This is a genomic window from Pseudomonas sp. N-137, assembly GCF_034555295.1.
Taxonomy (GTDB): Bacteria; Pseudomonadota; Gammaproteobacteria; order Pseudomonadales; family Pseudomonadaceae; genus Aquipseudomonas; species Aquipseudomonas rhizophila.
In genome coordinates, this window is sequence record NZ_JAXUDQ010000031.1 from 1 (window position 1) to 57,248 (window position 57,248).

The window sequence follows — 57,248 nt, forward strand, 5'->3', positions numbered from 1 at the left end:
GGCCGGCGGGGTGCCGGTGGACGAGCCGTTGCTGTTGCGCGGGCCGTTCTGACGCCCCTGGGATTGGCCACGAGGAGCACCTGCGCCCGCCGCGCCCTGTGCCGGTGCGCCAGGACGACGTCCGCGACCCTGGGCGGGTTTCTGCTGCGGCACGTAATCGACGCGGTTGCCGAAGTTATCGATATCGTCGTCCAGGAACTCGTCCGGTGCGCGATCGGCAGCGGCACGTGGTGCCGGGCGCTGCTGTTCACGGGCCGGGGTACCTTCGCGAGGCTTGTGCTCGCGAGCCGGGCGTTCGCCGCGACTGGTGCTGGCCGATTTTTCCTTGCCCTTGTCCTTGCCTTTGTCTTTACGGCCGCCGCCACCACCGCCGCCGCCATTTGGACCGTCACCGCGAGGGCCACGGGCATTGCGTGGGTTGCGCACGTCCGGACGTTCACGCACTTCAGGCTTCTCGGCCTCGATGGTGCTGGCATCGAAGCCCATCAGGTCGCCATCGGCGATTTTCTGCTTGGTCATGCGCTCGATGCTTTTGAGCAGTTTCTCTTCGTCCGGCGCGACCAGCGAGATCGCTTCGCCCGAACGGCCGGCCCGGCCAGTACGACCGATACGGTGTACGTAGTCTTCATCGACGTTCGGCAACTCGAAGTTGACCACGTGGGGCAACTGGTCGATGTCCAGACCGCGAGCGGCGATGTCGGTGGCAACCAGAATGCGCACTTCGCCGGCCTTGAAGTCGGCCAAGGCCTTGGTGCGGGCGTTCTGGCTCTTGTTACCGTGGATCGCCACGGCCGGCAGGCCATGTTTGTCCAGGTACTCGGCCAGACGGTTGGCGCCGTGCTTGGTGCGGGTGAACACCAGGACCTGTTCCCAGGCGCCGGCGGTAATCAGGTGCGCCAACAGGGCACGCTTGTGGCTGGCCGCCAGGCGGAACACACGTTGTTCGATGCGCTCGACCGTGGTGTTTGGCGGTGTGACTTCAATGCGTTCCGGGTTGTGCAACAGCTTGCCGGCCAGGTCGGTGATGTCCTTGGAGAACGTCGCCGAGAACAGCAGGTTCTGACGCTTGGCGGGCAGGCGGGCCAGCACTTTCTTCACGTCATGGACAAAGCCCATGTCGAGCATGCGGTCGGCTTCGTCCAGCACGAGGATTTCCACGTGGGACAGATCGACGCTGCCCTGGCCGGCCAGGTCGAGCAAACGACCCGGACAGGCCACCAGCACGTCGACGCCACGGGCCATGGCCTGGACCTGAGGGTTCATGCCAACGCCGCCGAAAATGCAGGCACTGACGAATTTCAGGTCGCGAGCATAGATCTTGAAGCTCTCGTGTACCTGGGCCGCCAGTTCGCGGGTAGGGGTCAGGACCAGGACGCGCGGTTGGCGCGGGCCGTGACGCTGGGATTTGTCTGGGTGACCGTTGGGGAAAAGCCGCTCCAGGATAGGGAGGGCAAAACCACCGGTTTTACCAGTGCCTGTCTGCGCCGCGACCATCAGATCGCGACCTTGCAACACGGCGGGGATGGCCCGCTGTTGCACCGGGGTAGGCTGGGTGTAGCCGGCAGCCTCGATGGCGCGGACTAAAGCCTCGGAGAGACCGAGGGAAGCAAAGGACATGAGTAATCCTGTTTTAGTGAGGGCCTGGCCCAATGGGATAGTCTTGCCGGGCGCGAATGACGTTCAACAAAAAGACGTCATCCCGTCCGGTCCTGCCGAGTCTGGAAGGCAGGTCCGGACAGGGCTCGCGCGGGCTGGAAGCTGCGCTGTAGCGGTGTCGGGATGCCTTTTGCAAGACCGGGCGTCCGGGCGTGAGCCTGGCGGGAAGGCCGGAGTATAACAGAGCAAACGCCGTGCGCCGCTTTCCTGCTGCTCAACGGTTTATTTCAACGCTGCACCGGGCTGGACGGTTTGGTCCTGGCAGACGGAACGGCGCCATAGCGGGCGATCAGCTCGGCATAGGCCGGTTCGCGCTTGAAGCGCTTGAGCTCGGCGCTGAAGCGCTGCACCAGCAGATCCATCCCGGCGTTGCGCCGCACCGCCAGGTATTGGCTTTGACGGCTCACAACCACGGGGTTTTCGGTGATCTGGTCGCCCAGTTGCATTTGCTTGAGTACGTGCCGACCCACCCGGCGGTCGGTGATGAGCAGGTCAATCCGGCCCAGTTGCAACTTGCCAAAGTTGGCTTCATGGGTGGGTGCCGTCTCACGTTTGAACAGGGGCGATTCTCTGAAGGCCTGGCTGTACAGATAACCGGGCGAGGTGCCCACGGTCAGGCCGACCAAGTCATCGAGCGTGCGAAAGGGATGGGGGCGGGCGTTGGCGTAGAACATCACGAACTCCACGTCCGAGAGCGGTTCGCTGGGGTAAAGCAGCATGGCGTCGCGTTCGTTGCTGTGGAAAATGTCCAGCGCACCGTCCGCCAGGCCCTGCTCAAGCATCGCCAGGCAACGTTTCCACGGCAGCAGTTGCCATTGCACATCAATGCCCAGGCGCTTGAACACAATGGCGGTGGTTTCGTAGTCGAGTCCCAGGACCTGGCCGTTCTCTTCGTAGACATAAGGCGCCCAGGGTTCGGTGACAATGCGCAACTTCTCGGCCCGGGCATCCATGCTCAGGTACAGGAGGACAAAGGTGGTCAGTAACCGGGTGATGAAGGGCATGGCCTGAGGTTACGACGAGAGCTCATCAAATAGCTAGAGCCCTCTGGCCCGCGGTCTGGTCGTCTTTCGACATAGGACGAACGAAAAAGCCTTGGTTTTCGCCAAGGCTTTTATACACCGCCGAACTAAGTCATTAACGCGGCAGCTTGAGGTTATTCCATACCGCGAGGCTGGGCTCGGCCTGGTTCAGGGTATAGAAATGCAGCCCCGGTGCCCCGCCTTGTAACAAGCGTTCACACATTTGTGTGATGACTTGCTCTCCGAAGCTTTGGATGCTGGATGTGTCGTCGCCGTAGGCTTCCAGCTGCTTGCGGATCCAGCGTGGGATTTCTGCCCCGCAGGCGTCGGAAAAACGCGCGAGTTTGCTGTAGTTGGTGATTGGCATGATCCCCGGCACGACAGGAATGTCGACGCCCATCTTGCGTACGCGGTCGACAAAGTAGAAGTAGCTGTCAGCGTTGAAGAAGTACTGGGTGATCGCGCTGTTGGCGCCGGCGTTGGCCTTGCGTACGAAGTTGAGCAGGTCGTCTTCGAAGTTGCGTGCCTGGGGGTGCATCTCTGGGTAGGCCGCCACTTCGATATGGAAGTGCTCACCGGTTTCTTCACGAATGAATTCAACCAGGTCGTTGGCGTGGCGCAGTTCGCCGCTCGCCATGCCCATACCCGAGGGCAGGTCACCGCGCAGGGCCACGATACGGGTGATGCCGGCAGCCTTGTACTGGCTCAACAGGCTGCGCAGATCGGCTTTGCTGTCACCCACGCAGGACAGGTGCGGGGCGGCGGGGATTTTGACTTCACTTTCGAGCTGCAACACGGTGTTGATCGTGCGGTCACGGGTCGAACCGCCAGCGCCATAGGTGCAGGAGAAGAAGTCGGGGTTGTAGCTCGCCAACTGACGGGCAGTGGCGATCAGTTTTTCATGCCCAGCATCGGTCTTCGTCGGGAAGAACTCGAAGCTGTAGCGACGGTCTTGGGACATGGTCATATCCTTGGAAACTCGTAGGCCGGTGAGGCTTGCATATCCCTTGCGGGAGCGGACTCATGTGGGAGCGAGCCTGCTCGCGATTGGCATCACCTCGGTCTGACAGTCAGATCGAGGTGTCTGCATCGCGAGCAGGCTCGCTCCCACAGGTCCGCTCCACCAAGGAGGCAGCGCCGATCAGTACCGGTAGGCGTGGGGCTTGAACGGGCCTTCGACGGTCACGCCGATGTAGTCAGCCTGTTGCTTGGTCAGTTTGGTGACCACGCCGCCGAAACCGCGGACCATTTCCAGGGCCACTTCTTCGTCGAGTTTCTTGGGCAGCACTTCCACGGTCAGGCGCTCGGCTTTCTGGGCTGGCGACAGGTCGGCGTATTTCTGGCCGAACAGGAAAATCTGCGCCAGGACCTGGTTGGCAAACGAGCCGTCCATGATGCGGCTTGGGTGGCCGGTGGCGTTGCCCAGGTTCACCAGGCGGCCTTCGGCCAGCAGGATCAGGTAGTCATCGTTCTGTGGGTCGAAGCTGCCGGCGCCGGTGCGATGCACCTTGTGGACCTGTGGCTTCACTTCTTCCCACGCCCAGTTCTTGCGCATGAAAGCGGTGTCGATTTCATTGTCGAAGTGGCCGATGTTGCAGACCACGGCGCGCTTTTTCAGGGCCTTGAGCATGTTCGCGTCGCAGACATTGACGTTACCGGTGGTGGTCACGATCAAATCGATCTTGCCCAGCAGCGCTTTGTCGATGCTTGCTTCGGTGCCATCGTTGTTACCGTCGATGAACGGCGAAACCAGCTCGAAGCCGTCCATGCAGGCCTGCATGGCGCAGATCGGGTCAACTTCGGACACCTTGACGATCATGCCTTCCTGGCGCAGGGACTGAGCCGAGCCCTTGCCCACGTCACCGTAGCCGATCACCAGCGCCTGCTTGCCCGACAGCAGGTGGTCGGTACCGCGCTTGATGGCGTCGTTGAGGCTGTGACGGCAGCCGTACTTGTTGTCGTTCTTGCTCTTGGTCACCGAGTCGTTGACGTTGATGGCCGGGATTTTCAGTTCGCCCTTGGCCAGCATGTCCAGCAGGCGGTGTACGCCGGTGGTGGTCTCTTCGGTCACGCCGTGGACGTTGTCCAGTACGGCTGGGTATTTCTTGTGCAGCAGTTCGGTCAGGTCGCCGCCGTCGTCAAGAATCATGTTGGTGGCCCATGGCTGGCCATCCTTGAGGATGGTCTGCTCCAGGCACCATTCGTATTCCTCTTCGGTCTCGCCCTTCCAGGCAAATACCGGGATACCGGCAGCGGCAATGGCGGCAGCGGCCTGGTCCTGGGTCGAGAAGATGTTGCAGGACGACCAGCGCACTTCGGCACCCAGGGCAACCAGGGTTTCGATCAGCACGGCGGTCTGAATGGTCATGTGGATGCAGCCGAGGATCTTCGCGCCCTTGAGCGGTTGCTCGCCGGCGTATTTGCGACGCAGACCCATCAGGGCTGGCATTTCGGATTCGGCGATGATGATTTCGCGACGACCCCAGGCAGCCAGGGACATGTCAGCGACTTTGTAATCGGTAAAATCTGCAGGCGTGATAACAGCGCTCATGAAGAGCCTCCATTCGTAATGTATGCGAATGGGCGCCGTTGTGCGTTTAGTGTCCGTGCGGGGAGCCCCGTACAAACAACGCCCCATCCGAGCCTGACAGGTCGAACCTGCTGCAGCGCCCCTCGGACAGGTGGCGGGAACGGTCCAAAGCGAGGACCGAGGTAAAGCGGTGGCGATTATAACGGGCTAATCGGATCTTCCAAAGGGTTTCTGTCGGCAAATCAAAATTGCCGATGATCGTTATTGGGACCCCGACATAGAGCCACGCTGCCCGGTCTGCCATGATGCAGGCATCCATCGGCCAGACGCTCAGGAGTGAACATGAATTTCCACACCCGCAAGTGGGTCAAGCCCGAAGACCTCAACCCCAACGGCACGCTGTTTGGCGGCAGTCTGTTGCGCTGGATCGACGAGGAAGCGGCGATCTATGCCATTGTCCAGCTCGGCAACCAGCGTGTGGTTACCAAATACATCTCCGAAATCAACTTCGTCAGCGCTTCGCGCCAGGGCGACATCATCGAACTGGGCATCACCGCCACCGAATTCGGCCGCACCTCGATCACCCTGACCTGCGAAGTGCGCAACAAGATCACCCGTAAAAGCATCCTCACCGTGGAGAAGATGGTCTTCGTCAATCTTGGGGAAGATGGCCTGCCGGCGCCGCACGGCCGGACCGAGATCAAGTACGTCAAGGATCAGTTCCAGGACGATATTGCCAGTGCATGAGATCGGCGGCGTCGCCAATCGCGCGCAGGCTCGCTCTCACATGGACTTGCGGTCGGTCGCAGCATTGTTGTCTACCACCCATCCCTTGTGAGAGCGAGCCTGCTCGCGACGGCAGTGCTACAAGCGCCTGGATTTGACCCGCCACTGAACAGCTCCGAAGGCCGCGTGTCGTAGGTACATCACGCCACCGGTTCAGGAGCTCCATGGACACTCGTAAAGACGGCAAGACACCTGATCTTTCGGCACAGGAAAAGCACGAAGTCGACCGCAATCAGCCACCGCGGGCCGCAGTGCTGCATGAAATTATCCGGACCCAGGGCAATCAGGAACTGGAGCGCAGTGTCGCCGCGCTTTGGTGGTCGGCCCTGGCCGCCGGGTTGACCATGGGCCTGTCGCTGATGGCGATGGGGCTGCTCAATTCCCGCTTGCCCGAGGGTGAAGCCTTCAAGGTGATCGCCAGCTTCGGCTACTGCGCCGGTTTTCTCGCGGTGATTCTTGCCCGCCAGCAGCTATTCACCGAAAACACCTTGACCGCCGTGCTGCCCATCATGAGCAAACCCACCTTGGGCAACTTCGGCCGTCTGTTCCGCCTGTGGGGGGTGGTGTTGGTGGGGAACCTGTGCGGGACCTTGCTGGTGGCCTATGTGATGCTGCATCTGCCGATTTTCGACCGCCGCACCGATATGGCTTTTCTGGAGATCGGTCGCAAGGTCATGGAAAACGACACTGGCCAGATGTTCGCCAAGGGCATCATTTCAGGCTGGATGATCGCCACCATGGTCTGGATGATCCCGTCCATGGAGAGCGCCAAGATGTGGATCATCATCCTCATCACCTATCTGATGGCGCTTGGGGATTTCACCCACATTGTCGTCGGCTCGGCCGAAGTGTCCTATCTGGTGTTCGCCGGCCAGCTGTCGTGGGCGGACTTCTGGATGGTGTTCGCCGGGCCGACCCTGGCAGGGAATATCATTGGTGGCAGTTTCATCTTTGCGCTGCTGAGTCATGCCCAGGTGCGGAGCGAGACCGGCCAGCCTAGTCGACCACACCCACCAGGGCGTCCTGACGACGCTGACGGTAGATAAAATACAGTGCTGTCAACACGGTCAGCCCGCCCACCAGAGCGCCGGTCCATGGCAGGTCCGCCAGGTCGGCGCCGCTGGCCACCACCAGGCCGCCAATCCAGGCACCCGCCGCGTTGCCAAGGTTGAACGCGCTCTGGTTCAGGGTCGAGCCCAGGTTCGGCGCTTCTTGGGCCTGGTCGATGATCAGCAATTGCAGGATCGGACACAGTGCGAAGGCGAACACACCCCATAGGACCAGGGTAATAGCTGCAGGAACCACCGACCGGCTGGTCTGGCTGAACGCGGCCAGCACCAGCACCACCGCCAGGGCCATGGCTACCAGCGAAGGCAGCAGGCGCCGGTCCGCCAGCCGTCCGCCGAGGAAACTGCCCGCTGTCAGGCCGACACCGAACAGCAGCAGCATGAGCGTGATGCCGTGGGGGCTGACTCCCGTGATGTCCTGCAGGATCGGCGCGATGTAGGTGAACACGCTGAACAGGCTGGTGGAGGCCAGCACGCTCATGCCCAGGGCCAGCAGCACGTTGGCCTTGCCCAGCACTCTGAACTCGCTGGCCAGATTGGCCTTCTCCATGGGAATTTCCCGGGGCAGCCAGACCCATTGGGCAAGGGCGGCAATGATCCCGATGACCGATACCGCCCAGAAGGTCGAGCGCCAGCCGGCATATTGGCCCAACGCAGTGCCCAAGGGCACGCCCAGCACATTGGCCAGGGTCAGTCCTGTGAACATCATCGCAATGGCCTGGGCCCGTTTGTTCGGTGTCACCAGTCCGGCCGCGACCACCGAGCCGATCCCGAAGAATGCCCCGTGGCACAGTGCGGTGATGACCCGGGCGGCCATCAGCGTGGCGTAGTTCGGCGCCAGGGCGCAGAGCACGTTGCCGACGATGAACATCAGCGTCATGCCCAGCAGCGTTGCCTTGCGCGGCATGTTGGCGGTGCCGATGGCCAGGATCGGCGCGCCGAACACCACGCCCAGGGCGTACCCGGTAATCAGCAGCCCGGCCTGGGGAATGCTCACGGCCAGATCACGGGCGACATCGGGCAACAGCCCCATGATGACGAATTCGGTGGTGCCGATGCCAAAAGCGGAGACGGCCAAAGCAAGCAAGGCGAGTGGCATGCGCAAAGTCTCTGTCTGTAGTCTTGACGCTCTGATCAGGCATACGCATGCCGATGCGCCGGTTCGGATGAAACGGGGCAGCAGCAAAATTATTGGAATTGGTTTATGCGCAACTGAGTGCGGCGTGGTCGTTTGCAGTATAAACGGGCGCTGATGGATGGCGAATCAATTCTCTGGACGCAATAAGGAGCTTGCTGTGCTGGCAACGGCCTTGGTATTGGTCGCCGCGCTGTTGCATGCGGCATGGAATACGCTGATCAAGTTCAGTGGCGAGCGTTTGCTGGTGGTGGCGTGCATGGACAGCGTCGCGTTGCTGTTCGTGGTGCTGGTGCTGGGCTTCGTGGCGTTGCCACCGCTGGAGATCTGGCCGTGGATCCTGGCGTCGGCGGCATTCGAGCTGTTGTACCGCTATCTGTTGATCCAGGCGTATCGGGTGGGTGACCTGGGGCTGGTCTATCCGCTGATGCGTGGTCTGTCGCCATTGGTGGTGCTGGCTTTGACGTTGATCTTCGCCGGAGAAGTGCTGACAACCCATCAGATCATCGGCATCTTGCTGATCCCGTTCGGCATGCTGTGCCTGTTGTGGCAGGGCGGTGGTGGCGAACGGTTGCCCTGGTCGATGCTACCGGTGGTGGCGCTGATCGGCCTGTGCATCGGCTGCTACACCTTTATTGACGGCCATGCCCTGCGGCGCTGGCCCCGGCCACTGGATTACCTGGCCTGGGTCACGCTGCTCAGTGCCTGGCCCTTTCCGTTGCTGGCGCTGGTGCGCAAACGACCTGCGTTCATGCTGTTCTGGCGTGAACAGTGGCGGCTGGGGCTGGCGGTCGGGTTTTGCGTATTGTTGAGCTACGCTCTGGTGCTGTGGGCCATGCAACTGGGCTCGATTGCCGAAGCGGCTGCGCTGCGGGAGATCAGCGTGATCCTGGTGGTGTTGTTTGGCATGCGCTACCTGAAAGAACCTTTCGGCCGGCCGCGGCTCTTAGCCTGCGGGCTGGTGCTGATTGGCATGTTGGTGATGAAATTCTGACCAGTGCCTCGATTCTTGTTTTTCTATAACACTCAAAGAAGGAACTGCTTCATGACGGTTGCCCTGTGGTGCATTTTGATTGCCTTTCTCCTGCCTTACCTGTGCATTGCGATCGCCAAGGCCGGTGGAAAATACCGGTTGAGCGACAACCACGACCCTCGGGATTTTCTGGACTCGCTCGAAGGAGCCCCCCGGCGTGCATACGCCGCGCAACTGAACAGCTTTGAAATCGCCCCGTTTTTCGCCGCTGCCGTGATTGTCGCGCACCTGGCCGGCAATGCCGAGCTTGTGACCATCAACGTGCTGGCGGTGCTGTTTATCACCAGTCGTCTGCTGTACATCATCTGCTATCTGGCGGACTGGGCGATCTTGCGTTCGCTGGTGTGGTTCGTGGGGGTAGGGTTGGTGTTGAGTTTCTTCTTCGTTTCGGTCTGAGCCTGGCGGTTGAGTCCCGTTGTCTGTGCTGGCCCCATCGCGAGCAGGCTCGCTCCCACAGTTGATCTCCAGTGGACACATGTTTTGTGTACGACTAGATCCAATGTGGGAGCGAGCCTGCTCGCGATGGCGCCGGTACAGTCAGCCCATTTCTCAGGGATTGGCGGTGACCGTATTGGCAACCTGCGGCACCTGCGGCAATGCCATGCCCTTGGGCCACAGCATCCAGATCTGCCCCTGTTGTTTCATATCCCCGGCCAGGTTTCCCGCTGCTTCGCCGGTGCCCCAGAACAGATCCGCCCGTACTTCGCCGGCAATTGCGCCGCCGGTGTCCTGAGCCGCGACCGGGCGGTTCAATGCACTGCCGTCAGGGCGGGTGGTGGACAACCACAACAGGCTTCCCAGAGGAATCACCTTGCGATCCACCGCCACGCTGTAGCCGGCGGTCAGCGGCACATTCAGTGAGCCCCGCGGCCCTTCGTTGCTGTCGGGGTTGCGGTTGAAAAACACGTAGCTGGGGTTGCTGCCCAGTAATTCGGGAATCCGGTTCGGGTTGGCTTTTGCCCAGGCACTGATGGTGCCCATGGTCACCTCTTCTTTCTTCAGTTCGCCCTGTTCGACCAGCCAGCGCCCGATGGGCCGGTAGGGGTGGCCGTTCTGGTCGGCATAGCCGATGCGCAACTGGCGGCCGTCATCGAGTCGAATGCGGCCCGAGCCCTGGATTTGCAGGAATTGCAGGTTCATCGGGTCTGTCAGCCAGGCGATCACCGGAGCCTTCACCCCGTTGGTTTCGATGGTGGCCGCGTCGTCGTAGGGCTTGAGCACTCGGCCTTCGAGGCGACCGCGCAGGCGCTTGCCCTTGAGCTCGGGGTAAATACTGTCCAGCGACACGATGATCATGTCCTCCGGCACCCCGTACACCGGGATGTTGGCGCTGGCAGTCTGGGTGAGGCTGCCGGGGTAGACCGGTTCGTAATAACCGGTAATCAGACCGTTGGGGCTGTTGTCACCCGAGCGCAGGCCGTAGACATCCAGGTTCTGCTTCAGAAAGTTGCGCACATCTACAGCGGTCAGCGGCACATTGGCCGCCGCCGCGCAGGTGGCACCCCACACCGCGTCGGCCTTGAGCCGGTTGCAGGCGCTGCGCCAGGAGCCAAAGCCCGCCAGCAGGTCTTCGTCGGACACCGATGGCAAGGCTTCCCACGGTGCGCTGACATAAGTAGCGACGGCGTGAGTCTGGGGCTCTTCGGCTTTGTCGCCGCGATTGCAACCGGCCAACAGCGCGATAAGCGGTAGGGTCAGCGCCAGGCCTTTGTGCCAGGTCTTGAAACTGTGCATGAGATTTCCTTGCCGGTCGTACGGACGCTCCAGGCGTCCAGACAACCCGTATTGATAATAGGGCTATTGGTCTTTGCCGATGACCCGAGGATACTAACCGCCGTTTCCTGCTCCGAGGCCAAGATGTTTGTAAAACGATTTTCCATGGCCGTGCTGGCCTGCCTGATGTTGTCCGCCTGTGGCGGTGTCGATCCCAATTCCCCGCTGGGCCAACGCAAAGCGATCTTCAAGCAGATGCTCAAGACCAACGAAGAGCTCGGTGGCATGCTGCGCGGTCGCATCCCGTTCGACGGCCCGCGCTTTGCCGAGGGCGCGGTGCAACTTGATCAACTGTCCCGCGAGCCGTGGAAGCATTTCCCGCAAGTGCGTGAAGAAGACCACACCAGTGCCCGGGATGAGGTCTGGCAAAAACAGGCGCGTTTCCAGGAGCTGACCCGCAGCCTTGAAGCCGCCACCGGTGAGTTGGTAACCGCCAGCAAGGTCCAGCCGTACAGGGCCAGCAACCTGGGGCCTGCGGTGCAGAAAGTAGAGGACGCGTGCAGTGCCTGCCATAAAGAGTTTCGGGATTATTGAGTAGGGGCAGCTGCAAGTTTTTAGCTGCAAGCTGCAAGTGTGAAGCTTGGGGCTTGCAGCTTGAAACTTGAAACTTGCCGCTTATTTATCCAACTCATCCACCGCTTCCTGCAACTCTTTGCGCGAAGCCGCCAGCTTGTCCTTGCGTTTGTTGATCCGCTGCGCGTCGCCTTTTTTCATGGCTTTGTCCAGATCGGCCTGACGCTGGTTGACTTCGTGCTTGGCTTCAAGAACCTTGTTTTCACGTTCCTTGCGCAGGGACGCGTCGGTGCAATGGGTGGTGACCTGGCTTAATGCTGTTTCCAGGCCGGCTTGCTGGTCTTTGTTGTCGCGGGACTTGGCCAGCTCGATTTGATTGATGATGCCCTGGCGCTTGGCTGCGCAGCCGGTGAGCTCCGGTGTTTGCTCGGCTGCCATCAGGGGGGCGGCCATAGCGCTGCATAGTGTCAGCAGTGCGATAGGAGACAGGAAATTCATAGCAACTCCGTGAAAACTCGCGAACGGTTGGTATAGATGCGCTGTTGGAGCGCATGTTTACCCCTTGGGTTCAACTGTGGGACCTGGATTAAAAACCGTCGACCCCGGCACCCCTTAGTACTTCACTTAACGCCAGCACCTGTGGGTCGCGAAAAAAAGCCCTCAGTTGCGCGGCGCGTCCCGGGCCGATACCGGCTTCGGCTTGCCAATGTTCGATGTCGCGCTCGGCAAGCACCTGCCATGGCCCCTCCAGCCGGACCTCGCCAGCGGGTGGCAGGCCAAGAGCCTTGAGCCACTGCCCAAACGGCCGTTGACGGGCGCTGTGCAGGCTGTCGAGCAAGCGGGCGCTGCTGCGTTCGCCGAAGCCGGCAATGTTAGCAAGCTCGTCGGCATCGAGGCTCATCCAATCCAGCAAACCATTGAGTCGCCCGGCCGCCAGGAGTTTTTCCCAGGTGCCCGGGCCGACATGGGGCAGGGCTAACCCGTGCTTGCCGCTGAGCCAGCCCAGGCGCGCCAGGAACTGGCTTTCGCAGCCGGGTGTCGGCTGCCAGCAACTTAAAAAGTGATAATCGGCTGCTGCTGGGGCGTTCACGTCCTGGCGCTCGACACTACGCAACACGACGCTGTCCAGGCGTGGAATGGTCAGCCCGGCCAGGCTGATGGCGACCCGGTCGCCAGGACGAATGTCCATTTGCTCCCAGCGTTTGAGGGAGCTGACGCTCACGCGGCGGATTCGTCGGTCGTCGAGCATGACAGGTTCAAGTTCCAGCACGGGCGTGATGCGCCCAGTACGACCAATCTTGAAGCGCACGTGGCGCACCTCGGCCAGGGCCTGGGCATAGGGGTACTTCCAGGCCACGCTCCAGAACGGCGCCCGGGCTTGCCAGCGGTCGGCCGGTGGGCGGCGGCTTTGACGCAGGACGATGCCATCGCTGGCAAAGGGCAGTGGCGTGCGATACCAGTGGTTGCGCCAGTGCTCAACGTCGGCCAATGCCTGAACGGGCTGGCTGTAGCCGATGGTGTCGGCGAAGCCCAGCGCCTGCAGGGTCGCCTCCCGTTCGGGCAGCGTGGCCGGTCCGTCAGGCCAGTCCCAGACAAACAGGCCGATGTCCGCCCCTTCTTGCGCGGTCAAATTCGTGCGCGCCATCAGCCCCGCCACGGTCGCCCGGGCGTTGAGACTGCCGTTGCTGGCCTGGACATGGGCAATCAGCCGCCAGTACAGCTCACCCTGAACGACCAGGTCCAATGGCTGATTCAGCCGTTGCGGGATGGCGTTGATTTTGTGCGCAGCCCAGGTCCAGTCTTGCCCCTGGACACCATCACCGCGGCTGATCGCCTGATGCAGGCGCCCCCCGCGATAGATCAGAGTCACGGCCACGCCATCGACTTTCGGTTGGACCCAGAGGTCTTCTCGGCCTTGTAGCCACGCCTTGACCGCGGCGGCATCCTTGAGTTTGTCCAGGCCGGTGTGTGCAACCGGGTGTGGCACTTTCCCGCCCGCCGTACGCAGGGGGAAACTGGGTGTCACAAGGTCAAAGCAGTCGCGCCAATGGCCCAGCTGGATGCGGGATTGATCGTAGAGCTCATCGGCTACCAGTGATCGGCCGAGACGGTGATAGCTGTCATCCCACGAATCGATTCGCTGTTGCAGGGCGGTGATTTCCGCCTGGGCGCGTCCGAGGGGCCAGTCGGGACAAGACGCGGCGATGACAGGGGAGCAGATGAATATAAGACAGGCCAATAGGCGTGATAACGGCAGCATCGAAGCATCCTTGCTTGGTGGTGTGCTTGAAGGCTAGTCACTGTCACAGAAGGTGCGAGGCTGGGAGCGTTACCGGATTTTGCAGGGGGTGATAGCGAAGTCGTGGCGGTACAGTGCAGGGTGATTTGGTTGCGCAACTGTGCCTTGAACCCATCAGGGGCGAGTGCAGAATGGGGGCTCGATCTGCTCTGCCAGGCGTGCATCCTATGGACCTGACGACCCTCGCTGTTTTCATCCCGGCCTGCTTCGCGCTGAACATGGCGCCGGGGCCGAATAACCTGCTGTCCATCAGCAACGCCTCGCGTTATGGCTTCGTCCGGGCGTGCAGCGGTGGCATTGGCCGGTTGCTGGCGTTTGCGCTCATGATTGCCCTGGCAGCGGTGGGATTGACCGCTGTGCTGCATACCTCGGAACTGTTGTTCCTGGGGATCAAGTTCGTGGGTGCCGCTTATCTGTTCTACCTTGCCGTGCAATTGTGGCGGGCGCAGCCAGAAGCCGGAGCTGAAACGGCGGTCACTTCGATGAGCGTGACCCGCCTGGCACGCCAGGAGTTTCTGGTGGCGATCGGCAACCCGAAGGCGATCCTGTTGTTCACCGCCTTCCTGCCGCAGTTCGTCGACCGCGCCAGCACTGTCACCCAGCAGTTCGCCGTGCTGGGCGGCCTGTTCCTGGCGCTGGAGTGCATTGCCATCGGGTTGTATTGCTACATGGGGATTTATGCGCGGCGGCTGTTTGCCCGGCCGAGCGGCAAACGTCTGTTCAATCGCCTGTGTGCGGGGCTGCTGGCCAGTGCGGCTTCGTTCTTGCTGGTGGCGCGACGGTCCTGAAGTCGATGGCCCCTTGCTCCCACAGATAAGTGCCCAAGCGACAAATCCTTGCATGGCTTAACCCCCCCTGAATGGGTATGGGCCGGACATGAAAAAGCCCCTGACGACCCAGTCGCCAGGGGCTTTTCGTACCCGCAGTTTTTACAGGCCGGCAGCGGCGCGCAGGGCGTCGGCGCGGTCGGTTTTTTCCCAGGTGAAGGTGGTGAAGGTGTCGTCACCGACCGTCTTGGTTTGCGGCGTGCGGCCGAAGTGGCCGTAGGCGGCGGTGTCCTGGTACATCGGGTGCAGCAGGTCGAGCATGGTGGTGATGGCGTACGGACGCAGGTCGAACACTTCACGAACCAGCTTGATGATCTTGTCATCGCCGATCTTGCCGGTGCCGAAGGTGTTCAGCGAGATCGAGGTAGGCTGAGCAACGCCGATGGCATAGGAAACCTGGATCTCGCAGCGCTCGGCCAGGCCGGCGGCCACGATGTTCTTGGCCACATAACGACCGGCATAGGCTGCCGAACGGTCGACCTTCGATGGATCCTTGCCGGAGAACGCGCCACCGCCGTGACGGGCCATGCCGCCGTAGCTGTCGACGATGATCTTGCGGCCGGTCAGGCCACAGTCGCCTACCGGGCCACCGATGATGAACTGGCCGGTCGGGTTGATGTGGAACTGGGTGTCCTTGGACAGCAGCTCGGAAGGCAGTACGTGCTTGACGATCAGCTCCATCACGCCTTCACGCAGGTCTTTATAGGACACTTCGGGGTTGTGCTGGGTCGACAGTACGACGGCATCGATACCGACAACCTTGCCGCCTTCGTAACGGCAAGTCACCTGAGACTTGGCATCCGGGCGCAGCCAAGGCAGCAGGCCGGATTTACGGGCTTCAGCCTGGCGTTGAACCAACTGGTGCGAGAAGGTGATCGGTGCTGGCATCAGCACGTCGGTCTCGTTGCTGGCGTAGCCGAACATCAGGCCCTGGTCGCCGGCACCCTGGTCTTCAGGCTTGGCGCGGTCAACACCCTGGTTGATGTCGGGGGACTGCTTGCCGATGATGTTCATCACGCCGCAGGTCGCGCCATCGAAGCCGACGTCGGAGCTGTTGTAGCCAATGCCCAGGATGACGTCACGGACGATCTGTTCCAGGTCGACCCAGGCTGAAGTGGTGACTTCGCCAGCGATGATCGCCACGCCCGTTTTCACCAGAGTTTCGCACGCCACGCGGGCGAACTTGTCTTCAGCAATGATGGCGTCCAGCACCGCATCAGAAATCTGGTCGGCGATTTTGTCCGGATGCCCTTCAGACACGGACTCGGAGGTGAAAAGGGAGTATTCGCTCATCTCGATGTTTTCCTACAAGTTACCGATGGTGAGTGTCGCCAGCCGGTCGCTGAAAATGGCGGACCTGGATCTGGAAACCATTACGTAAGCCCACATAGAGGCTTTCCCCGGGCACGAGGCCCGCAGCGGTGGCCCAACGGGCCAGATCGTCCTGTTCAAACCCCAGCCAGAGATCACCGCAGGCCTCCTTGGCCCAACTCTGGTTGTGGCTGCATAACTCTGTCACTAACAGGCTACCGCCCGGTTGCAGCAAGTCGGCCATGTGCTTGAGCGCATCGGCCGGCGCGGCGAAATGGTGAAGCACCATGTTCAATACAACACAATCGGCCTGCAGGCTCACACCATTCAAGGCATCGGCCAGTTGCAGGCTGACATTAGCCAGTGTTTCACGTTCGCACACCTGGCGTGCCAGCTCGAGCATGGCCGGGCTGTTGTCCAGCGCCGTCACTTGGCTGAAACGCCGCGCCAGCTCCGGCAGAAACGCGCCGTCGCCAGGGCCGACTTCAATGGCCGTGGCGGTGGGCTCGAATCCCAGTTTGTCGAGCAGCGCCACGACGCTTTCACGGTATTGCGGCAACCCGGCAATCAGGTCCTGCTGGGCGCGAAACTTCTCGGCCACCCGGGCAAAAAAATCCTGGCTGGCAGCGGCTCGCTGCCCGTGTACCTGGGCGATGCGGGCCTGCACGTCTGCCGGCAGGTCCAGCTCATCCACCTCTTCGAGCAACGCGGCATGCAGCTTGCCGCCCAGCAGATCGGTATGGGGCAGGGCGCGGCGGTAAAAAATCGCATTGCCTTCACGACGGGTCGCCACCAGGTCGGCTTGGGCCAGGACCTTGAGGTGGTGGCTCATGCCGGATTGACCGATGCCGAAGATCTGCGCCAGTTCCAGCACGCCGAACGAATCGTTGGCCAAGGCGCGCAATACATTGAGCCGCAGCGGATCGCCGCCGGCCTTGCAAAGGGCCGCCAGCTCATCGCAATCGTCATGGCGAATGGAAGGCACGCGTAAATTCATAGGGCGGCAGTCTAGTGAGGGGTATGGATCACCGCAAGGTCAATATCAAAAAGTTTTGATATTGCTCGATAAATGGCACTTCCCAAGGCGTGCTTGACTCTACAAACCTTCAGCGGAAAGGTTTCACCTGGCGAATGCGACTTTATCCACCGGAAAAAAGCCTCTGGATGACTATCTGTCATTGCCCCGGGGCGGGTGGGTGAGGGAAAATGCTCGCCTTTTTTCAGTTTCACAATTCAAAACCCAGGAGATCAGCGATGCCCAGCCGTCGTGAGCGTGCCAATGCCATCCGTGCACTCAGCATGGATGCCGTGCAAAAAGCCAACAGCGGCCATCCCGGTGCCCCTATGGGTATGGCGGATATCGCCGAGGTGCTTTGGCGCGACTACCTCAAGCACAGCCCGAGCAACCCCTCGTTTGCCGACCGTGACCGCTTCGTGCTGTCCAACGGCCACGGCTCGATGTTGATCTATTCGTTGCTGCACCTGACCGGTTATGACCTGTCGATCGATGACCTGAAGAATTTCCGCCAGTTGCACAGCCGCACTCCGGGCCACCCGGAATATGGCTACACCCCAGGCGTGGAAACCACCACCGGTCCACTGGGCCAAGGCCTGGCCAACGCCGTGGGCTTTGCCCTGGCGGAAAAAGTCCTGGCGGCGCAGTTCAATCGCCCAGGCCATAACGTTGTCGATCACCACACCTACGTGTTTCTGGGTGATGGCTGCATGATGGAAGGCATTTCCCACGAAGTCGCCTCACTGGCCGGCACCTTGGGCCTGAACAAGCTGATCGCTTTCTACGATGACAACGGCATTTCCATCGACGGCGAAGTCGAAGGCTGGTTCACCGACGACACCCCCAAGCGTTTCGAAGCCTACAACTGGCTGGTCATCCGCAATGTCGACGGCCACGACCCGGAAGAAATCAAGACCGCCATCGAGACGGCGCGCAAGAGCGCCCAGCCGACCCTGATCTGCTGCAAGACCACCATTGGTTTCGGTTCGCCCAACAAACAAGGCAAGGAAGACTGCCACGGCGCGCCACTGGGTGCCGAGGAAATCGCCCTGACCCGCGCTGCGTTGAAGTGGGAACACGGTCCGTTCGAAATCCCGGCCGACATTTATGCCGAGTGGGACGCCAAGGAAAAAGGCCGTGCCGCCGAAGCCGAGTGGGACCAGCGCTTTGCCGCCTACTCCGCGCAATTCCCTGAGCTGGCCAATGAACTGGTGCGTCGCCTCAGCGGCGAGCTGCCTGCCGATTTCGCTGAAAAAGCCTCGGCTTACATCGCTGAAGTCGCCGCCAAAGGCGAAACCATTGCCAGCCGCAAGGCCAGCCAGAACACCCTCAACGCTTTTGGCCCGCTGCTGCCGGAGCTGCTCGGCGGTTCGGCCGACCTGGCCGGTTCCAACCTGACCTTGTGGAAGGGCTGCAAAGGCGTCAGCGCCGAAGATGCCAGCGGCAACTACATGTACTACGGTGTTCGTGAGTTCGGCATGAGCGCGGTCATGAACGGTGTGGCTCTGCACGGCGGCCTGGTGCCTTACGGCGCTACCTTCCTGATGTTCATGGAATACGCCCGCAACGCAGTGCGCATGTCGGCCCTGATGAAGAAGCGCGTGCTTTATGTGTTCACCCACGACTCCATCGGCCTGGGCGAAGACGGCCCGACTCACCAGCCGATCGAGCAACTGGCAAGCCTGCGCTGCACGCCGAACCTGGACACCTGGCGCCCATGTGACGCCGTGGAATCGGCAGTGGCCTGGAAATACGCCATCGAGCGTAACGACGGTCCATCGGCGCTGATCTTCTCCCGCCAGAACCTGCAGCACCAGAACCGCGATGCCGACCAGATCGGCGACATCACCCGCGGCGGCTACGTGCTCAAGGACTGCATTGGCGAGCCTGAACTGATCCTGATCGCCACCGGCTCCGAAGTCGGCCTGGCCGTCCAGGCCTACGACAAACTGACCGCGCAGGGTCGCAACGTACGTGTGGTGTCCATGCCGTGCACCAGCGTGTTCGATGCCCAGGACGCCGGCTATAAGCAAGCGGTATTGCCGTTGCAAGTCAGCGCCCGGATCGCCATCGAAGCCGCTCACGCCGATTATTGGTACAAGTACGTCGGCCTGGAAGGTCGCGTGATCGGCATGACCACCTACGGCGAATCGGCGCCCGCGCCGGCGTTGTTCGAGGAGTTCGGCTTTACCCTGGAAAACATTCTGGGTCAGGCTGAAGAGCTGTTGGAAGACTGATCCGAAGTCGCGTCGTCCGGGCTGACGCCATCGCGAGCAAGCTCGCTCCCACAAGGATCTCCACCGACCCTGTGGGAGCGAGCTTGCTCGCGATGGCGATGGCTCAGGCAACGCTGCCCTGATGGATTCACCCAAGTCAGAGAACCCCATGCCCCAACCGCGTCCCTACAAAGTTGCACTCAACGGCTACGGCCGGATTGGTCGTTGCGTCTTGCGTGCGTTGTTCGAGCGAGGGGCCAGGGCCGGGTTCGAGATTGTGGCGATCAACGATCTGGCCGACATGGCCAGCATCGAATACCTGACACGCTTTGACTCCACCCACGGCCGGTTTCCGGGCGAGGTGCGGGTCGAGGGCGATTGTCTGCACATTAATGGCGATTGCGTGAAAGTCCTGCGCAGTGCCACCCCCGAAGGTATCGATTGGGCATCCTTGGGTGTCGACCTGGTGCTTGAATGCTCCGGCGCCTACAACACCCGTGAAGATGGCCAGCGTTTCATCGCGGCCGGCGCGCCGCGGGTGTTGTTCTCCCAGCCGATGGCCAGCGAAGCGGATGTCGACGCGACCATTGTCTACGGCGTGAACCAGGACTGCCTGAGCGGCGACGAGCTGCTGGTATCCAACGCGTCCTGCACCACCAACTGCGGCGTGCCGCTATTGCGCCTGCTGGACCAGGCCATTGGCCTGGAATACGTGTCGATCACCACCATTCACTCGGCGATGAACGATCAACCTGTGATCGACGCCTATCACCATGAAGACTTGCGGCGGACCCGTTCGGCGTTCCAGTCGGTGATTCCGGTGTCCACTGGTCTGGCGCGCGGCATTGAACGGCTGCTGCCGGAACTTGCGGGGCGAATTCAGGCCAAAGCCGTGCGGGTGCCGACGGTCAACGTGTCCTGCCTCGACATTACGATGCAGACCGTGAGCGATACCGACGCCACCGAGGTCAACCGGATCTTGCGCGAAGCCGCCACCAGCGGTCCGCTCAAAGGCCTTCTGGCTTACACCGAGTTGCCCCATGCCAGCTGTGATTTTAACCATGACCCACATTCGGCCATCGTCGATGCCAGCCAGACCCGGGTTTCCGGGCCACGGCTTGTGAACATCCTGGCTTGGTTCGACAACGAATGGGGGTTTGCCAACCGAATGCTGGACGTTGCCGAGCATTACCTGCAAACCGCTTCTAAAAAACCTGCTCTCTAAACAGTTACCCAGGAATTGCGACCCATGACCGTGTTGAAGATGTCCGACCTCGATCTGCAAGGTAAGCGCGTACTGATCCGCGAAGACCTCAACGTCCCCGTCAAGGACGGTGTTGTCACCAGCGACGCGCGTATCCTGGCTTCGCTGCCGACCATCAAGCTGGCCCTGGAAAAAGGCGCGGCCGTGATGGTCTGCTCCCACCTGGGCCGTCCGACCGAAGGCGAGTTCTCGGCGGAAAACAGCCTCAAGCCGGTCGCCGATTACCTGAGCAAAGCCTTGGGCCGCGACGTACCGCTGGTGGCTGACTACCTGGGCGGTGTGGACGTGAAGGCCGGCGATGTCGTGCTGTTCGAAAACGTGCGCTTCAATAAAGGCGAGAAAAAGAACGCTGACGAACTGGCCAAGCAGTATGCAGCCCTGTGCGACGTGTTTGTGATGGACGCGTTCGGCACCGCCCACCGCGCCGAGGGTTCGACCCACGGCGTGGCGAAGTTCGCCAAAGTGGCCGCTGCTGGCCCGCTGCTGGCCGCCGAACTGGACGCACTGGGCAAAGCCCTGGGCTCCCCGGCCCAGCCGATGGCTGCCATTGTTGCCGGCTCCAAGGTCTCCACCAAGCTCGACGTGCTTAACAGCCTGAGCCAAGTGTGTAACCAGTTGATCGTCGGCGGCGGCATTGCCAACACCTTCCTTGCTGCGGCCGGTCACCCGGTCGGCAAATCCCTGTACGAGCCGGACCTGCTGGATACCGCCCGGGAAATCGCCGCCAAGGTCAGCGTGCCGTTGCCGGTGGACGTGGTGGTTGCCAAGGAGTTTGCCGAAGGCGCCACCGCCACCGTCAAGTTGATCGCTGAGGTGGCCGAAGACGACATGATTCTCGACATTGGCCCGCAAACCGCAGCCAATTTCGCCGAACTGTTGAAATCTTCCAAGACTATCCTGTGGAACGGTCCGGTCGGCGTGTTCGAGTTCGACCAGTTTGGCAACGGCACCAAAGTGCTGGCCCAGGCCATTGCCGAGAGTGACGCTTTCTCCATCGCTGGCGGCGGCGACACCCTGGCGGCGATCGATAAATATGGCGTGGCCGAGCAGATCTCCTACATTTCTACCGGCGGCGGTGCGTTCCTCGAATTCGTCGAAGGCAAAGTACTGCCAGCCGTGGAAGTCCTGGAAAGCCGGGCCAAGGCCTGAGGTTTCGTTGACCAGGCAAAGGAGTGTTGTGATGGTCAAGACGTTCACGTTGCTGTTGACGGCGACGCTGTTAGTGGCCTGTTCGAGCAGCCCAAAGGCCACGGCTCCGGAAACCGGGACGCCAACGCCTGAAGGCGGCTGTTACCAGGCCGACTGGCAGGCCGAGACCAATCCGGTGCTGAACAAGCGTTCGGGGCCGGATGGCCTGGATAAATATGAGACGCAAAACCCGGCCAAGGAACATGGTTGTCCTTGACGGGTCAGACTCTTTAACTCATGGCTGGCGGCACGGGTCGTCAGTCGAGGAACACGGATGAAAGGCTTTATCGCCGTTGTGGCGCTGGCAATGCTGGCCGGTTGTGCGCAGCTGGATCGGTTTCGTTCGTCCGAGCCTGTCGTAGAGGGCTGGACAACCTGGACCTGTGACAGTCAGGCCAAGGTGCTGTGGCGCTATACCGATGACACCCGCAAGGAAGTCGACGTTCGCCTCGGCGGTGCCGAGCAGGTCTATCACCTGAAGGAAGAGCCGGGCGCATCGGGTACGCTGTACAGCGACGACATGCTGGCGTTTCACGTCAAAGGTGAGGAAGGCCTGGTTTACTGGGTCGCCACCAATGACTTGATTGGCCGGGGCTGCAAGGCTGACTGATTCAATAGAGATCCAATGTGGGAGCGAGCCTGCTCGCGATAGCGATGTATCAGGCATCAGTGATGTTGACTGTCGGGCCCTCATCGCGAGCAGGCTCGCTCCCACAGGGGCCTCTTATAGTTTCGAGATTTTGTTTCACCGAACACACAGGGCGGACCCACCCCCGACCTGCAATGACTTGAATAGCCGCCGCCGCTCCGGCAGGCTGGCACGATTAACGACCCTCGACCGGGAGAGACACACTAATGGCACTTATCAGCATGCGTCAGATGCTGGACCACGCAGCCGAGTTCGGCTACGGCGTCCCAGCCTTTAACGTCAACAACCTTGAGCAGATGCGCGCCATCATGGAAGCCGCTGACAAGACTGACTCCCCGGTGATCGTCCAGGCTTCGGCCGGCGCCCGCAAATACGCCGGCGCGCCATTCCTGCGTCACCTGATCCTGGCTGCCATCGAAGAATTCCCGCACATCCCGGTGTGCATGCACCAGGACCACGGCACCAGCCCTGACGTCTGCCAGCGCTCCATCCAACTGGGCTTCAGCTCGGTCATGATGGACGGCTCGCTGGGCGAAGACGGCAAGACCCCGACCGACTACGAATACAACGTTCGCGTCACCCAGCAGACCGTCGCCATGGCCCATGCCTGCGGCGTCTCGGTGGAAGGCGAACTGGGTTGCCTGGGCTCGCTGGAAACCGGCATGGCCGGTGAAGAAGACGGCATCGGCGCCGAGGGCGTACTGGACCACAGCCAGATGCTGACCGACCCGGAAGAAGCCGCGGACTTCGTCAAGAAGACCCAGGTCGACGCCCTGGCCATCGCCATCGGTACCAGCCACGGCGCCTACAAGTTCACCAAGCCGCCTACCGGCGACGTGCTGGCCATTGACCGCATCAAGGAAATCCACAAACGCATCCCCAACACTCACCTGGTGATGCACGGTTCTTCCTCGGTTCCGCAAGAGTGGCTGGCGATCATCAACCAGTACGGCGGCGACATCAAAGAAACCTACGGCGTGCCGGTTGAAGAAATCGTCGAAGGTATCAAGTACGGCGTGCGCAAGGTCAACATCGACACCGACCTGCGCCTGGCCTCTACCGGTGCCATGCGTCGTTTGATGGCGACCAATCCGAGCGAATTTGATCCGCGTAAGTTCTTCGGGGCTACCGTGACGGCGATGCGTGATGTGTGTATTGCGCGTTACGAAGCTTTCGGTACTGCGGGTAATGCTTCGAAGATCAAGCCGATCTCGTTGGAAGCGATGTATCAGCGGTATTTGAAGGGTGAGTTGAACGCTAAGGTTAATTAAGGTTTCAGCGTTTTGAGAAAACCCGCAGTGATGCGGGTTTTTTTATGTTTGGGATTTGTGTGTATATCCGTTTTTTGGGTAACGGCTGCTTATGGTTCCGCCCTTACGGCGGGTCACTTTTGGCAAACGCCCCAAAAGTAACCAAAAGGTCTTGCCCCACCACTCGGTGCCTCGCCTAGGCTCGGCATGCCCGAACGCAGGCATTGCTCCGTGGGCCCGCCGCGAAGGGCCATCCATGGCCCAGCGCGGCTATCCCGGCATCCATGCCGGGATGCCCACTCCACAATACCTACGTTCGGCCAGCGTGGTTAACGGGGCCCATAGATCAAAATCAAAAGCGAGGCGGCCTGATAGCCGGCCTTGTTTAGGGAGATCGCGTTTCTCCTGTGGGAGCGGGCTTGCTCGCGAAGGCAGTGTCATAGTCGATGAAGATGTTGAATGTGCTGTCGTCATCGCGAGCAGGCTCGCTCCCACAATTGGATCGGAGTACTACCGGGAGAAACAGGTCGGCTATAAGGCCGCCTCGCGGTGGACGTTGATCTCGGCGCCCCGTTAACCACGCTGGCCGAACGCAGGTGTTGCGTAGTGGGCACCTCGGCATGGATGCCGAGGTAGCCGCGCTGGGCCATGGATGGCCCTTCGCGGCGGGCCCACGGAGCAATGCCTGCGTTCGGGCATGCCGAGCCTAGGCGAGGCACCGAGTGGTGGGGCAGGAGCGTTTTGGTTACTTTTGCGCTCTTCAAAAGTGACCCGCCGTAAGGGCGGAACCCTAAGTAGCCGTTACCAAAGAAATGGATATACACACAGATCCTGATAGCGCTGTGTCAGTCGCCATCCATGCTGCTGACCCAGCGCTATCGCGAGCAAGCTCGCTCCCACAGGGGATCATCTCCCGCCGGGAGGGCTTTATTGGTCTTCGAGGCCGCGTTGTTCAATGACGCCGAACACATCGGTGACATCCTGAACCAGGATCCGGGCGACATTGGTGAGGGTATTGAGGTCGCTGGCGGCCGAATCGCGCAGGGTGGCGCAGGCCATGAGCGTCAGGTAATCAAGGGTAGCGTGCAGGCGTTCGCTGGCGCAGGCGTGGAGTTCAGTCAGTGGGGCGGTGCTGTCGATGAACAGGATGGGTTGGGTGGTGGCGATTGGAGTGAGCGGGGTGAAGCGGCTGAGTGATTGAGTCGTCGTCATAAGGTTTGGGCTCTATTAATAAAAATTAATTGCCACCTTCTTGCTGCGAAACAAATGGGTGGCAGTTGCGCGCGGGTTCGCAGACCGAGATAGAGACCAAACCCGGCAGACCCGAAGGTCTCCCGCGCGCAACCGCCATAAAATGAACGCAGGCGAGTTTGCCTGAATTTTCATTTGACGGTGCAAAGTCTCTGTTCTGTCAGTGGGCTGCGAAACCCGTGCCCCGCTGACCAAAGCCAGCAGACGAGCTCGAACTATAGAGGAGATTTTCGAGCCCAAAATCGACCTGTAGGACGCACCGCGCCCACGTGGCGAGGGAGCTTGCTCCCGCTCGGGGGCGCAGCCGCTGCAAAACCGGCGCATGCGGTTGGTCTGACGAAAGGAGGGGGCTGCTGCGCAGCCTAGCGGGGATAAATCCCCTCGCCACAAAGGTAAATTCCTACGAGATTTTCGGAGCTGAAAATCTCAGGTGTTGTGATCGATATCCAGCTTGCTGAACGTCACTTTCCCGCCTTCGCTGGTATAGCCCGTATTGTCCTGCACATACACGCCAGCCTTGAAATACAGCGGCTTGACCTTCCATTTGGCGCTCATGGTGGTGTACCAGCTACGACCCGCCGCGGTGATGCCGAGGTCGCCGGTACGATCAAGATGGAGTCGATAAGAGAAAGACTGATTGAGTTTTACACCCGAGGCGACGGTGATGACCCGGCCCTCGTCGTCATCGGGGCGCATGCGCACTTTGGCGACGATGTTGCCGGTCTTGCTGTCGTCCTTGTACTGGTATTCCAGCTTCACCATGGGTTTGCTGCTGTCCTTGGCATGAATCTGACCGATCACGATCTTGCCGGTGCTGGGTACCTGGTTGACCACCAGGGTCGCACTCAATTTGTTGTCGGCGTCGGGGTATAGCCAGTTGCGCAAGGTGCCGTTTTTGTAGGTCTCGCGCAATTCGCTGCGCGGGTAGATCGCGTTTTCAGTCTTGGTGCCGGTGACCGGTGACCAGAAATACACCGTGCTGCCTTCAGAGTTGAAGTATTTGTTCTTGAAACCGTCCACCAGTCGAGGGGTTTCGATGGTTTTGGGTGGGCTTCCCTCGGGGATGCTCAAGTTCCAGGTTGCAAGATCGACCATGTGCGGGCCCTTTCTACGGAATGAATATGTTGCAAGATCCAGCCGGAGGCTCTAGCCAGCGCTTTATGACGCGTCCCGAGAAACGCAGGGGATCGAATTTTCATATCCGTCCGGCGGGGGGGGGGGGGGGGCGTCAACTGTCCGTCAGAGTGGTGTTTGCCGCTTTGGTGCCCGAGGACGACGACCGTTAGTCGGGCAATTCGAATTTTTTTTGAACGATGGCGCTATGGCATCGGCGTCGATGTGGGTCACGTTCGCAGGGAGCAGCGTCCATGCTGCGGTATGCCAGGGGAAATACGCTTATAGAACGGTGTGATGAATTTCCAGCATGCTGAACGTCACTTTTCCACCTTCAGTGGTGTAGCCGGTGTTGTCCTGCACGTAGACGCCGGCTTTGAAATACAACGGCTTGTCCTTCCAGTCCGGGCTTACCGTGGTTCTCCAGTTGTAACCCGCCGCGCTGATGCCCAGCGCGCCCTTCGGACTGAGGTGAATCTGGTAGGAAAACCTGCGATCAAGTTGCACGCCCGTGGCGATGGTGATGACCTGGCCCGATTCGTCGTCGGGGCGCAGTCGGACCTTCGCGACGATGTTGCCGGTGGAGCTGTAGGCCTTGTATTGGTATTCCAGTTTCACCATGGGCCGGGTGCTGTCTTTGGCGTGGATCTGGCCGATCACGATCTTGCCGGTGCTGGGCACCTGGTTGACGGTCAAGGTGGCGCGCAGCTTGTTGTCTGCCGCTGAGTAGAGCCAGTTGCGAAGGGTGCCGTCGCTGTAGGTTTCCCGCAGTTCGCTGCGCGGGTAAATGGCGTTTGCAGTCTTGGTGCCGGTCACCGGCGCCCAGAAGAACAGCGTGCCGGTGTCGGAGTGGAAATAGTCGTCCTTGAAGCCCTGGGCTAGCCGCGGTGTTTCGATGGTGATGGCGGGGCTGCCTTCGGGGATGCTCAAGTTCCAAGTGCTGAGATCGATCATGGTCGGATCCTGCGTAACGGGCGTAAAAGTGCTGAGGACCAAAGCGGGAGGCTCTACTCCAAGCATTTGGGGTGTGTTGATCACGCAGGAAGGAGTTTTTTGGATAACCATCCGGCGGATGTTTGACGTCAATTGTCCGTCGAATGGATCTTTTGCAGCATCTGTGCCTGGATGGTGAACCGTTAGTCGGCAGTTCGAATTTTCCCTGAACGATTTCGCATTGATAGGGTCGCCTGGGCGGGCAGCGCTGCGTTGCTGCCATGGCGCCATGCAAAGCGTCTAGATGTGATCGATATCCAGCAGGCTGAACGTCACGGTCCCGCCTTCGGTGGGATAACCGGTGTTGTCCTGCACGTACACGCCCGCCTTGAAGTACAGCGGCTTGTCGCTCCAAGTGGAGCTGATGGGGGAGCTCCACTGGTAACCCGCACCATTGATGGTCAGGACACCGGCGGGGCTTAGGTGGATCAGGTAAGAGAAGGACTGATTGAGCTTTATGCCTGTGGCGATGGTGATGACCTGGCCCGATTCGTCGTCGGGACGCATGCGCACTTTGGCGACGATGTTGCCGGTGGAGCTGTAGGTTTTGTACTGGTACTCCAGTTTCACCATGGGGCTGGTGCTGTCTTTGGCGTGGATCTGACCAATGACGAGCTTGCCAGTGCTGGGGACTTGGTTGACGGTCAGCGTGGCGGCCAGCTTGTTATCAGCCGCTGAGTACAACCAGTTGCGCTGGGTACCGTTGCTATAGGTTTCCCGCAGTTCGCTGCGTGGGTAAATCGCGTTGGCAGTCTTGGCGCCGGTGACCGGTGCCCAGAAAAACACCGTACCGGAGTCGGCGTGGAAATATTGGTTCTGGAACCCCTGCACCAGTTGAGAGGTTTCGATGGTCGTCGGTGGGCTGCCTTCGGGGATGCTCAGGTTCCAGGTGGCGAGATCAATCATGGTCGGATCCTACGTAACGGAGTGAAAATGCTGAACGCCCAGCCAGAGGCTCTAGCTCAAGCTTTTGGGCGTGTTAATCACGCAGGGAGAAATTTTTTAATGACCGCCCAGCGGATGATTGACGTCAATTGTCCGTCGAAGGTGTCATTGCAGGTTTTGTGCCCGAGGTGGGTGACCGTTAGTCGGCTATTTTGGGCTTTGTCTGGATGATGGCGGGATGACACCTACTGCTTTTCAGAATCACGGTCTAGAGTGAGATCACAGTATTTGTCCGCCTTGCTACGTCAGGTCGGACGTGACGCCCGATAAGAGAAGCAGCATGGAATGCGTGCAACCACCGCTTGGCGAAGACAGTTCCGTCCTTTTGATAGTTGATGATTACCCTGAAAACCTGCTAAGCATGCGAGCGTTGTTGCAGCGTCAGGACTGGAAGGTGATGACCGCGTCCTCGGGTGTCGAAGCCCTTAACCTTCTACTCGAACATGACATCGACCTGGTCCTGCTGGATGTGCAGATGCCCGACATGGACGGTTTTGAAGTGGCGCGTCTGATGCGCGGCAGCCAGCGGACACGGCTGACCCCGATCATTTTCCTTACCGCCAACGAGCAATCCCAGGATGCGGTGATCAAGGGCTACGCCAGCGGCGCCGTGGATTACCTGTTCAAACCATTCGATCCGCAGATTCTCAAGCCCAAGGTTCATGCCCTGCTCGAACACCAGCGCAATCGCCGGGCCTTGCAGCGCTTGAGCCAGGATCTGGAAGCCGCCAGGGCTTTCAACGCCTCGGTGCTGGATAACGCCGCCGAAGGCATCCTCGTGGTGGACGAAAGCGGGTGTATTCGCTTCGCCAATCCGTCTACCTGTCGCCTGCTTAATGCCACCGCCGAGCAGTTGCAGGGAATGCCGCTCCTGGATTTCCTGCAAAAACCCCACATCCCCGAGTGGGCCGGCTCCGATATCCATGTCGCCTACTGCCGGGGGCAGACCTGGCGCCTGCACGATGCGGTCCTGCGCACCGCGCCCGGCCAGCAGGTGTCGGTGGCCTTGTCTTGTGCGCCCCTGCCTGCGGAGCAGAAGGCCATGGTGGTAACGCTTCAGGACATGTCGGTGGTGCGTCACTTGCACCAGCAACTCGAATACCAGGCCGTCACTGACCCGCTGACCGGTCTGCTCAACCGCAGGGGGTTTTATCAGACAGCCGAAAACCTGCTGATGCGCAGCGAGCGGCTGGAAAGCAACTGGGTGCTGCTGTACCTGGATCTTGATGGCTTCAAACGGGTCAATGATTCGTTGGGCCATGATGCCGGTGATCGCGTGTTGCGCTGGGTGTCGGAACAACTGAAGGCGTGCCTGCGCCCGTTCGACATTCTGGCGCGTCTGGGCGGCGATGAGTTCACCGCCCTGCTGGATCTGGAAGTCCCCGAACAAGCGGCCAAGATTGCCGAGAAACTCATCGAACGAGTGTCTATCTGCCAACAGATCGAGGGCATGGACGTAGCGCTGGGGGCCAGCATCGGCATCGCGACCTACCCCGACTGCGGCGCCAATCTCGACGGTCTGCTGCGCGCCTCCGACATCGCCATGTACGAGGCCAAGCGCGCTGGCCGTCAGCAATACCGTTTTTACGATCACGAAATGAACGGTCGAGCCCGTTCACGGCTGATGCTCGAAGAAAGTGTGCGCTCGGCCATCGAAAACCGCGATTTCAATATGGTCTACCAGCCCCAGGTGGGGGTGGGCGACGGGCGCATCCGTGGCTTCGAGGCGCTGTTGCGCTGGCAGCACCCCAGCGTCGGTGATGTGCCGCCGGGGCTGTTCCTGCCATTACTGGAAGAGGCCCGATTGATCAGTCGGCTGGGGAGCTGGATTTATCATCGCAGCGCCGCCCAGCGTAAAGTCTGGGAGCGCTTGTTCGCTGATGATCTGGTACTGGGGGTGAGTCTGAGCAGCACCCAGTTCGGTTTGCCGAACCTGGTGACCGAATTGCGCCAGGTCCTGGAGCGACATGCCCTCAAACCCCGGCAACTTGAGGTCGAGGTGACTGAAGACGCACTGATGCGCAACCCCGACGAAACCCATAAACAACTGCGGCTGCTGCATAACCTGGGGGTGCGGGTGGCGTTGGATGATTTCGGTTCCGGGCCTTGCTCGCTGACGCACCTGCGCGACCTGGAGCTCGATACCCTCAAGCTTGATCGACACCTGATCGCCCGTCTGCCAGGTTCACCCCGGGATGCGGCACTGGCGGCGTCGGTCATCGATTTGTGCAAGCAATTGGGTTTGCGGGTGATCGCCGAGGGCGTAGAGACGCCTGAGCAATATCAGTGGCTCAAGGCCCACGGCTGCGAATATGTGCAGGGGTTCCTGGTGGCGCGGCCCTTGATGGCCGAAGACACCGATGCCTTTGCCCGGCCATTTGACTGGAGCGCGATGCAGGTCTGAATTCGCTACACTGGCGGCTTTTGTGACTGTGTTGCCGCCGATGATCGCGCTCAAATACCTCCAGGCTTACCCCGCCGCCCTGCAAGCCCAAGTGCAGCAACTGATTGCCCAGGATCGGCTGGGCGACTACTTGCAGCAGCGCTACCCCGACCGGCATTCGGTCCAGAGCGACAAGGCCCTGTACGGTTATGCGCTGGATCTCAAGCAACAATACCTGCGTAACGCGCCCGCTATCGACAAGGTGCTGTTCGACAATCGTCTGGACCTGACTCACCGCGCCCTGGGCTTGCACACTGCCATTTCACGGGTGCAGGGCGGCAAGCTCAAGGCCAAGAAAGAAATTCGTATCGCTGCGCTGTTCAAGGACGCGGCACCTGAGTTTTTGAAAATGATCGTGGTGCACGAACTGGCCCACTTCAAGGAGTCGGACCACAACAAAGCGTTCTACCAACTCTGCGAGCACATGCTGCCGGGGTATCACCAGTTGGAATTCGACTTGCGGGTGTACCTGACCTGGCGCGATCTGCAACCCCCCAAGGAATGACCGAATGGACGTCAGCAAGACCAAAAGCAGCTTCTATCGTCGTTTGTATGTGGCTTACCTGATTGATAGCGGCGTGGCCAGCAACATTCCCGCACTCACCGAAGTCACCGGCATGCCGCGACGCACCGCCCAGGACACCGTGGCAGCGCTGGCGGACCTGGATATCGTGTGTGAATTCGAGCAGCTAGAGGGTGCCCGTAACCATGCCGGGCATTATCGGATCCGTGATTGGGGGGCGATTGATCGTCGCTGGATCGAGGGGAATTTGCCGCGCATTAAAGCGGTGTTGGAGTATCCCTGAACATTGGCGGCTTCTGGGGAGGCGTTATCGCGAGCAGGCTCGCTCCCACATTGATCTGCAGTGGGCATATGATTTATGTACCACGCAGATCCACTGTGGGAGCGAGCCTGCTCGCGAAGAGGGCATCAAGGCCGGTGCATGCCAATGTGTGGAATCCCGTCTTCCATGTACTCGATACCCACCACTCCAAACCCATACCGCGAGTAATACCCCTGCAGATGCGCCTGTGCCGACAGTGAGATCGATGTACCGGGCCAGTGCTTCTCGGCCTGCTTGAGACCCTGTTCCATCAGTTTGTGGCCCAGCCCCTGTCCCCGTGCTTGGGGGGCGATGACCACGCGCCCGATGACCACGTCACTGTTTTGCGAGTGCGGATCGAGCAAGCGAAGGTAAGCCACCAGACGATTGTCCTGCCAGGCCATCAGGTGGCAGGTGTCGCCCTCCAGGTCCAGGCCGTCGACGTCCAGGTAGGGGCAATTCTGCTCCACGACGAATACTTCGGCGCGCAATTTGAGGATGGCGTACAGCTGTTCCTTGCTCAGGTCACTGTGATGTTTGCAGACCCAGTCGATATCCATTTTTTGAATTTCCTGAAGAACCTGATGCCGATATTAAGCGGGCTGGCTGCGGAAGTCTCTTTCTGGGACAACTGTAAAAATCTGTGACAAAGGCCAAAATGCCATCATCGAATTGTCGCGGCGTGGCCTTCTTTGTGTAATCTTCGATTCAACGCTGCGCAGCGGTTCCACTGAGCTAATGTTAGGACCGGATGTCTGACGACATCTCTTGAGATTCGGCTAAAAACAAACCGGGCTTTGAACCCGTCAAGGATGTTTGGCATGCCGCGATTGCATCGAGCTCTTGCTTTGGTCGGGTTGCTGTTGCTGAGCCACAACGCCTGCGCGCAAAAGTTGCGTCTGGTGGCAGATGGCTGGCCACCCTTTACCGACACCACGCTGGTCAATGGTGGCCTGGCGACCGATATCGTCAGTACCGCTCTGGCGCGAGCCGGTTATGCCAGTGACTTTGAGCAGGTGCCTTGGGCCCGGGCGATGCTGGGCATCGGTGAGGGGCGCTATGACGTGCTGATCAATGCCTGGTACAGCGAAGAACGTACCCATGTGGGCCGTTTCTCGGCTGAGTACCTGCTCAACCGCGTGCGCTTCATCAAGCGCAAGGACGCACCCATCCAGTACGAGAACTTGCAGCAGCTGCATGCCTATCCCATCGCCGTGGTCCGCGGATACGCCTACTCCAAGGCGTTCGATGAGGATCAGCAATTGCAGAAAGTCCCTGTGCATAACTTTGCAATGGCCGTGCGCATGCTCGCTGCCGGTCGGGTGAAGCTGACCCTGGAAGATGAGTTCGTCGCCCGTTATTACTTGTCTCGTGAGTCGGCCAAGGTGCGCAACGCTGTGGAGTTCATGCCCAAGCCACTGAGTGAAAACAGCCTGCACATCCTGGTCAGCCTGAAGAACCCGCAGCACGAGCAGATTGTCGCGGGATTCGATCGGGAGATTGCGGCGATGAAGGCCGATGGTAGTTATGCGCGGTTATTGAAGGCGCACGGGATGTGATCTTGCGGTGCCTGGACTGGCGCTATCGCGAGCAGGCTCGCTCCCACAGTTGATCTAGAGCGGACACTTAAATTTTGTACGGCTGAGGTCCACTGTGGGAGCGAGCCCGCTCGCGATGACGGTGGTGCGAGCACCACACTCCTCAAGCCTCGCTAGTATCCTTGACCAGATGCGCCGCCAACGTGCGCAGCGGCCCCAACTGACGGCAGATCAACCCCAGTTGCGTCTGCACCAGTCGCTGACCCTCGTCGATTTCATCGGGCATCTGCTCAAGCTCACTGGCCAAGGCTTCTTCCTCGTCGCTTTGGACCGCTATCGGTTGTTTGCTCGCCAGGCCCTGGGCAATTTCGTCGATGCTCGCGGCCAGTTTCACCCCTGCGCCGTCGATCAGGTGTTCGCGCACGTCTGCAGGCAATGGGGTGTCCCGATGGGCGCCCAGGCCTGACAAGTAGCTGAGCAGGGTGTGGGACAGCACCAGGAAGCGGAACCCGACATCGGCTTCCTTACGGAAATGCCCCGGCTCCATCAGCATGTTTGCCAGGGTGGTGGACAATGCGGCGTCGGCGTTGTGGGCGTTGCGTCGGGCCAGGCGATAGGCCAGGTCATCGCTTTTGCCGGCGGCGTATTGCTGCATGATCTGGCGCAGGTAAATGCTGTTGCAGGTCAGCGTGTTGGCCAGCACCTTGTTCAACCGGCGGCCTTGCCAGTCCGGCAGGAACAGGAATACCGCAAGGCCGGCGATCAGGCTGCCCAGCAGCGTATCGAACAGGCGTGGCAGCAGCAGTCCATAGCCGTCGCCTACCTGGTTGAAGCAGAACAGCACCATGATCGTGATCGCGGCGGTCGCCAGGGTGTAGCGGGTCGTGCGGTTGGTAAAGAACACCACCCCGGCGGCGATGGCGAAAGACGATTGCACCAGCGGGTTGGGAAACAGATCGAACAGCGCCCAGGCCACCGTCAGGCCGATGGCGGTGCCGATGATCCGTTGGCCGAGCTTGCGCCGGGTGGCGCCGTAGTTGGGTTGGCACACGAACAGCGTGGTGAGAATGATCCAGTAGCCTTGGGACGGGTGGATCAGATGCACCATGGCATAACCCACACTCAGCGCCAGGGGCAGGCGCAGGGCATGCCGGAACAGCAGCGAGGTGGGCGTGAGCTGTGTGCGCAAGCGGACCCAGACGTCCTTCAGGTTGCGCGGCGAGCGATCCAGCAGGCTGCTATCGGTGGCGTCGGCCAGGGCGTCGGGGTTGCTCGCGTCGCTGAGCAGGCGGTCCATGGTGCCAAGGTTCGCCGACAAGGCCCGTAGCGAACGCAGCAATCCGCGCCAGGCTGGGTTGCTCTGAATCCGCAGGTGTTCGAGGGAGGCATGCAGGTCATTCAGCGCCTCGGCGAAGCTGGCGTCATAGACGAATGGCTGGCGCAGTTGGATCGACTCGGCCAACGCTTGGCAGGCTTTACCTTGCTGGCGCAGCAGGCGTTGGCAGCGGAACAGCACGTCGCTGTGAAAGAACGCCTCGGCCAGTGCGTTGTAGGGGTAGTGGGAAGAGCTGGCGCGCTCGTGGATATCCTGGGCGAGGAAGTACAGCTTCAGGTAGCGGCTGACCTTCGAGCCTGGTCGCCCATTGCCTACGCGGTGCAGGATGATTTCCTTCGCCGCGTTAAGCGCGGCGACGACCCGGCCGTTCTGCTGGGCCAGTTCCAGGCGTCGGGCTTCGACGTCCAGTTGACGGATCGGCTCGAAGAGCGATGATTTGAGCTTCAGATAGCGTCCCAGCTCGCGGAACAGCCGCGCCAGGCTTTGCTGCACCGGCTGGTTGGAAAACAGCGCCTGCCACAGCACCGAGAGCAGGCCGTACCAAGCCGCACCGGCCACCAGCAGCAAAGGTTCGTGCCAGAAATCGGTGACCGCGCCACCGCGCTGGTCTACGCCGATCATGGTGTAGACCGAGAGAATCAACGTGGCCGAGGCAATCGCGCCATAGCGCTCGCCCAGCGCACCGAGCATAGTCAGGGCGAAACTCGCCAGCGCCAGGGCAACGATGAACAGAACCGGATAAGGAAACAGCAATTCCACCGACAGCGCTGCGATGGTGAAGCACACCAGCGTCACGGCCAGCGCGTTGAGGCGGCCCTGCCAGCTGTCATCGGTCTCGGCCAGGGCGCTGGCGATGATGCCCAGGAACAGCGGGATCAACAGCGCCATCTCATCCAGATACCAACACAGCGCCATGCTGCCGGTCAGGGCGATGAACACCCGTACGCTATAACTGAATTTATCCAACGCCCAAAGGCGACGCAGAGACTGACTAAACGAGGTCGATGACATGAAGTGCACGGGCCTGACGGGCAATGACGCTAAATTGAGGCAGTAATGACGCCGACGCAATGGCGGCGATCACATCCGGCAGCAAAAAGTGTTCCGGGATGCTCCAGCAAACCCCAGTGGGAGCGAGCCTGCTCGCGATGAGGCCGGTACATTCAACATTGATGTTGTCTGATAGTCCGCCATCGCGAGCAGGCTCGCTCCCACAGGATCATCATCCCCATTGGATTCTATGCATCCCTTCAATCAGACGTATTGCGCAGCCGCATACCCCGACGCCCAGGCCCATTGGAAGTTGAACCCGCCCAGATGCCCGGTGACGTCCAGCACTTCGCCAATGAAATACAGGCCAGGGCTTTTCAGTGATTCCATGGTCTTGGACGAGACTTCCCGCGTATCGACACCGCCCAGGGTCACTTCGGCGGTGCGGTAGCCTTCGGTGCCGGCCGGGACGACATTCCAGCTCGACAGTTTCTCGGCAATGTCCGCCAGTTCGGCGTGGGTGTATTGCTTCATGGGTTTGGAGACGAACCAAGTGTCGGCCAGCAGGGTGGCCATCTTCTTGGTGAACAATTCGCCCAGCAGGGTTTTCAGTTCGCTGTTGGGGCGTTCGGCCTGTTGCTGTTGCAGCCAGCTCGGCACGTCGTGGTCCGGCAGCAGGTTGATCTGCACCGTGTCACCCGGTTCCCAGAACGAGGAAATCTGCAGGATCGCCGGGCCGCTGAGGCCGCGGTGGGTGAACAGGATGTTCTCGCGAAAACTCTGCTCGTTGCAGCTCACCAGGCAATCCACTGAAGTGCCTGAAAGTTCGGTGCACAACGCCTTGAGTTGGTCGGTGATGGTGAACGGTACCAGCCCAGCGCGGGTGGGCAGCAGTTGGTGGCCGAACTGTTTGGCCACCTGGTAACCGAAACCGGTCGCGCCCAGCGTCGGGATCGACAGCCCGCCCGTGGCAATCACCAAGGATTGGCAGGTGATGGCCCCGAGGGTGGTTTGCAGCAGGTAGCCGCTCTCGGTTTTCTCGATGCGCTCGATCGAGGTGTCCAGGTGCAGGTTGACACCGGCCTGGTCGCATTCGTCCAGCAGCAGGCCGAGGATGTCGCTGGACTTGTTATCACAGAACAACTGGCCGAGTTTTTTCTCGTGATAGGGCACGCCGTGCTTGGCCACCAGGGCGATGAAATCCCACTGGGTGTAACGGGCCAGGGCCGACTTGCAGAAATGCGGGTTCTGCGAGAGGAAATTGCCCGGTTCGCTGTACATGTTGGTGAAATTGCAGCGCCCACCGCCGGACATGAGGATTTTCTTGCCGGCTTTGTTGGCGTGGTCCAGCAACATCACCTGCCGTCCGCGCCCTGCGGCGGTCAGCGCGCACATCAACCCCGCGGCGCCAGCGCCAATGATCACGACTTCGGTAGAGCGCAAAACGGTGTCCCTCTAAATGTCACCACAAAACCCATTGTGGGAGCGAGCCTGCTCGCGATGAGGCCGGTACATTCAACATTGATGTTGTCTGACAGTCCGTCATCGCGAGCAGGCTCGCTCCCACAGTTTGATCTCTGTTGGAGTTACAGGATCCGCACCCGCAACGAACGGCCCTTGATCTTGCCATCGTTCAGGCGTTGCAGCGCCTGTTTGGCGATTGCGCGCTCCACGGCGACATAGGCCTGGAAGTCGAAAATCGCGATCTTGCCGACCTGGGCGCCGGGGATGCCGGCCTCGCCGGTGAGGGCGCCGAGGATGTCGCCGGGGCGGACTTTGTCTTTGCGCCCGGCACCAATGCACAGGGTGCTCATGGCCGGCAGCAGCGGGCCGCCGCCCTGGGGCTTGAGGTTGTCCAGTTGGTCCCAGCTCAGTGGTGACTTCTGCAACTGTTCGATCGCTTGGGCGCGGTGGGCTTCGGACGGCGCCACCAGGCTGATGGCGATGCCTTTTTCACCCGCACGCCCGGTGCGGCCGACGCGGTGAATGTGAATCTCCGAGTCGCGGGCCAATTCGACGTTGATCACCATGTCCAGTGCGTCGATGTCCAGGCCACGGGCCGCCACATCGGTGGCGACCAGCACCGAGGTGCTGCGGTTGGCGAACATCGCCAGCACCTGATCGCGGTCGCGCTGTTCCAGATCGCCATGCAGGCCGACCGCCGAGATACCTTTGGATGTCAGATGGTCGACGGTTTCCTGAACCTGCTGCTTGGTGAAGCAGAACGCCACGCAGGAGGCCGGACGGAAATGCGCCAGCACCTTGACCACGGCGTCCATGCGCTCCTCGGGGGAGATTTCATAGAAACGCTGCTCGATCTGCGCGTCGGAGTGAAAGGCTTCGGCCTTGACCTGCTGCGGGTTGCGCATGAACTTGGACGACAGTTGCTTGATGCCCACCGGGTAGGTGGCGGAGAACAGCAAGGTCTGACGGCGTTCCGGGGTCTGCTGGATGATGTCTTCGATGGCGTCGTAGAAGCCCATGTCGAGCATGCGGTCGGCTTCATCGAGGATCAGCGTGTTGAGGCCGTCCAGCACCAGCGAGCCCTTGCGCAGGTGCTGCTGGATGCGCCCTGGCGTGCCGACGATGATGTGGGCGCCGTGCTCCAGGGAAGCGATCTGCGGGCCAAACGACACGCCGCCACACAGGGTCAGGACCTTGATGTTGTCTTCGGCGCGGGCCAGGCGCCTGATTTCCTTGGCAACCTGATCGGCCAGCTCACGAGTCGGGCAGATCACCAGTGCCTGGCAGCCGAAGAAGCGCGGGTTGATCGGGTTCAGCAGGCCGATGCCGAAGGCCGCGGTCTTGCCGCTGCCGGTCTTGGCCTGGGCGATCAGATCCATGCCCTTGAGGATCACCGGCAAGCTCTGCGCCTGGATCGGCGTCATCTGGGCATAACCGAGGGATTCGAGGTTAGCCAGCATGGCGGCGGACAGCGGCAGAGTATTAAAAGCGGTGGCAATGGTGGTCACGGGACTGGCCTGCAAAACAAAATGTCGCGCAGTGTAGCAGCCTCGTGCCACTTTTCTCGAAAGTTCTGGACGAGCTGTGAGGGCCACGCTTGTGTTGGGGGCTGGTGGATCCAGAAACTGTGGGGCTCTGGAACTGTGGGAGCAAAGCTTGCTCGCGACGAAGGTGGCGCGCTATTTCAGGAAACCGAGTCGCCTGTATCGCGGGCAAGCCTTGCTCCCACAAAAAGCGCCAAGCCACGACGCCTCTTAGTCAGTGCTCGATATGCTCATCCGGCCGCTTGGCCCGCCGCCCATCCTCTTTCGACAGCTGCGAAAAAATCGTCGCCGCCAGCATCGCCATGATGCCCACCGTCAGGAACGTCAACTGGAACGCGCCAAGCACGGTGTCCACCCCGTCGTTGCCGACCTGGGCGGTAAAGCCGCCGAGCAGCGCACCAGCACAGGCCACGCCCAGGCTCAGGGACAGTTGCGCCACCACCGACAGCAGGCTGTTGCCGCTGCTGGCGCTGGCGTCGTCCAGGTCAATCAGGGTCACGGTGTTCATCGCGGTGAACTGCAACGAGTTGATTGCTCCCAGCACCGCCAGTTGCGCCAGCAGCAGCCAGTACGGCGTCTGTTCGCTGACCAGGCCCATGCTCGCCAGCATCAGGCCCAGGGCCAGGGTATTGGCGGTCAATACGCTGCGGTAGCCGAAGCGCTCGATCAACGGCCGGGCCACGGACTTGGCGACCATCGCCGCCGCGGCCAGAGGTAACATGCTCATCCCGGCCTGGGACGGTGAATAGCCCAGGGCCACTTGCAGCAGCAACGGCACCAGGAACGGCAGGGCGCCGCTGCCCAGGCGCGCGAACAGATTGCCGAGAATCCCCACGGCGAAGGTCCGGGTCTTGAACAGCGAGGGTGCGAACAGCGGGTTTTCGATGTGCCCGGCCCGTAGCCAATAAGCGGCCAGGCAGGCCATGCCGCCGAACAGCAGCAACATCACACGCAAGTGCGGCAGGTGCAGTTCACCGAGGCCTTCCATGGCGATGGTGATCAGCACCATGGCCGCGCCAAACAGCAAAAAGCCCAGGCCATCGAACCGGGTACGCTCGCTGCCGCGCAGGTCCGGGATGAATTTCCACACCGCGTAGCAACCCAGCACGCCCACCGGCAGGTTGATGATGAAGATCCAGTGCCAGGTCAGGTACTCCACCATCCAGCCGCCCATGGTCGGCCCGATCAGTGGGCCGAGCAGGCCGGGAATGGTGATGAAACCCATGATCCGCACCAGTTCCGAGCGTGGGTAGGCCCGCAGCACGACCAACCGGCCCACCGGCAGCATCAGCGCGCCGCCCAGGCCCTGGATCACCCGGGCGCCGATCAGCATGGACAACGAATTGGACAAGGCGCAGAGCAACGAGCCGAAACTGAACAGCAGGATCGCGCCGAAGAAAATCTTCTTGGTCCCGAAGCGGTCGGCGATCCAGCCAGAGGCCGGGATCAGCAGCGCCACGGTGAGCATGTAGGCAATGATCACGCCCTGCATGCGCAGCGGGTTTTCCGCCAGGTCGCTGGCCATGGCGGGCAGGGCGGTGTTGAGGATGGTCCCGTCCAGGGACTGCATGAAGAAGGCAATCGCCACGACCCAAGGAAGCCAGCGGGCGGTGACAGCGTCGAGCGGTGCACGGTTGGGCATGGGACCTCTTGTACGGAGTGTTGATCAGGAACAGATGCCGCTGTTGTGGCGAGGGGATTTATCCCCGCTGGGCTGCGAAGCAGCCCCAGAACTGTCGCCTCGGTGAGTCAGGCAGAACGCATTTACCCTTTGGGGGTCGCTTCGCAACCCAGCGGGGATAAATCCCCTCGCCACAGGTCCTGTGTTTGGTTGGCTACAACGTCAAGGTCAAGCGCTTGACCAGTGCCCCCGGCAACAGCATCGAAGCCGTGGCCCGCTGGCTGTAGGTGCTGGCCGAGAGCAGCAGTTCCCGCTCCCGGGTCAGGCCTTCGAGTTGCGAGCCGAGCAGGCTGTAGACGCTGTCGTCGAAACGCATGGTGCTGACCGGCGCGACGATCTGGCCGTTCTCGACCCAGAACGTGGCGAAGCGGGTCATGCCGGTCATGCGCGCGGCCGGTTGGTCCGAGTAGTTCAGGTACCAGAGGTTGCTGATGTACAGCCCGGTGCCAAGGTGTTCGAGGATGTCTTGCTGCTCGAGCTGGCCTTCGTTCATCACCAGCGCCGTGGGGTATTCGTAGCTGCTGGCGCCGTTGGCATTCAGGCCGTGCTCGGCGGCGCTGCGGGAGTTGATCAACTGTGCACCGGCCATGCCTTTGACGATCAGGCCCAAGTCATCGCGCGGATAACCTTCGTCGGAAAACGCCGGGCTCAAAGAGCCGCTGACCTGCTCACTGAGCCATACGTCGGGGCTCAAGCTTGCTTCGTTCGCGTAGAACTTCTGCAACGGACTTTGCTTGCTGGCAATCGCCCGGGCCGAAAACCCGCCCCAGCTGAGCATGCCCATGATTTCTTCCATCGCCGCTGGTGCCAGGTAGGCGCGGTATTCACCGGGCGGCAGGGTGCGCAAGGGGCGGCCCAAAAACGCCAACTGCTCGCGGGCCTGTTCAAAGCGCCTGGCAAAGCCTTCGCTGCTCCATTCGTGCCCGGCGTAGCTGGCTTTTACCGCCTGGCCGTTTTCATGGAACAGGCTGAAATCGAAGTTGAAGCTGTTGGCCTGATGCCAGCCGAACGCCCCCGAAGAACTGGCGAAGCCCCGGCTGATGGGGCCGGCGGCATAGAAACCGACCAAATCCAGACCGTCGGCGGCGCGGGTGATTTCGGCCACGGCCTGGTCAGTGTCCGGCAACGGATGGTCCTGCACGTTTTGGCTCTGCCAGTGGTTGTGGTTGAGCAGCAGGTACGGATCGGGCGGCAGCAGCGGCAGGGTTTCGCGCAACTGTTGCAGACCTTCGGCCAGGCGTTGCAGGTCGGTTTCGACTTCTCCGGACAAGGTGATCTGCAAGTCGGCGTGGCGCCCGTCGTTGATCAGTTTGAAGCCGACGCTGGCCTGCTGCACCTGCCCGGCCTGACGGACCTTGCCATGGTTGAAACGCACAAAAGCAGAGGATTCGGCGGCGTAGCCGAGGGTGAACTGCTCGGCTTCGCGCAGTGCATTGCGCAGCCAGTCCACCAGCGTCTTGAAGGCCTCGGCCTGATGATTGCCGGTGCTCATATTGACGGTGCTCATCAGGCATCTCCCCCAAACACTGCGACATTGCTGAACACGCACGCCGGCGAGGCATGGCCGACGCGGATGACCTGGTTCGGTTCGCCCTTGCCACAATTTGGCGTGCCCAGTACCTGGGCGGTACTGGCATCGCCCACCGCCCGCAGGCTTTTCCAGAATTGCGCGGAAATGCCTCGGTAGTTGGGGTTTTTCACCACGCCCTTGAGCTCGCCGTTTTCGATCAATTGGCCCCACTCGCAACCGAACTGGAATTTGTTTCGGGCATCGTCGATGGACCAGGAGCGGTTGGTGCGCATCAGCACGCCGTGTTCGATGCCCTGGATCAGTTGCTCCAACGATTGGTCGCCGGGCTCGATGTTCAGGTTCGCCATGCGGTCGATGGGCGGGCGATTCCAGCCACAGGCGCGGCTATTGGCGACCCCGCTCAGGCCTGCGCGAAATTGCGACAGCGCACCACCCAGGGGGCGCAGCAACAGCCCTTCACGAATCAGAAATTCTTTGCTGGCGGCGGTGCCGTCGTCGTCATGGCTGTAGCTGGCCAGCTCTTCGGGAACGTTCGGGTCGAAGGTCACGTTCAATAGCTGGGAGCCGTATTGCAGATGCCCGAAGTCGCCGGTCGTGACGAAGCTGGTGCCGGCGTAATTGCGCTCGTCTCCCAGGATGCGGTCCAGTTCCAACGGGTGACCGATGGACTCGTGGATCTGCAGCATCATCTGATCGGGCATCAATAGCAGGTCACGGGGGCCTTGCGGGGTGTTCGGCGCCAGGAGCAATTGCAAGGCCTGGTCAGCGATTTTTGGTGCGGCACCGATCAGGCCGCAGCGGCGGATGACATCGAAGCCGCCTTGCTGGCCGAAGTTCTCTCGGCCCAGGGTGCGGGTCTGGCTGTCGTGGCCGTCGAAGGCGGTGACGTCCAGGGCCGGATAAACAAAACGTTGGGCCTGGCGCAGTTCGGCGCCGGCGCTGTTGAGGTAGATCTGCTCGACCTGGGTCAGGCCGATGCTGACCTGCCAGTTCACCAGGCGCTCATCCTTGGGCACCGCGGCGGATTCGTCGCCCAGTAACTGATAGCAGTCGTTGAGGGACGGGAACGCCTGGTCGAAGTGAGGCGAGAAGTAATCGGCGCGGTCGCTGGAGACCGCCTGCTCGCGCAAGTCGAGCAGGGCGTGTGGCTTGAGCCGGCGGGCTTGTTGCTCGGCCCGCTCCAGCGCCGCTTGCAGGCCGTCCTGGGACAGGTCGTTGGTGGCCGCATAGGCCTCGACACCGTTGACCCGCACGGTCAGCATCGCCCCTTCGTCACGGCCCAGGCTGGGCGGTTCGGCAATGTTCTTGCGCACCGACAGATGCTGGCCGGACTCGCGCACGTAGCGCAGGGAAAAGAACTCAGCGCCCGTGCGCAAGGCAGCAAACCGCTGCTTGAGCTGGGGGTGGACATCGAACATGGAACCTCCTTGTCTGGAGTGGCGGTGCAGCGAGGTGCGGCGCATTGACGCGACGGCTCTAGATTAGGCCTGGGCGGGGGAGGGATCAAGGCAGATGGGAATATGGAGTGTCAGGCCGGACGCCATCGCGAGCAAGCTCGCTCCCACAGTTGACGGTTGTCGGGCACAAGATCTGTGTCCGCCGCAGATCCACTGTGGGAGCGAGCCTGCTCGCGATAGCGGTGTAATGCCTTACTGCGCCAGAGGCCCGACCTCGCGCATTGGCTTGCCGCGCACCGGCGCGTCGCCGGCCACGTAGTACGGCGCGGTGCTGCGTGGCAGTGGCTGGCGGCCACGGATCTTGTCGGCGATTTTCTCGGCGATCATGATCGTTGGCGCATTCAGGTTGCCGGTGGTGATGATCGGCATGATCGAGGCATCGACCACGCGCAGCCCTTGCATGCCATGCACGCGGCCTTCGCCGTCCACCACCGCCATGTCGTCGGTGCCCATCTTGCACGAGCAGGACGGGTGGAAAGCGGTTTCGGCGTGCTCGCGGATGAACTGGTCCAACTGCTCGTCAGTCTGCACCTCGATGCCCGGACTGATTTCGCGACCGCGGAACGGGTCGAGCGCCGGCTGCTGCATGATCTCGCGGGTCAGGCGGATGCCGTCGCGAAACTCCTGCCAGTCCTGCTCGGTGGCCATGTAGTTGAACAGGATGCTCGGGTGCTGGCGCGGATCCTTGGACTTGGCCTGGATCCGGCCACGGCTTGGCGAACGCATGGAGCCCATGTGTGCCTGGAAACCGTGTTCCTTCACGCCGTTGCTACCGTTGTAGTTAATTGCCACCGGCAGGAAGTGATACTGGATGTTCGGCCAATCGAAGTCCGGGCGGGTGCGGATGAAACCGCCGGCTTCGAACTGGTTGCTGGCGCCGATGCCGGTGCCGTTGAACAGCCATTCGGCACCGATGGCCGGCTGGTTGTACCAGAGCAGCGACGGGTACAGCGAAACCGGCTGGGTGCAGGCGTATTGCAGGTACAGCTCCAGGTGGTCCTGGAGGTTTTCACCGACGCCTGGCAGGTCATGGACCACCGGGATGTCGAGGCTTTCCAGCAGTTTGGCCGGGCCGACGCCGGAGCGTTGCAAAATCTGCGGCGAGGCGATGGCGCCGGAGCAGAGCAATACTTCCTTGCGGGCGCGGGCCTCGACGCGCTCTTCAGCAGCGCCCACCAGATAACGCACGCCGACCGCACGTTTGCCTTCGAACACGATCTTGTCGGTCAGGGCATGGGTGACGATGGTCAGTGTCGAGCGCTTCTTGGCCACGTCCAGGTAACCGCGCGCGGTGCTGGCGCGACGACCATTGGGCGTGACGGTACGGTCCATCGGGCCGAAACCTTCCTGCTGATAACCGTTGAGGTCTTCGGTGCGCGGGTAACCGGCCTGAACGCCGGCTTCGACCATGGCATGGAACAGCGGGTTGTTGCCGGCCTTGGGCGTGGTCACGCTGACCGGGCCGTCACCACCGTGGTAGTCGTTCGGGCCGATGTCGCGGGTTTCGGCTTTGCGAAAATACGGCAGGCAGTCCAGGTAGGCCCAGTCTTCCAGGCCCGGCAGCTTGGCCCAATTGTCGTAGTCCAGGGCGTTGCCGCGGATGTAGCACATACCGTTGATCAGCGAAGAGCCGCCCAGGCCCTTGCCGCGACCGCATTCCATGCGACGGCCGTTCATGTGCGGCTCAGGGTCGGTCTCGTAGGCCCAGTTGTAGCGACGACCCTGCAGCGGGAACGCCAGGGCGGCGGGCATTTGCGTGCGGAAATCCAGGCGATAGTCCGGCCCACCGGCTTCGAGCAGCAGGACGGTGACGCCTTCGTCTTCGGTCAGGCGGGTGGCCAGGGTGTTACCGGCCGAACCGGCACCAATGATGATGTAATCGAATTCTTGGGACATGAAATGCACCCTCTTTTTGAATTGGGGTCAGGTCGCGATTGCCTTGACGCCGCGCAACCTGTGGCGAGGGGATTTATCCCCGTTCGGCTGCGCAGCAGTCGTAAATCAGCGACTGGGTTTGTCTGAAGAATGGGGGGCCTTGGGGAGGGGGCTGCTACGCAGCCCCACGGGGATAAATCCCCTCGCCACAACGGCGTTCACTCAAGGCCTCATGTCAGATCAGAACACCGACGCGTAATCGCCCAGTTCGACCTGTACCGATTTGATACGGGTGAAGTTGTTCAGCGAACTGATGCCGTTCTCCCGGCCCACGCCCGATTGCTTGTAACCGCCGACCGGCATTTCGGCGGCCGATTCGCCCCAGGCGTTGATCCAGCAGATGCCGGCTTCGAGCTGATGAATCACCCGGTGCGCGCGGTTCAGGTCGCGGGTCACGACGCCGGCGGCCAGGCCGAAGTCGGTGTCGTTGGCGCGGCGGATCACTTCTTCTTCGGTTTCATAGGTGAGGATGCTCATCACCGGACCAAAGATTTCTTCGCGCACGATGGTCATCTCGTCGGTGCAATCGGTGAACACGGTCGGGGCGACGAACGCGCCCTTGGCCAATTCGCCTTCAGTCAAACGACCGCCGCCGCACAGCAGGCGCGCGCCCTCGGCCTTGCCTTTCTCGATGTAGCCCAACACGCTTTCCATGTGGGCGAAGCTGACCAGCGGCCCGAAGTTGGTGTTTTCATCTTCTGGATTGCCGATGCGAATACGTGCCACGCGCTCGGCGATCTTGGCTTCGAAAGCTGCCTTGAGATGGCTCGGCACGAACACCCGGGTGCCGTTGGTGCAGACCTGGCCGGAGCTGTAGAAGTTGGCCATCATCGCGGTGTCGGCAGCACGATCCAGGTCGGCGTCGTCGAAGATGATCAGCGGTGACTTGCCGCCCAGTTCCATGGTCACGTCCTTGAGCGACGAGCTCGAGGCGCTGGCCATGACTTTCTTGCCGGTGTCGGTGCCGCCGGTGAACGAGATTTTCTCGATGCGCGGGTGCTCGGTCAGCCAGGTGCCGACTTCACGGCCGCTGCCCGTCAGCACGTTGAACACCCCCGCTGGAACGCCGGCTTCGGTGTAGATCTCGGCCAGTTTCAGGGTGGTCAGCGAGGTGACTTCGCTCGGCTTGAAGATCATCGCGTTGCCAGCGGCCAGGGCCGGTGCCGATTTCCACAACGCGATCTGGATCGGGTAGTTCCACGCGCCGATGCCGGCCACCACGCCCAGGGGTTCGCGACGGGTGTAGACAAACGAAGTGGTGCGCAGCGGCACCTGCTCGCCTTCGATGGCGGGCACCAGGCCGGCGTAGTATTCCAGCACGTCGGCGCCGGTGACGATGTCGACGTAGCGGGTTTCGGAATAGGCTTTGCCAGTGTCGAGGGTTTCCAGGGCGGCCAACTCATCGTTGCGCTCGCGCAGGATCTCTACGGCGCGGCGCAGGATGCGTGAACGCTGCATGGCGGTCATGGCGGCCCAGACTTTCTGGCCTTTTTCGGCGCTGACCACGGCGCGCTCGACGTCTTCTTTGGTGGCCCGCTGCACCTGGGCGAGTACTTCACCGTTGGCCGGGTTGATGGCTTCGAAAGTGGCGTCGCCGCTGGCATCGCTGTACGCGCCATCGATGTAGAGTTTTTGCAGTTCGAAACGGGCCATAAAGTCCTCGCAAGTGCATGAGTGGTTGGCTGACCACCGTGGCGTGTCGTCTACAGCTGACTACGCGGTTCGGTGGCGGTTCAGGAATCGAGCGGTTCTGTGTGCTCTGTTACCCCTGCCTTGGCCAATTGGAAATCCATGTATTCGTAAGCGATCCGGTGCGCCTGGGCGGTATCGAACGCGTCTCCCGACAGCGCCCCGCGCAGCCACAAACCGTCAATCAACGCGGCCAGGCCCCGTGCCGCGCTGCGTGCCTCATCGAGGGGCAACACGCGGCGGAACTGGCAACACAGGTTGGAATACAGACGGTGATCGTTGATCCGCTGCAACCTGTGCAAAGACGGGTGGTGCATGCTGGTGGCCCAAAAGGCCAACCAGGTTTTCATTGCCGGGCCATTGACCTGGCTGGCGTCGAAGTTGCCTTCGATGATCACCTGCAGGTGAGCCCTTGGGCTTGGGTCCTCCAGCGCCTGACGGCGTGCAGTGACGTTCTCGCTCAGGACACTCATCAGGTACTGGGCCGTGGCCGCGATCAGGCCATTCTTGTCCTTGAAGTAGTGGCTGATGATGCCGTTGGAGACACCGGCCAAACGGGCGATCAGCGCAATGCTGGCGTCCCCCATCCCGACCTGATCGACCGCTTGCATAGTGGCTTCGATCAATTGCTGGCGGCGGATGGGTTGCATACCGACCTTGGGCATCTGGTACATCTCCTTAGGCCATCCGATGGATGAGTGTTGTCTATCGGAATGAAGGCCAGTCTATTTTGTTTTGATTGAACGTTCAATCAACAAAAATAAGTTCTATGACAAGTCGTCGCTATTTGCCGGGGCGAGGACTTTTGGGGATGTCTTTATAACACTCGTCGGTTGGCATGTAGGCCAAATGCGCTTGATCGCTGGAATACTGTTGTGGTGAGGGGATTTGCATTCCAAGTCAAGCCGGTCAGCAGTTCAGAATCACCCAAACAAAAACGCCGCGATCGTCTCGCGGCGTTTTTTTCGGTTTCGCTTAGCCCAGGTTTTTGCCGAGCAGTGCGTGGTACAGCTCACTGTCGCCAAGAATCCCGACGACCTGTTGGTTGTCGTGAAGCACCAGTTTGTTGCCGGTCTGGTAGCGAATCTGCAGCGCGTCGCGCATGCCGATGTTGGAGTCCACCAGGGTCGGACGACGGCCCAGGCCTTCGACGGCTTGGCCCGGGGCCCAGTTTTGCAGGTCCAGCACCGCTCCGTTTTGGCGGGCGCCCTTGATGGTGTTGCCTTCGGCCAGATCGAGCCAGGAGTCGCCGCCCGGATCCAGGCACACCGAACCGTTGATGCGCTTGCAGTTGTCCAGGGTGCGCATCAGGCTGCGGCCACAGAGCACGTTGAGCGGGTTGGTGTGGGCGACGAAGGTGCGCACGTAATCGTCGGCCGGGTTCAGCACGATTTCTTCCGGCTTGCTGTACTGGATGATCCGGCCGTCTTTCATGATCGCGATCCGGCTGCCCAGCTTCAAGGCTTCGTCCAGGTCATGGCTGACGAACACGATGGTCTTGCTCAGTTTGCGTTGCAATTCCAGCAATTCGTCCTGCAAGCCCTGGCGGATCAGTGGGTCGAGGGCCGAGAAAGGTTCGTCCATCAGCAGGATATCGGCGTCCATCGCCAGGGCGCGGGCCAGGCCGACCCGTTGCTGCATGCCGCCGGACAACTCGTCAGGTTTCTTGTTGCGCCACTGGGTCAGGCCCACCAGCTCAAGTTTTTCATCCACCAGCTTCTTGCGTTCCTTTTCCGGCCGGCCCTGCATTTCCAGGCCGAAGCTGATGTTCTCGCGCACCGTCAGCCAGGGCATCAGGGCGAACTTCTGGAACACCATGGCGATGCGCTTGGTGCGCATCATCTTCAGTTCGGCCGGGCTGCAGGAGGCGATGTCGATCTGCCGGCCTTCATGCTCGACGAACAACTTCCCGCGACTGACGGTGTTCAAGCCGTTGATGCAACGCAGCAGGCTGGATTTACCGGAGCCGGAAAGCCCCATCAGTACGCAGATTTCGCCTTTTTCAATGTCCAGGCTGGCTTTTTCCACACCGACGATTTGCCCGGTTTTCTTCAGGATTTCGTTGCGTGTCATGCCTTGGTCGAGCAGCTTGAGGGCTTCACGTGGATCTTTGGAGAAGATCACGTCGACCTCTTCGAAGCGGATTATGCTCATGCGTCACCCCCTACTTTGGCGTCGGGTTGCTTGCAGATTCGGTCGAGCATGATTGCCAGCAATACGATCGCCAGGCCTGCTTCGAAGCCCAGGGCGATATCAGCGGTGTTCAGTGCGTTGACCACGGGTTTGCCCAGGCCGTCGGCACCCACCAGCGCGGCGATGACCACCATCGACAACGACAGCATGATGCATTGGGTGATACCGGCCGCGATGCTGGGCATCGCATGGGGCAGTTCGATACGGGACAGCAGTTGGCGACGGGAGCAGCCGAAGGCTTTGCCGGCGTCCATCAGTTCGTCCGGAACGTCGCGGATACCCAGGTAGGTCAAGCGGATGGGCGCGGCAATCGCGAACACCACCGTCGAGATCAGACCGGGGACCACACCCAGCCCGAAAAGGGTCAGGGTAGGAATGAGGTAAACGAAGGTCGGTACGGTCTGCATCAGATCGAGCACCGGACGCATCATGGTGTAGAACAGCGGCTTGTGCGCGGCAACAATGCCCAGCGGCACGCCGATCAAGACACAGACCAGGGTCGCGAACAGCACCTGGGCCAGGGTTTCCATGGTTTCCTGCCAGTAACCCAGGTTCAGGATAAGCAGAAAGGCTGCGATAACGAAGACCGTCAGGCCCCACTTGCGCTGGATAAAATGCGCCAGTAGAGCGATGAGGCCGATCAAGACAAGCGGGTTGAACCAGGTCAGCGCAAACGTCACGCCGTGAATCATCGTTTCCAGTGACAAGGCGATGGCATCGAATGTGTTGGCGCCGTGTTGCGTCAACCAGTCGACAAAGCCCGCAATGTACTGGCCCAAGGGTATTTTCTGATCAATCAGCATGGTAGTGAACATCCGCATGCAAGGAATAAACAGCCCGGACGAGCGAACCCGCCCGGCATAAAAGCATTACTGCGCAAGCTTGGCTTTCACGGCTTCCAGGCCGGGTTTACCGTCAATGGTGGTCACGCCAGCGAGCCAGGTATCGAGTACCTGTGGGTTTTTCTTCAGCCAGGCCTTGGCGGCTGCGTCAGGCTTCATCTTGTCGTCAAGCACGTTGCCCATCAGCGTGCTTTCCATGTCCAGGGTGAAGGTCAGGTTTTTCAACAACTGACCTACGTTGCTGCATTCCTGGACGTAGCCTTTGCGGGTATTGGTGTAGATGGTTGCCTGGCCGAAATTCGGACCGAAGTACTCGTCACCACCGGTGAGGTACTTCATTTTGAAGCGGGTGTTCATCGGATGAGGTTCCCAGCCCAGGAACACCACGGCGGTGCTGCGGCGCTCGGCGCGATCGACCTGTGACAACATGCCGGCTTCGCTGGACTCGACGATCTTGAAGCCGGCGTCCTTCAGGCCGAAGGCATTCTTGTCGATCATGCTCTGGATCAGGCGGTTGCCGTCGTTACCCGGTTCGATGCCGTAGATCTTGCCGTCCAGTTCCTTCTTGAACTTGGCGATGTCGGCGAAATCCTTCAGCCCTTTGTTATAGAGCTCTTCGGGCACCGCCAGGGTGTACTTGGCGTTCTCCAGGTTGGCCCGCACCGTATCCACGGTGCCGGCTTCGCGGTAGGCCTTGATGTCGTTTTCCATCGTCGGCATCCAGTTGCCGAGGAACACATCCATGTTCTTGCCGTCGGCCAGGGACTTGTAGGTCACCGGTACGGAAATCATGGTGGTCTTGGTTTTGTAGCCCAGGGCCTCAAGTACCACGCTGGTGGTGGCGGTGGTCACGGTGATGTCGGTCCAGCCGACATCGGAGAAGTTGACGGTGCTGCACTGCGCGGGTTCAGCAGCGTTGGCCAGCATCGGAAGACTCAGCATGGCGGCCAACAACAACGGCGTGGAACCTTTCATGGGTGGACTCCTGGTGTTTTATCGGCGGTGTCCGGTCAGGACCACCGCGCTTATTGGGGTTGCGGTTGGTGGCGCGTGGGCACTCTTCGACACGCGGCCTTGCAAACGAGCCGTAACCGATCATGTACCAGTGCAAATCTGTCGCCTACAGGGTGCGTCGTATCCAGTACAGGGAGGGTCGCATCCAGTGTCAGTGACGTCGTTTACAGATTTTTTTCACCCTTGGCTGGCCTCTGATACGCAAAAAACGTCGTAAAACCGGGGCAAAGGGCGGGCGACGTCGGTGGGCATGATTGCGTCGGTGTCAGACGTCGAACGCCCTGGCAAAAGCCGGATGATGCGGGCATCCCGGCGTTGAGCGTAGCAGCTCCGCCACCGGGCGCTCCTGCGCCCGGATGTGCCTGTTCTGGAGGTTCTCGGCAATGGCAATCAGCGTGTTCGACCTGTTCAAAATTGGTATCGGCCCGTCCAGTTCCCACACCGTGGGGCCCATGCGCGCTGCAGCGCTGTTCGTTGAAGCGATGCGCGCGAAGTCGTTGCTGCGCGATGTGCGTCGGGTCGAGGTGCAGCTGTTCGGCTCGTTGTCAGCAACAGGCATCGGCCATGGCAGTGACAACGCGGTGATCATGGGTTTGATGGGCGAGTGGCCAGACGCGATCGATCCGTCGCAGATTGGCCCGCGCATCGAGTTGTTGCGCCAAACCCAGACCCTGCTGCTGGACGGTCGCCTGCCGGTGCCTTTCGTCTGGTCCCGGGATATGCGCCTGCTCGACGAAAACCTGCCGTTCCACCCCAACGCGATGACGCTGGTGGCCGAGGGTGACCACGGCGAGTTGCACCGCGACACCTATTATTCAGTCGGCGGTGGCTTCGTCGTCGATCAGGCCCAGGCGTCCAGCGGCGTGGTGGATCTGGACGTCACTGAACTGCCTTACGATTTTTCCAGTGCCGAAGAACTGCTCCAGTTGTGTAGCACCCACAACCTTCGGGTGGCCGAGCTCATGATGGCCAACGAAAAGGTCTGGCGCTCGGAGGAGGAGATCCGCAGCGGCCTGATGAAACTCTGGCGGGCGATGCAGGATTGCGTCGAGCAGGGTCTCAAGCATGAGGGCATCTTGCCCGGCGGTTTGAATGTGCGCCGGCGAGCGGCCAAGTTACACCGCAGCCTGCAAGAGCTGAACAAGCCCAATGTCATCGGCTCGACGCTCAGCGCCATGGAATGGGTCAACCTGTTCGCCCTGGCGGTCAATGAAGAAAACGCCGCCGGTGGGCGCATGGTCACGGCCCCGACCAATGGTGCGGCGGGGATCATTCCGGCGGTGCTGCATTACTTCATGAAATTCAGCGAAGCGGTCACCGATGCCAACGTCGTGGATTACTTCCTCGGCGCGGCGGCGGTGGGCATCCTGTGTAAAAAGAACGCCTCTATCTCCGGTGCCGAAGTCGGTTGCCAAGGAGAGGTGGGCTCGGCCTGCGCCATGGCGGCGGCCGGCCTGGCGGAGATCCTCGGTGCGACGCCTGAGCAACTGTGCAACGCGGCGGAAATCGGCCTGGAGCACAACCTTGGCCTGACCTGCGATCCGGTGGGCGGCCTGGTACAGGTGCCGTGTATCGAGCGCAACGCGATAGCCGCGGTGAAAGCCATCAACGCCGCGCAGATGGCGCTGCGCGGAGACGGCCAGCACTTCATCTCTCTGGACCGGGTGATCCGCACCATGCGCGATACCGGCGCCGACATGCATGACAAATATAAAGAGACATCGCGCGGTGGACTGGCGGTCAGTGCGGTGGAGTGCTGATCGCCTCGCCCGAGGCGATCGCATATCGCTCACAAAATGCCCACCGATCCACAAACGCGCCACCTTTTAGCGCGTCGCAAACAGACATGACACCGTTTGTCGGACCCACCGCTGTTCGTCCCTCGACCGTTCGTCATTCTCACCTGTGGTGATACCGGTTGCGCAAGTGGCGCAGCCCAGTTCCCACAAGTGCTACCGTTCTGCTCACGGCCAACGGTGGCGGGTGCCTGCCGCCCCTGATGGCACCTATAACCCACACTCATTGCATGCCTTATTTAGACTGGCCGCAATGTCGTTTTCAGGATTTATTGAACACGCATTCAATTTAGGCATGGCAATTGCTCTATCGATGCAAAGCCCGTCTCTTGCGTAGAGACCGAGGGCAACAACCAATAAAAAGAGCCTCCGCCTGAGGCCATCACTTGCTTTGTGTGAGGAGATACCGCGATGACGACGTCCAACTCAGGGGCCCAACCCCAGAACCGTGCGCCTCAATCCATCGGCTTTTTGCTGCTGGACAATTTCACGCTCATTTCCCTGGCGTCCGCGGTGGAGCCGCTGCGCATGGCCAACCAGCTGTCCGGTCGTGAGCTGTATCGCTGGACCACCCTCACTGTTGATGGCGGCCAGGTCTGGGCCAGTGATGGCTTGCAAATCACGCCGGACGCGGCCATGCACAAAGCGCCGCCCATCGACACCGTCATTGTGTGTGGCGGCGTGGGCATTCAGCGCACCGTCACCCGTGAACACGTGTCATGGCTGCAGAGCCAGGCCCGTCAGTCCCGGCGCCTCGGCGCGGTCTGCACCGGCAGTTGGGCCTTGGCCTGCGCGGGTCTGCTGGATGGCTTCGATTGCAGTGTGCACTGGGAATGTCTGGCGGCAATGCAGGAAGCCTTTCCGCGGGTATCTATGAGCACCCGTCTGTTCACCCTCGACCGCAACCGCTTCACCAGTTCCGGCGGCACCGCGCCACTGGACATGATGCTGCACCTGATCAGCCGCGATCACGGCCGCGAGTTGTCGGCAGCGATCTCCGAAATGTTTGTCTATGAGCGCATTCGCAACGAGCAGGATCACCAGCGCGTGCCACTCAAGCACATGCTGGGCACCAATCAGCCGAAGTTGCAGGAAATCGTCGCGCTGATGGAAGCCAATCTCGAAGAGCCGATCGACCTGGACGAACTGGCGGTGTACGTCGCCGTCTCCCGGCGCCAGTTGGAGCGCTTGTTCCAGAAATACCTGCATTGCTCGCCGTCGCGCTATTACCTCAAGCTGCGGCTGATCCGGGCGCGGCAACTGCTCAAGCAGACGCCGATGTCGATCATCGAAGTGGCGTCGGTGTGCGGTTTCGTCTCCACGCCGCACTTCTCCAAGTGCTACCGCGAATACTTCGGCATTCCACCGCGCGACGAGCGCGTCGGCTCCAACACCGCGCAGCAGGTAGCGATGATGCCGCTGCCACAGGCGCTGGTGCTGTCGCCATTGTCTGGCCCGTTGTCAGCGTTGAGCCAGGCACGTAATGAGTCGACGTTTGCCAGTGTGAGGCTCTAAGACCGAGGCGCCGTCAATCGCGAGCAGGCTCGCTCCCACAGGTTCTGTGATCGACACCGAATCACTGTGGGAGTGAGCCTGCTCGCGATAGGTTTTTCAGACGTTCTGGTTTTTCTGATACTCCGCCAAAGCCGGCAGCAGCTGCAGATCAATCGCCCGGCGCACGGCGGGCAGGATGGTGGCGCCGCTGATGTACATGTCCTTGACCATCTTGCGCAGTTCATTGGCGCGGGCCGTGTCCAGCCCGCGCACCGCACACTCGCAGGCCTGTTCGGCGGTGGAGCCGCTGGGTATTTGCAGCCCCAGGGCCTTGAGCTGGCCCAGCAGGTCTTCCTGGTCGATCAAATCGGCGTACATCATGACGCTTTTCCTTGTTCAGGGATTGGGGTCGTGACTCGATTCTGGTAGCCGGCCGAAGCGGCGGCAAGGGCAAATGGTCGCGATGTCATGAATGACTATGGGGGCGTCGTTTTCGGCTAACTTGCCCAGGCCTGGACTGGGCACACTGGCCCCAAGCTGAATCACGACGGTTTGGTCACCCTCGCGCAACAGCTCCTCCAGTAACGCAACTGCCCCGATCCAGTCACGGCTTGATCGGGGATTTTTTTGCCTGGGTGAATCAGAGGGTGATGGGGTGTCGGACAGACCGCTATCGCGAGCAGGCTCGCTCCCACAGGGGCTCTGTGTCGTGCACAAGGTCTGTGGGAGCGAGCCTGCTCGCGATGAACGATGACGCGGTCTACCGTTGCAACACCAGAATCTTCGACAGCAACTCATCGCGATCCACATAGCACCCTTGGAAATGTCGAGCTCCGGTGGCCGGGTCGAAGGCATTGCGGGCGTGCAGGGTACGGCGGTTGTCGAAACACCACAGTTGGCCGGGTTCAAGCCTTTGCATCAGGCGGAACTGCGGCTCGCGAGTCAGCGCTATGAAGCGGCGGTAGGCACGGTAGAGCCTGGGCATCTGCTCGACCGAGGTGTCGAACGGCCCGCGCAGAAAGTTCGCCATGCGGATCTCCGAGACCTGTCCCAGGGCATCCAGCGCGATAATGGGCGCCAGGCAGCGGTAATCACTGTGGCGGTCCTTGTTGCGAAACTCCACCGGGATTTCACACAGCGCGGCAAAGGCCTCGGGGTCTTCCTGGCGCAGCGCCTCGGCGATGGCGAAACCGTCGACAAATAGGCTCTCGCCGCCGTCGGCGTCATTCACCAGGCAATGCAGAAACTGTAATCCTGGTTGCAGCTCCCGGGTGGGTAGGTCGCTGTGCAGTGGCAGGTTGAAAGCGGTGTAGGCGTTACTGTCGGCATCGGCCTTGGATTGCACGTTGAACAGCACGCCGAAGTTGCTCTGGCGGATGAACGAAATCTGCTGGGCGATCAGTTTCAGCGAGCCGGGTTCGGTGGGTACGCCGCGCACCTGGGTCAGGCCGATGTCGCGCACCGCCAGCAACCATTGCAACAACGTATCGGTGTCGTCCATCAGCGCCTGGTAATCAAACACCGGCAGTTGCAGGTCGTGCCGCCAGAGCTGGCGCTTGGGCTTGCTCGCCAGGCGTTCAGCCCTGGACTGATCATCGTAGGCATGGGCACGCAGCCAGCCTGGGTCGAAACGGCTTTGGTGGCCGTCCTGCCAATCCACGCACAGGCAGCCTTCACTGTCGAGACGGGTCGCACGGGGGGCCAGGTCTTCAGGTACATCGACGATTTCCAGCACCTGCTCGCGGGTCACGGTGTAGACGCACTGTGGGCAGGGGCAGTTGTCCCGCAGCCACTGATGATGGAAGGGGCTGATCCGACCGTCGGCCCAGGTGACCTGCACCCGGTCGGTCAAGGGCGTCACTGCGGTCAATGCACAGATCAGGGGATAACGGCGGAAGTCGGCAAAAGCGGCGGCGGTGTTCATGGCGATCTCCTGTTCGGGTTTTATCGGGCCGGCGGCAATGCGATGACCCGGCCGATATAGGCCGGCGGCGACAGGTCGGATTGCTCCGTGAGCAGGGCTTTGAGCTTGCCCAGGGTCTGTTCCGTGAAGGGCGCCGAGCGCGGGCCAGCCAGGTCGACGTGCAGCAGCATCTGCTCGTTTCCGGCCAGTTCCTTATCGCCGCCGACCAGGTGCAGGCTGTGGTAGAGATGCAGGCGTTTGGCGTCGTGGCCGATGATCTGTGTACGCACCTCGACCTGGGCGTCGAGCTTCACTTCGTGCAGGTAGTTCAAGTGCAGTTCGAGGGTGAACAGCGAGTGGCCGCTGGCTTCGCGGTTCTGGCTGTCCATGCCCAGGTGATCCATCAGTGCGTCGGTCGCGTAGCTGAAGATCAACAGGTAAAAGGCATCGCGCAGATGGCCGTTGTAATCGACCCATTCGGGGAGGATGCGGGTTTGGTAGGTGGTGAGGGTGGGCATGTTTCTGGTTCCGACAGTTGTGGTGACTGGGCTGGCGTTATCGCGAGCAGGCTCGCTCCCACAATGAACTTCTGGGTGAGACAGATCGCATTCACACCTCAAATCCTGTGGGAGCGAGCCTGCTCGCGATGGGGCCAGACCTGCTGATCCAAAAAACCAAGGTTTACTCGCTGAAGGCCATCCCATGCTTTTCTTTGGTGGTCTTCACCGCTTCCAGCACTGCCAGCAGGCAATCATCACGATAGCGCTCCAGGGCCGAGATGCTGCGGCTGCCCAGTTGCTCGCTCGTGCCGTCCACCACATCGTCGATCAGCTTGTCGGTCAGCTCCGGCGCCGGCAGGTAGGTCCACGGCAACTGCAACGCAGGGCCGAATTGAGCCATGAAATGGCGCATTCCGGCATCGCCACCGGCCAGTGTGTAAGTCAGGAACGTGCCCATGAACGACCAGCGCAAGCCGGCGCCAAAACGGATGGCATCGTCGATTTCGCCGGTGGTAGCCACACCGTCGTTGACCAGGTGCAGGGCTTCGCGCCAAAGCGCTTCGAGCAACCGGTCGGCAATGAAACCGGGCACTTCCTTGCGTACATGCAGTGGGCGCATGCCGAGGGATTCGTAGACTTTCATCGCCGCTTGCACCGCTTCGGGCGCGGTGTTTTTGCCGCCGACGACTTCCACCAGCGGCAACAGGTAGACCGGGTTGAACGGGTGCCCGACCACGCAGCGTTCCGGGTGGGTGGAACCTTCATAGAACTCGCTTGGCAGCAGTCCCGATGTGCTGGAACCAATCAGCGCATTGGGCTTGGCGGCGGCGCTGATCTGGCCGTGCAGCTCGAGCTTCAGCTCCAGGCGCTCGGGGGCGCTTTCCTGGATGAAATCGGCGTCGCGCACGCATTCTTCGATGGTCGCGACAAAGCGCAGCCGATCCTGGGAGGCACCGGGTGCCAGGCCTTGTTTCTCCAGTGCGCCCCAAGCGTTGGCCACGCGTTTGCGCAGCGCTGCCTCGGCACCCGGCGCCGGGTCCCAGGCCACGACGTCCAGGCCATGGGCCAGGGCGCGACTGACCCAGCCGCTGCCGATAACACCGCTGCCCAGGGCGGCGAAGGTCTTGATGTCGGTGATAAAGCTCATGGTGATTTCCTGAAAAGGGTTCGCTGATCTAAATGTGGGAGCGAGCCTGCTCGCGATGGCGCTGTGTCAGTCGGCACATCAGTCGCCTGTT

49 protein-coding genes and 1 riboswitch are annotated in these 57,248 nt (G+C 61.0%); of the genes, 18 read left to right on the forward strand and 31 right to left on the reverse strand.

Annotation, left to right across the window (positions count from 1 at the left end; all coding sequences use genetic code 11):
* From T3A99_RS25685 to ahcY, 4 genes are all read right to left on the reverse strand, one after another.
* Positions 1-1,617: DEAD/DEAH box helicase (locus T3A99_RS25685; RefSeq protein ID WP_322834939.1), on the reverse strand; the 1,617-nt coding region annotated here is incomplete at its 3' end.
* A gap of 266 nt (positions 1,618-1,883) precedes the next feature.
* The gene (locus T3A99_RS25690; RefSeq protein ID WP_107323034.1) at positions 1,884-2,660 is read right to left on the reverse strand and encodes a substrate-binding periplasmic protein; all 777 of its coding nucleotides are present in this window, start codon (positions 2,658-2,660) and stop codon (positions 1,884-1,886) included.
* Positions 2,661-2,793: 133 nt separating this feature from the next.
* A complete protein-coding gene (metF, locus tag T3A99_RS25695) occupies positions 2,794-3,639 on the reverse strand; it encodes a methylenetetrahydrofolate reductase [NAD(P)H] (protein ID WP_047230426.1) in 846 nt (281 codons plus the stop codon).
* Between the two features lie 180 nt (positions 3,640-3,819).
* Positions 3,820-5,229, reverse strand: coding sequence for an adenosylhomocysteinase (gene ahcY / locus T3A99_RS25700; protein ID WP_076383373.1), 1,410 nt, complete (start codon positions 5,227-5,229; stop codon positions 3,820-3,822).
* 23 nt (positions 5,230-5,252) lie between these two features.
* Positions 5,253-5,359: riboswitch (S-adenosyl-L-homocysteine riboswitch) on the reverse strand.
* 191 nt (positions 5,360-5,550) lie between these two features.
* Between ahcY and T3A99_RS25705 the strand changes: the two genes are divergently transcribed.
* Together T3A99_RS25705 and T3A99_RS25710 are read left to right on the forward strand one after the other, a co-directional pair.
* Positions 5,551-5,955 carry an acyl-CoA thioesterase gene (locus T3A99_RS25705; RefSeq protein WP_047230424.1) on the forward strand — a complete coding sequence of 135 codons (405 nt, stop codon included), beginning with the start codon at positions 5,551-5,553 and terminating at the stop codon, positions 5,953-5,955.
* A gap of 203 nt (positions 5,956-6,158) precedes the next feature.
* On the forward strand, positions 6,159-7,040 hold the full coding sequence (locus T3A99_RS25710) for a formate/nitrite transporter family protein (RefSeq protein WP_322834940.1): 882 nt from the start codon (positions 6,159-6,161) through the stop codon (positions 7,038-7,040).
* Here T3A99_RS25710 and T3A99_RS25715 read toward each other — a convergent pair.
* Positions 6,991-8,160, reverse strand: coding sequence for an MFS transporter (locus T3A99_RS25715; RefSeq protein ID WP_322834941.1), 1,170 nt, complete (start codon positions 8,158-8,160; stop codon positions 6,991-6,993). The genes T3A99_RS25710 and T3A99_RS25715 overlap by 50 nt on opposite strands.
* Before the next feature lie 196 nt (positions 8,161-8,356).
* Here T3A99_RS25715 and T3A99_RS25720 point away from each other — a divergent pair, with 196 nt between their 5' ends.
* Together T3A99_RS25720 and T3A99_RS25725 are read left to right on the forward strand one after the other, a co-directional pair.
* Positions 8,357-9,190 carry an EamA family transporter gene (locus T3A99_RS25720; protein ID WP_047230421.1) on the forward strand — a complete coding sequence of 278 codons (834 nt, stop codon included), beginning with the start codon at positions 8,357-8,359 and terminating at the stop codon, positions 9,188-9,190.
* Between the two features lie 51 nt (positions 9,191-9,241).
* On the forward strand, positions 9,242-9,625 hold the full coding sequence (locus T3A99_RS25725; RefSeq protein ID WP_047230420.1) for an MAPEG family protein: 384 nt from the start codon (positions 9,242-9,244) through the stop codon (positions 9,623-9,625).
* 153 nt (positions 9,626-9,778) lie between these two features.
* Here T3A99_RS25725 and T3A99_RS25730 read toward each other — a convergent pair whose 3' ends face one another.
* Positions 9,779-10,963 carry a murein transglycosylase A gene (locus T3A99_RS25730; RefSeq protein WP_047230419.1) on the reverse strand — a complete coding sequence of 395 codons (1,185 nt, stop codon included), beginning with the start codon at positions 10,961-10,963 and terminating at the stop codon, positions 9,779-9,781.
* Positions 10,964-11,086: 123 nt separating this feature from the next.
* On the opposite strand from T3A99_RS25730, the gene T3A99_RS25735 reads away from it, so the two are divergent.
* Positions 11,087-11,536, forward strand: coding sequence for a cytochrome c (locus tag T3A99_RS25735; RefSeq protein WP_322834942.1), 450 nt, complete (start codon positions 11,087-11,089; stop codon positions 11,534-11,536).
* A gap of 81 nt (positions 11,537-11,617) precedes the next feature.
* Here T3A99_RS25735 and T3A99_RS25740 read toward each other — a convergent pair whose 3' ends face one another.
* Positions 11,618-12,013, reverse strand: a complete 396-nt coding sequence (locus T3A99_RS25740; protein ID WP_047230417.1) for a DUF1090 domain-containing protein — start codon at positions 12,011-12,013, stop codon at positions 11,618-11,620.
* An 88-nt stretch (positions 12,014-12,101) separates the two neighbouring features.
* Positions 12,102-13,775: an NAD-dependent DNA ligase LigB gene (gene ligB, locus T3A99_RS25745; protein WP_322834943.1), complete on the reverse strand. Its 1,674-nt coding sequence runs from the start codon at positions 13,773-13,775 to the stop codon at positions 12,102-12,104.
* Positions 13,776-13,981: 206 nt separating this feature from the next.
* On the opposite strand from ligB, the gene T3A99_RS25750 reads away from it, so the two are divergent.
* On the forward strand, positions 13,982-14,602 hold the full coding sequence (locus T3A99_RS25750) for a LysE family translocator (RefSeq protein ID WP_076383377.1): 621 nt from the start codon (positions 13,982-13,984) through the stop codon (positions 14,600-14,602).
* Positions 14,603-14,743: 141 nt separating this feature from the next.
* Here the strand turns inward: T3A99_RS25750 and metK are convergent, their stop codons facing one another.
* Positions 14,744-15,934: a methionine adenosyltransferase gene (gene metK / locus T3A99_RS25755; protein ID WP_322834944.1), complete on the reverse strand. Its 1,191-nt coding sequence runs from the start codon at positions 15,932-15,934 to the stop codon at positions 14,744-14,746.
* 19 nt (positions 15,935-15,953) lie between these two features.
* Positions 15,954-16,949: an ArsR/SmtB family transcription factor gene (locus tag T3A99_RS25760; protein ID WP_047230413.1), complete on the reverse strand. Its 996-nt coding sequence runs from the start codon at positions 16,947-16,949 to the stop codon at positions 15,954-15,956.
* 257 nt (positions 16,950-17,206) lie between these two features.
* Here T3A99_RS25760 and tkt point away from each other — a divergent pair, with 257 nt between their 5' ends.
* The 6 genes from tkt to fba all read left to right on the forward strand — a co-directional run bounded on the left by tkt (position 17,207) and on the right by fba (position 23,555).
* On the forward strand, positions 17,207-19,204 hold the full coding sequence (gene tkt, locus T3A99_RS25765; RefSeq protein ID WP_322834945.1) for a transketolase: 1,998 nt from the start codon (positions 17,207-17,209) through the stop codon (positions 19,202-19,204).
* A 148-nt stretch (positions 19,205-19,352) separates the two neighbouring features.
* Positions 19,353-20,408 (forward strand): erythrose-4-phosphate dehydrogenase, encoded by a 1,056-nt coding sequence (gene epd, locus T3A99_RS25770; RefSeq protein ID WP_076383381.1) that lies wholly within the window; start codon positions 19,353-19,355, stop codon positions 20,406-20,408.
* A gap of 24 nt (positions 20,409-20,432) precedes the next feature.
* Positions 20,433-21,596, forward strand: a complete 1,164-nt coding sequence (locus T3A99_RS25775; protein WP_322834946.1) for a phosphoglycerate kinase — start codon at positions 20,433-20,435, stop codon at positions 21,594-21,596.
* A 31-nt stretch (positions 21,597-21,627) separates the two neighbouring features.
* Positions 21,628-21,852, forward strand: coding sequence for a hypothetical protein (locus T3A99_RS25780; RefSeq protein WP_322834947.1), 225 nt, complete (start codon positions 21,628-21,630; stop codon positions 21,850-21,852).
* 57 nt (positions 21,853-21,909) lie between these two features.
* On the forward strand, positions 21,910-22,245 hold the full coding sequence (locus T3A99_RS25785) for an MliC family protein (RefSeq protein WP_047230408.1): 336 nt from the start codon (positions 21,910-21,912) through the stop codon (positions 22,243-22,245).
* A 245-nt stretch (positions 22,246-22,490) separates the two neighbouring features.
* Positions 22,491-23,555, forward strand: coding sequence for a class II fructose-bisphosphate aldolase (fba, locus tag T3A99_RS25790; protein WP_003177554.1), 1,065 nt, complete (start codon positions 22,491-22,493; stop codon positions 23,553-23,555).
* Positions 23,556-24,461: 906 nt separating this feature from the next.
* Here fba and T3A99_RS25795 read toward each other — a convergent pair.
* From T3A99_RS25795 to T3A99_RS25810, 4 genes are all read right to left on the reverse strand, one after another.
* Positions 24,462-24,746: a hypothetical protein gene (locus T3A99_RS25795; RefSeq protein ID WP_047230501.1), complete on the reverse strand. Its 285-nt coding sequence runs from the start codon at positions 24,744-24,746 to the stop codon at positions 24,462-24,464.
* A 465-nt stretch (positions 24,747-25,211) separates the two neighbouring features.
* A complete protein-coding gene (locus T3A99_RS25800) occupies positions 25,212-25,880 on the reverse strand; it encodes a polysaccharide lyase family 7 protein (RefSeq protein WP_047230500.1) in 669 nt (222 codons plus the stop codon).
* 300 nt (positions 25,881-26,180) lie between these two features.
* Positions 26,181-26,852: a polysaccharide lyase family 7 protein gene (locus T3A99_RS25805; RefSeq protein WP_047230499.1), complete on the reverse strand. Its 672-nt coding sequence runs from the start codon at positions 26,850-26,852 to the stop codon at positions 26,181-26,183.
* A gap of 279 nt (positions 26,853-27,131) precedes the next feature.
* On the reverse strand, positions 27,132-27,797 hold the full coding sequence (locus T3A99_RS25810) for a polysaccharide lyase family 7 protein (RefSeq protein WP_076383385.1): 666 nt from the start codon (positions 27,795-27,797) through the stop codon (positions 27,132-27,134).
* Positions 27,798-28,116: 319 nt separating this feature from the next.
* Between T3A99_RS25810 and T3A99_RS25815 the strand changes: the two genes are divergently transcribed.
* The 3 genes from T3A99_RS25815 to T3A99_RS25825 are packed head-to-tail and all read left to right on the forward strand — an operon-like array spanning position 28,117 to position 31,085.
* The gene (locus T3A99_RS25815) at positions 28,117-30,240 is read left to right on the forward strand and encodes a putative bifunctional diguanylate cyclase/phosphodiesterase (protein ID WP_274090677.1); all 2,124 of its coding nucleotides are present in this window, start codon (positions 28,117-28,119) and stop codon (positions 30,238-30,240) included.
* Between the two features lie 40 nt (positions 30,241-30,280).
* Positions 30,281-30,784, forward strand: coding sequence for a M48 family metallopeptidase (locus tag T3A99_RS25820; protein WP_047230503.1), 504 nt, complete (start codon positions 30,281-30,283; stop codon positions 30,782-30,784).
* 4 nt (positions 30,785-30,788) lie between these two features.
* The gene (locus T3A99_RS25825; RefSeq protein WP_047230496.1) at positions 30,789-31,085 is read left to right on the forward strand and encodes a winged helix-turn-helix domain-containing protein; all 297 of its coding nucleotides are present in this window, start codon (positions 30,789-30,791) and stop codon (positions 31,083-31,085) included.
* Positions 31,086-31,210: 125 nt separating this feature from the next.
* Here the strand turns inward: T3A99_RS25825 and T3A99_RS25830 are convergent, their stop codons facing one another.
* Entirely contained in the window at positions 31,211-31,663 is a 453-nt protein-coding gene (locus tag T3A99_RS25830; RefSeq protein ID WP_047230495.1) for a GNAT family N-acetyltransferase, read from the reverse strand.
* 261 nt (positions 31,664-31,924) lie between these two features.
* Here T3A99_RS25830 and T3A99_RS25835 point away from each other — a divergent pair, with 261 nt between their 5' ends.
* On the forward strand, positions 31,925-32,662 hold the full coding sequence (locus T3A99_RS25835; RefSeq protein ID WP_047230494.1) for a substrate-binding periplasmic protein: 738 nt from the start codon (positions 31,925-31,927) through the stop codon (positions 32,660-32,662).
* Positions 32,663-32,804: 142 nt separating this feature from the next.
* Here the strand turns inward: T3A99_RS25835 and yccS are convergent, their stop codons facing one another.
* The 12 genes from yccS to T3A99_RS25895 form a co-directional block, all read right to left on the reverse strand.
* Positions 32,805-34,988 (reverse strand): YccS family putative transporter, encoded by a 2,184-nt coding sequence (yccS, locus tag T3A99_RS25840; RefSeq protein WP_160893959.1) that lies wholly within the window; start codon positions 34,986-34,988, stop codon positions 32,805-32,807.
* Positions 34,989-35,231: 243 nt separating this feature from the next.
* Positions 35,232-36,410: an NAD(P)/FAD-dependent oxidoreductase gene (locus tag T3A99_RS25845; RefSeq protein WP_047230492.1), complete on the reverse strand. Its 1,179-nt coding sequence runs from the start codon at positions 36,408-36,410 to the stop codon at positions 35,232-35,234.
* Between the two features lie 143 nt (positions 36,411-36,553).
* Positions 36,554-37,891: an ATP-dependent RNA helicase DbpA gene (dbpA, locus tag T3A99_RS25850; RefSeq protein WP_230682660.1), complete on the reverse strand. Its 1,338-nt coding sequence runs from the start codon at positions 37,889-37,891 to the stop codon at positions 36,554-36,556.
* A gap of 298 nt (positions 37,892-38,189) precedes the next feature.
* On the reverse strand, positions 38,190-39,617 hold the full coding sequence (gene mdtD / locus T3A99_RS25855; RefSeq protein ID WP_076383389.1) for a multidrug transporter subunit MdtD: 1,428 nt from the start codon (positions 39,615-39,617) through the stop codon (positions 38,190-38,192).
* A gap of 193 nt (positions 39,618-39,810) precedes the next feature.
* Entirely contained in the window at positions 39,811-41,148 is a 1,338-nt protein-coding gene (locus tag T3A99_RS25860; protein WP_322834956.1) for a TldD/PmbA family protein, read from the reverse strand.
* 14 nt (positions 41,149-41,162) lie between these two features.
* Positions 41,163-42,605 (reverse strand): TldD/PmbA family protein, encoded by a 1,443-nt coding sequence (locus tag T3A99_RS25865; protein ID WP_076383390.1) that lies wholly within the window; start codon positions 42,603-42,605, stop codon positions 41,163-41,165.
* Between the two features lie 231 nt (positions 42,606-42,836).
* The gene (gene betA, locus T3A99_RS25870; protein ID WP_076383391.1) at positions 42,837-44,540 is read right to left on the reverse strand and encodes a choline dehydrogenase; all 1,704 of its coding nucleotides are present in this window, start codon (positions 44,538-44,540) and stop codon (positions 42,837-42,839) included.
* Positions 44,541-44,759: 219 nt separating this feature from the next.
* Positions 44,760-46,232 carry a betaine-aldehyde dehydrogenase gene (betB, locus tag T3A99_RS25875; protein WP_047230363.1) on the reverse strand — a complete coding sequence of 491 codons (1,473 nt, stop codon included), beginning with the start codon at positions 46,230-46,232 and terminating at the stop codon, positions 44,760-44,762.
* An 80-nt stretch (positions 46,233-46,312) separates the two neighbouring features.
* The gene (gene betI / locus T3A99_RS25880) at positions 46,313-46,933 is read right to left on the reverse strand and encodes a transcriptional regulator BetI (protein WP_274090679.1); all 621 of its coding nucleotides are present in this window, start codon (positions 46,931-46,933) and stop codon (positions 46,313-46,315) included.
* 310 nt (positions 46,934-47,243) lie between these two features.
* Positions 47,244-48,422 carry a choline ABC transporter ATP-binding protein gene (choV, locus tag T3A99_RS25885; RefSeq protein ID WP_047230365.1) on the reverse strand — a complete coding sequence of 393 codons (1,179 nt, stop codon included), beginning with the start codon at positions 48,420-48,422 and terminating at the stop codon, positions 47,244-47,246.
* Entirely contained in the window at positions 48,419-49,264 is an 846-nt protein-coding gene (choW, locus tag T3A99_RS25890; RefSeq protein ID WP_047230366.1) for a choline ABC transporter permease subunit, read from the reverse strand. The genes choV and choW overlap by 4 nt, the downstream gene beginning before the upstream one ends.
* Before the next feature lie 66 nt (positions 49,265-49,330).
* On the reverse strand, positions 49,331-50,278 hold the full coding sequence (locus tag T3A99_RS25895) for a choline ABC transporter substrate-binding protein (protein WP_047230367.1): 948 nt from the start codon (positions 50,276-50,278) through the stop codon (positions 49,331-49,333).
* 422 nt (positions 50,279-50,700) lie between these two features.
* Between T3A99_RS25895 and T3A99_RS25900 the strand changes: the two genes are divergently transcribed.
* Positions 50,701-52,077, forward strand: coding sequence for an L-serine ammonia-lyase (locus T3A99_RS25900; protein WP_047230368.1), 1,377 nt, complete (start codon positions 50,701-50,703; stop codon positions 52,075-52,077).
* A 447-nt stretch (positions 52,078-52,524) separates the two neighbouring features.
* Entirely contained in the window at positions 52,525-53,628 is a 1,104-nt protein-coding gene (locus T3A99_RS25905) for a GlxA family transcriptional regulator (protein WP_047230369.1), read from the forward strand.
* Positions 53,629-53,724: 96 nt separating this feature from the next.
* On the opposite strand, the gene T3A99_RS25910 is transcribed toward T3A99_RS25905, so the two are convergent.
* The 4 genes from T3A99_RS25910 to T3A99_RS25925 form a co-directional block, all read right to left on the reverse strand.
* Complete coding sequence (locus T3A99_RS25910; RefSeq protein WP_047230370.1) at positions 53,725-53,988, reverse strand: hypothetical protein; 264 nt, start codon at positions 53,986-53,988, stop codon at positions 53,725-53,727.
* A gap of 379 nt (positions 53,989-54,367) precedes the next feature.
* Positions 54,368-55,531, reverse strand: a complete 1,164-nt coding sequence (locus tag T3A99_RS25915) for a gamma-butyrobetaine dioxygenase (protein WP_281459764.1) — start codon at positions 55,529-55,531, stop codon at positions 54,368-54,370.
* 20 nt (positions 55,532-55,551) lie between these two features.
* Positions 55,552-56,028, reverse strand: coding sequence for a thioesterase family protein (locus T3A99_RS25920; RefSeq protein WP_076383395.1), 477 nt, complete (start codon positions 56,026-56,028; stop codon positions 55,552-55,554).
* A gap of 163 nt (positions 56,029-56,191) precedes the next feature.
* Positions 56,192-57,157, reverse strand: coding sequence for an L-carnitine dehydrogenase (locus tag T3A99_RS25925; protein ID WP_047230373.1), 966 nt, complete (start codon positions 57,155-57,157; stop codon positions 56,192-56,194).
* Positions 57,158-57,248 lie beyond the last annotated feature (91 nt).

Excerpts from the sequence above, each read along its gene's own strand:
- T3A99_RS25710 (WP_322834940.1), top strand. The coding sequence starts at position 6,159 with ATGGACACTCGTAAAGACGGCAAGACACCTGATCTTTCGGCACAGGAA.
- T3A99_RS25805 (WP_047230499.1), bottom strand. The coding sequence starts at position 26,852 with ATGATCGATCTCAGCACTTGGAACTTGAGCATCCCCGAAGGCAGCCCC.
- betA (WP_076383391.1), bottom strand. The coding sequence starts at position 44,540 with ATGTCCCAAGAATTCGATTACATCATCATTGGTGCCGGTTCGGCCGGT.
- T3A99_RS25705 (WP_047230424.1), top strand. The coding sequence starts at position 5,551 with ATGAATTTCCACACCCGCAAGTGGGTCAAGCCCGAAGACCTCAACCCC.
- mdtD (WP_076383389.1), bottom strand. The coding sequence starts at position 39,617 with ATGCCCAACCGTGCACCGCTCGACGCTGTCACCGCCCGCTGGCTTCCT.
- fba (WP_003177554.1), top strand. The coding sequence starts at position 22,491 with ATGGCACTTATCAGCATGCGTCAGATGCTGGACCACGCAGCCGAGTTC.
- T3A99_RS25785 (WP_047230408.1), top strand. The coding sequence starts at position 21,910 with ATGAAAGGCTTTATCGCCGTTGTGGCGCTGGCAATGCTGGCCGGTTGT.
- T3A99_RS25795 (WP_047230501.1), bottom strand. The coding sequence starts at position 24,746 with ATGACGACGACTCAATCACTCAGCCGCTTCACCCCGCTCACTCCAATC.
- betI (WP_274090679.1), bottom strand. The coding sequence starts at position 46,933 with ATGCCCAAGGTCGGTATGCAACCCATCCGCCGCCAGCAATTGATCGAA.
- T3A99_RS25860 (WP_322834956.1), bottom strand. The coding sequence starts at position 41,148 with ATGAGCACCGGCAATCATCAGGCCGAGGCCTTCAAGACGCTGGTGGAC.
- T3A99_RS25810 (WP_076383385.1), bottom strand. The coding sequence starts at position 27,797 with ATGATTGATCTCGCCACCTGGAACCTGAGCATCCCCGAAGGCAGCCCA.
- metF (WP_047230426.1), bottom strand. The coding sequence starts at position 3,639 with ATGTCCCAAGACCGTCGCTACAGCTTCGAGTTCTTCCCGACGAAGACC.
- T3A99_RS25725 (WP_047230420.1), top strand. The coding sequence starts at position 9,242 with ATGACGGTTGCCCTGTGGTGCATTTTGATTGCCTTTCTCCTGCCTTAC.
- T3A99_RS25690 (WP_107323034.1), bottom strand. The coding sequence starts at position 2,660 with ATGCCCTTCATCACCCGGTTACTGACCACCTTTGTCCTCCTGTACCTG.
- epd (WP_076383381.1), top strand. The coding sequence starts at position 19,353 with ATGCCCCAACCGCGTCCCTACAAAGTTGCACTCAACGGCTACGGCCGG.
- T3A99_RS25835 (WP_047230494.1), top strand. The coding sequence starts at position 31,925 with ATGCCGCGATTGCATCGAGCTCTTGCTTTGGTCGGGTTGCTGTTGCTG.
- choW (WP_047230366.1), bottom strand. The coding sequence starts at position 49,264 with ATGCTGATTGATCAGAAAATACCCTTGGGCCAGTACATTGCGGGCTTT.
- ligB (WP_322834943.1), bottom strand. The coding sequence starts at position 13,775 with ATGCTGCCGTTATCACGCCTATTGGCCTGTCTTATATTCATCTGCTCC.
- T3A99_RS25740 (WP_047230417.1), bottom strand. The coding sequence starts at position 12,013 with ATGAATTTCCTGTCTCCTATCGCACTGCTGACACTATGCAGCGCTATG.
- metK (WP_322834944.1), bottom strand. The coding sequence starts at position 15,934 with ATGAGCGAATACTCCCTTTTCACCTCCGAGTCCGTGTCTGAAGGGCAT.
- T3A99_RS25825 (WP_047230496.1), top strand. The coding sequence starts at position 30,789 with ATGGACGTCAGCAAGACCAAAAGCAGCTTCTATCGTCGTTTGTATGTG.
- T3A99_RS25910 (WP_047230370.1), bottom strand. The coding sequence starts at position 53,988 with ATGATGTACGCCGATTTGATCGACCAGGAAGACCTGCTGGGCCAGCTC.
- ahcY (WP_076383373.1), bottom strand. The coding sequence starts at position 5,229 with ATGAGCGCTGTTATCACGCCTGCAGATTTTACCGATTACAAAGTCGCT.
- tkt (WP_322834945.1), top strand. The coding sequence starts at position 17,207 with ATGCCCAGCCGTCGTGAGCGTGCCAATGCCATCCGTGCACTCAGCATG.
- dbpA (WP_230682660.1), bottom strand. The coding sequence starts at position 37,891 with ATGCTGGCTAACCTCGAATCCCTCGGTTATGCCCAGATGACGCCGATC.
- T3A99_RS25830 (WP_047230495.1), bottom strand. The coding sequence starts at position 31,663 with ATGGATATCGACTGGGTCTGCAAACATCACAGTGACCTGAGCAAGGAA.
- T3A99_RS25780 (WP_322834947.1), top strand. The coding sequence starts at position 21,628 with ATGGTCAAGACGTTCACGTTGCTGTTGACGGCGACGCTGTTAGTGGCC.
- T3A99_RS25865 (WP_076383390.1), bottom strand. The coding sequence starts at position 42,605 with ATGTTCGATGTCCACCCCCAGCTCAAGCAGCGGTTTGCTGCCTTGCGC.
- T3A99_RS25775 (WP_322834946.1), top strand. The coding sequence starts at position 20,433 with ATGACCGTGTTGAAGATGTCCGACCTCGATCTGCAAGGTAAGCGCGTA.
- T3A99_RS25735 (WP_322834942.1), top strand. The coding sequence starts at position 11,087 with ATGTTTGTAAAACGATTTTCCATGGCCGTGCTGGCCTGCCTGATGTTG.
- T3A99_RS25895 (WP_047230367.1), bottom strand. The coding sequence starts at position 50,278 with ATGAAAGGTTCCACGCCGTTGTTGTTGGCCGCCATGCTGAGTCTTCCG.
- T3A99_RS25905 (WP_047230369.1), top strand. The coding sequence starts at position 52,525 with ATGACGACGTCCAACTCAGGGGCCCAACCCCAGAACCGTGCGCCTCAA.
- T3A99_RS25815 (WP_274090677.1), top strand. The coding sequence starts at position 28,117 with ATGGAATGCGTGCAACCACCGCTTGGCGAAGACAGTTCCGTCCTTTTG.
- T3A99_RS25915 (WP_281459764.1), bottom strand. The coding sequence starts at position 55,531 with ATGAACACCGCCGCCGCTTTTGCCGACTTCCGCCGTTATCCCCTGATC.
- yccS (WP_160893959.1), bottom strand. The coding sequence starts at position 34,988 with ATGTCATCGACCTCGTTTAGTCAGTCTCTGCGTCGCCTTTGGGCGTTG.
- T3A99_RS25730 (WP_047230419.1), bottom strand. The coding sequence starts at position 10,963 with ATGCACAGTTTCAAGACCTGGCACAAAGGCCTGGCGCTGACCCTACCG.
- T3A99_RS25800 (WP_047230500.1), bottom strand. The coding sequence starts at position 25,880 with ATGGTCGATCTTGCAACCTGGAACTTGAGCATCCCCGAGGGAAGCCCA.
- T3A99_RS25920 (WP_076383395.1), bottom strand. The coding sequence starts at position 56,028 with ATGCCCACCCTCACCACCTACCAAACCCGCATCCTCCCCGAATGGGTC.
- T3A99_RS25760 (WP_047230413.1), bottom strand. The coding sequence starts at position 16,949 with ATGAATTTACGCGTGCCTTCCATTCGCCATGACGATTGCGATGAGCTG.
- T3A99_RS25820 (WP_047230503.1), top strand. The coding sequence starts at position 30,281 with ATGATCGCGCTCAAATACCTCCAGGCTTACCCCGCCGCCCTGCAAGCC.
- choV (WP_047230365.1), bottom strand. The coding sequence starts at position 48,422 with ATGAGCATAATCCGCTTCGAAGAGGTCGACGTGATCTTCTCCAAAGAT.
- T3A99_RS25715 (WP_322834941.1), bottom strand. The coding sequence starts at position 8,160 with ATGCCACTCGCCTTGCTTGCTTTGGCCGTCTCCGCTTTTGGCATCGGC.
- T3A99_RS25900 (WP_047230368.1), top strand. The coding sequence starts at position 50,701 with ATGGCAATCAGCGTGTTCGACCTGTTCAAAATTGGTATCGGCCCGTCC.
- T3A99_RS25925 (WP_047230373.1), bottom strand. The coding sequence starts at position 57,157 with ATGAGCTTTATCACCGACATCAAGACCTTCGCCGCCCTGGGCAGCGGT.
- T3A99_RS25750 (WP_076383377.1), top strand. The coding sequence starts at position 13,982 with ATGGACCTGACGACCCTCGCTGTTTTCATCCCGGCCTGCTTCGCGCTG.
- betB (WP_047230363.1), bottom strand. The coding sequence starts at position 46,232 with ATGGCCCGTTTCGAACTGCAAAAACTCTACATCGATGGCGCGTACAGC.